Source organism: Desertivibrio insolitus, from assembly GCF_017355965.1.
GTDB lineage: Bacteria > Actinomycetota > Actinomycetes > Actinomycetales > Microbacteriaceae > JAFIQW01.
The window spans coordinates 503,977-555,764 of sequence record NZ_JAFIQW010000003.1 but is presented as its reverse complement, the minus strand read 5'-3'; the positions used below and the strand labels follow the sequence as shown (position 1 = coordinate 555,764).

Below are 51,788 nucleotides of genomic sequence, written 5' to 3'. Positions count from 1 at the left end.
AACCTCGTCCTCGGCGACGCCCCCGACCTCCCCTTCGGCGGCACCAAACGCTCCGGCTTCGGCCGCGAACTCGGCCGATCCGCCGTCGAAGAATTCGTCAACCGCAAGCTGATCCGCGTCGCGGGCTAGCCGCGAGACGGATGCCACGGGCGGCCACCCTCCGGGGTGAGCCGCCCGTCGCACGATAGGGGCGACGGCGGCTGCACTTTCAGTGCATTACGCTGCACTCATGGATACGAGCACGAGCGCCCTGGCATCCGCCATCGGCGAGCGCGTCCGGCAGGAGCGCCAGGCTCGCCGCTGGACGTTCGACCGACTCGCCGAGGCATCCGGGCTCAGCCGGCGCTCCCTGATCAAGATCGAGCAGGGCGACGCGAACCCGAGCGTCGGCAGCCTGCTGCGGATCAGCGCGGCGCTCGGCATCGCGCTGCCCGCCCTCGTCGAGCCGCCGTCGACGGCGGCGGTGCGGATGACCAGGGCGGGCGACGGCGCCGTGCTCTGGAGCGGGGACGCGGGCGGCCGCGGCGTGCTCGTCGCGAGCACCGAGCCGCCGGAGCTCGTCGAGCTGTGGGACTGGACGCTGCAGCCCGGCGACCGGCGCACGAGCGAGGCGCACTCGCCCCGCACCCGAGAGCTGCTGCAGGTGCAGGAGGGCACGATCACGGTCGAGGCCGGCGGCGAGACACTCGTGCTCGGCGCGGGTGACGCCGCCGCGTTCCCGGGCGACGCCCCGCACTCCTACGCCAACGAGAGCGCCGCCCCCGCGCGCTTCACCCTCACGGTGTTCGAGCCCGGCGTCGGACCGGGCACCCACTCGGAGGCGACGGATGACTGACGCGGCGACCCTGCAGCACGTGCTCGACGCCGCCGTGGTGCAGCCCGCGGTGTTCGAGCTGCGACCCGACTACCGAGCGGGGCTGCTCGCCGTGGCCGGGATCGAGCCCGGCGCGAGCGACGCGGCGAGCGAGGCGCTGCTGCAGCGCGCAGAGAGCGCCGCTCGGGACGCCCTGCACGAGACATCCGTCGACGAACTGCCGCACGTCGCCGCCTGGCGGGAGGCGTACCGCGCGTTCGGGGCGAAGCCGCAGCGCACCCGCAACAGCGTCGAGGCGCTGCTGCGCCGAGCCGCGACCGGGCTCCCCCGCGTCAACCGGCTCACCGACACCTACAACGCGATCTCGGTGCTGCACGCGATCCCGCTCGGCGGCGAGGATCTGACGCGGTACGAGGGCGCGCCCCGGCTCGTCCGCGCGACGGGCGACGAGCCCTTCGACACGGTCGCGGGCGGCGAGCCGGTGATCGAGCATCCGGAACCCGGCGAGGTCGTGTGGTGCGACGACGCCGGCGTGACCTGCCGCCGCTGGAACTGGCGGCAGGGCCGGCGCACGCAGTTGCGCGACGACACGACGACTGCGCTCTTCATCCTCGATGCGCTCGCCCCGCTCACCGACGACGAGCTCGAGCGGGCGACCGACGAACTCACGGAGCAGCTCGCCCGCCTCGGGCCCGACGTCGCGATCGCGCGGCGCGTTCTCGCGGGCACGCCGTGACGCCCCTGCGACTGCCGGCGGGCATGCCGCCCTGGCTGCTCGCCGTCGCCGCGATGGCGTCGGTGCAGCTCGGCTCGGCACTCTCGGTGGGGCTGATCGGCGAGGTCGGCACGGCCGGCACCGCCTGGCTGAGACTCAGCATGGGCGCGGTGATCTTCCTCCTGATCGCCCGCCCGCCGCTGCGCTCGGTGCGCCGCGCCGACGTGCCCGCCCTCGTCGGCCTCGGCGTCACGACCGGGCTCGTCACGGTCGGTTTCCTCTCCGCGCTCGAGCGCATTCCGCTCGGCACCGCGGTGGCGATCGAGTTCCTCGGCCCGCTCTCCGTCGCCGCCATCCGCAGCGGCAACCGGCGCGCACTCGTCTGGCCGGCGCTCGCGCTCGTCGGCGTCGTGCTCCTCACGGAGCCGTGGCACGGCGAGGTCGACCTGCTCGGCATCGCGTTCGCCGCCCTCGCCGCGGTCGGCTGGGGCGTCTACATCGTGCTGACCCAGCACGTCGGCGACCGCTTCAGCGGCATCGGCGCGCTCTCGCTGACCATTCCCGTCGCGGCGGCGACCGCGGCGATCGTGGGCATTCCGCAGGCGATCGGGCACCTCGACCTCGGCGTGCTTGTGACGGCGGCGGGCCTCGCGGTGCTGCTGCCCGTGCTGCCGTTCGCGCTCGAGATGCTCGCGCTCCGCCGGATGACGCCGACGGCGTTCGGCACACTCATGGCACTGGAGCCCGCGATGGGACTCGTGCTCGGGCTGATCGTGCTGCACCAGCGGCCGTCGGTCGTGCAGCTCGCGGGCATCCTGCTCGTCGTGCTCGCCGGCGCGGCCGCGCAACGCGGCGGACGCCGGGCGCTGCCCGAGGAGCAGGTGCTCGCGGCCGAGCACCCCGGCTGACGCGCCGCCGCATCGAGCAGATTCGGAGAAGCGCCCGAAGCCCGCGCATCCATAGCATCGAGCCACCAGCCGAAGACGAGCGAAGGGGCAACGGAATGACCGAGACCGGCACCGGAGGGTTCACCGACGTCGAGCGCGCCGCGATCAAGGAGCGCGCCGCGGAGCTGCGGGCGGAGAAGGGCGGCAAGAAGGCGGCCGCGGCGCTCGAGGACCTGCTCGAGAAGATCGCCGAGATGCCCGACGACCAGCGCGTGATCGCCGAGCGCATCCACGCGATCGTCACCGAGGTCGCCCCGCAGCTCGCGCCCAAGACCTGGTACGGGCAGCCCGCGTGGGCGAATGCCGACGGCAAGGTCGTCGTGTTCTTCCAGGCCGCCGCCAAGTTCGGCACGCGCTACTCGACGCTCGGCTTCCAGGAGGAGGCGAACCTCGAGGAGGGCACGATGTGGCCGACGAGCTGGGCGATCACGAGCCTCGGTGCGCGCGAGGAGCAGCAGATCGCCGATCTCGTTCGGCGGGCTGCCTCAGCCGACTGATCCTCATTTAGGGGGACATGGCTGTACCCCGTACTGGGACTGGGCCCGAGGCATCCACCGGTCGGAAGATCGGGACGATGATTCCCACCGCTGTCGGCACACTCCCTCAGGAGTCGGCTCCCACGACCGAGGAGCCGAGCGCCGCGTTCCTCCCGATCGCCGAGCCTCTGCTCGAGGAGTCGGCCTCGTACGCCGAGCTGCTGCTCATCTCCGGCCTGATCACGCCCGAGCAGCTGCAAATGGCGCGTGCGGTGAAGGAGCGCACCGGGTCGCACATCGACGAGATCCTCGTCAGCCTCGGCATGGTCGACCCGTCCGAGCTGCTGGGGGTCATGGGCCTCGCCTGGGACCTCGAACCGATCGACCTGCAGGAGGCGTCGCTCGACAGCGAGCTGATCCGTCGCATCCGGGGCCAGCGCTACCTCGAGGAGAGCTGGATGCCCGTCGGCTACACGCCGAACGGGGCCGTGCTCGTCGCCACGGCGCGGGAGCCCCTGCCCGAACGCGAGGCGGCGATCAGCGGGGCGCTGCAGGCTCCGGTGGAGTTCGCCGTCGCGACGTCGTGGGAGATCAAGACGGCGGTCTCGCGCGTCTACGGCGGCGAGATCGCGGATGACGCGGCGAACGAGCTGTTCCGCCAGAACCCGCGCATCTCCGCGCGCACCACCTTCTCCCGCAGCCAGAAGGCGGGCCTCCTCCTCGGCACCTTCCTCGCCCTCGTGCTGCTCGTGGTCTGGCCCGTGCCCACGGTGATCGGACTGCTCACCCTGGCGAGCCTCGTGTTCCTCGCCGGCACCCTGTTCAAGTTCCTCGTCGCGATGACGGGCGCCCGCTTCGACGTCGTCGAGCGGATCTCGCGGCGCGACATCGACGCGCTCGACGAACGCGAGCTGCCGATGTACACGGTGCTCGTGCCCGTGTTCCGCGAGGCCAACATCGTCGCGCAGCTCGTCGGCAACCTCGGCGCTATCGACTGGCCCGCCGAGAAGCTCGAGGTGCTGATCCTCATCGAGGAGGAGGACCACGAGACCCGCGAGGCCATCGAGGGCGCGAACCCGCCGCCGAACTTCCACGTCGTGACGATTCCGAAGGGCAGTCCGCAGACGAAGCCGCGCGCATGCAACGTCGGCCTGTACTTCTCCTCCGGCGAGTACCTCGTCATTTACGACGCCGAGGACACCCCCGACCCCGACCAGCTGAAGAAGGCGTACATCGCGTTCCAGCGCTCGGGCGAGAAGACGATCTGCGTGCAGGCGGCGCTCAACTACTTCAACGCCACCGAGAACCCGCTCACGCGGATGTTCACGCTCGAGTACAGCTACTGGTTCGACTACATGCTCGCCGGGCTCGACGTGCTCGACCTCCCGATCCCGCTCGGCGGCACCTCCAACCACTTCCGCACGGACGCCCTCGTCGAGCTCGGCGGCTGGGACCCGTACAACGTCACGGAGGACGCCGACCTCGGCATCCGCGCGAGTGCCCTCGGCTACCGCGTCGGCGTCATCGACTCGACGACGATGGAGGAGGCGAACACCTCCATCCCCAACTTCATCCGCCAGCGCAGCCGGTGGATCAAGGGCTACATGCAGACCTCGCTCGTGCATGCCAGGGCGCCGCTGCAGCTGATCCGCGAGATCGGGGTCAAGCGGTTCGCCGCGTTCGCGCTGCTGATCGCCGGCACACCGCTGACCTTCCTCGGCGTCATCCCGTTCTACGTCGTGACGGCGGTGACCCTGTTCATCCCGGCCGGCCTGCTGGCGCCGTTCTTCCCGGTCTGGCTGCTCTGGATCTGCCTCTTCAACTTCTGCATCGGCAACGGGGTCATGGTCTACCTGTCGATGATGGGCCCCTACAAGCGCGGCTCGTTCAACCTCGTGCTCTGGTCACTGCTCAACCCCGTCTACTGGGTGCTGCACTCGATCGCCTCGTACAAGGGGCTGTGGCAGCTGATCACGAAGCCGCACTACTGGGAGAAGACCGAGCATGGCCTCACCACTCATGTCAGCGGCTGAGCTCGCGCCGGGGTTCGGCGCACCCACCCGTCGACAGGTCGTCGAGGAGCGCGCGAGGATCGCCGCCTTCCCGGGCACCGCGCTCGGCCGCATCGCCCTCTGGTTCGCGCTCGCGGCCCCGGTCTTCGCGATCGCGATGCTCTCCTCCCCCGCCACCACCGGCACCGTGAACGCCGCGCTGCTCGAGCGCGTCGCCCAGATCCCGCTCGACCGGGCGGATGTCTCGTGGCTCGGCCTCCTCTATCCGCCGCTCACCACGCTGGTCGCCGCGGCGGTCGCGCCCGGCGGGCCGGTCGCGCTCGCGCTCATCGGCGCGTTCGCCGCCGGCATCGTGCTCACCGAGCTCGTGCAGTTGCTGAAGCAGCGCCGGATGCCGCTGCCGCTCATCGTCGTGCAGCTCGCCGCCCTTGCCGCGAATCCACTGTTCTTCTACAACGCCACGACGAACCTCGAAGGCTTCCTCGGCACCGCATTCTTCGGGCTCGCGCTCGCCCACCTGCACCGCTTCGTGGTCTGGCGCAACACCCAGTCCGGCTTCCGCGCCGGGATGCTGCTGCTGCTCGCCACGCTCTCGTCGCCGCTCGGCGTCGTCTACGCGGTGCTCGCCGCCGCGATGTCGACGTTCCTCGAGCTCGCTCGCCGCGGCGAGCGCGGGGTGCGCTTCGCCAACGCGCTCATCGTGATCTTCCCCACCGCGTCGGTGCTGGGGGCGGTCGGGCTGCTCTCGATCGTGTTCCTGGGCGACCCGTTCGCGTGGGTGCACGTGGTCGATCTCGAGGGCGCGGGGGCGAGAGGGCAAGCCCTGCTCGGCCTCTCGGGGAGCCCCACGGGCTGGCTGCTCGCGGCATCCCTCGCCTGCTCGCTGCTCGCCGCCGTGGTCGGGCGTCAGCCCCGCGCGATCGGCGCCGCCGTGCTGCTCTTCGCCGGCGTGCTCAGCGGGTTCGTCGTCGGGGTCCTGCCCATTGAGGCCGCCGGAACGACGTTCCTCGTGATGACGCTCGCGGCGATCGTGCTGCAGCCGGCCGCGCGCCGACCCGCGACGGCCGTCCCCCTGGTCGCCGTCGCGGCGCTGCAGGGAGCGGTCGCCTGGCTCACCGCGGCCGACCGCGGGCTCACCGCCGAGTGGTTGCGCGGCATCGCGGAGACGGTCGCCGCACTGCTCTGACCGCGGCGGCGCCTTCCCGGTCGGGGATGATTGAGGCGATGGATGTCTCCGCCGTGCTGCCCGACGGGCTCGTGCCCGACGGCCTCCGGCTGGAACTGCTCGTCCTGCTGATCCTCGCCGCGGCCGCGGCCGGATGGGTCGACGCGGTCGTCGGCGGCGGCGGGCTGCTGCAGCTGCCCGCGCTGCTGCTCGTGCCCGGGATCACGCCCGTGCAGGCCCTCGCGACCAACAAGCTCGCCTCGATCTTCGGCACCGGGGCGAGCAGCCTCACCTACTACGCCCGGGCCAAGCCCGACCTGCGCACGGCGATCCCGATCGCGGTCGTCGCCCTCGTCGGCAGCTTCGCCGGGGCGTCCATCGCGGCGACGATCCCCGCGGCGGCGTTCAAGCCGATCATCGTCGTGGCCCTCGTCGCGGTCGCCGCCGTCACCCTCGCCCGGCCGACGCTCGGCGCGGAACTCGCGCTGCGGCATCAGGGCGCCAAGCACTACGGCACCGCCGTCGCGATCGGCGCCCTGCTCGGCGTCTACGACGGCGTGCTCGGCCCCGGCACCGGCACCTTCCTCGTCATCGCGCTCGTGACGGCGCTCGGCTACGACTTCCTGCAGGCCAGCGCGAAGGCGAAGATCGTGAACTTCGCCACCAACCTCGGCGCACTGCTCTTCTTCATCCCGCACGGCTCGGTGTTCTGGGGGCTCGGCCTCATCCTCGCCGCCGCCAACGTGCTCGGCAGCCGCATCGGCGCGGGCATGGCCGTGGAACGCGGCAGCCGATTCATCCGGATCGCGTTCCTCGTCGTGGTGTTCGCGCTCATCCTCAAGCTCGGGGCGGATGTCTGGGGCGAGAACGTGCAGCCGCTGCTGTAGGCCGCGGTGCGTGCCCCCTCGCTGACCACGAGCTGCGCAGCTCTTGCCGGGGTGCGCAGCTCTCACTGCGCATTCCGGTGACAAGTGCGCAGGGTGACCGCTGCGGCCCGGGTCAGGCGGGTTCGACCCCGTCGAGCGGAGTGAGCGTTCGCCAGACGTCGCCCTCGGGCACCAGGTAGAGGCGCAGGGGCGGCTCGAGTCGCTCGAAGGGGTCGCCCTCCGGGTACCGCTCGGGCCCGCAGCCGTCGGCGGTCGCGACCACCCTGATGGTCTCCCCCACCTCGAGGTCACCCTTCTCAACGGAACGGATGACGACGTCGTACGCGTCGGCGTTGGCGTCGCCGATCCGGGCGAGCCCGGCATCCATCACCTGATCGACGATCACGATCGCCTGTGCGTCACGGCGCAGGTCTGGCTCGCCCGAGTAGTCCGCCCAGCTCATGCAGGCAGCGGAGGTCGCGCCGGCGCAGCCGGGAGCAGCGAGAGTGGCAGCTGCTACGGCGAGGGCGGCGATGTAGCGGGTCATCGGCTTCCAAAGATGGGCGGCTGCTCGTCATCCTGGACCGCTGTCCGCGAAGTGGCAAGGGGGTGGCGGCACCCCCTTGCCGACGCGTCAGCTCAGGCGCAATTCGTCGACGGTCGAGCGCACCGTCGAGCGGGCTCGGGCGTCGAGGCCGCGGATGGGCCGAGGGAGGCAGTTCTGCGTCACGAGCCCCAGCTGCTCGGCGATCGCGGCGGTCACCCGCAGGCTGCCGTGCTCGCGGAAGAGGTCCCACAGGGGCTGGAGTCGCGCCGACGCGGCACGGGCGGCATCCGCGTCTCCTGCGATCGCCGGATCGGCGATGGTGCGGGCGGCGTGCGGGAGGGTGCCGGCGATGACCGAGTACCAGGCGTCGCAGCCGGCGGAGAGCCCGGTCGCGGCCATCGCGTCGCCGGAGACGCCGATCGTGACGGTCGAGGGCACGACGGCGCGGATCGTCGCGATGCGCTCAGCGGCGGCATCCGGATCGGCAGGGACGCCGGGGATCTTGATGGACGCGACGTTCGGCAGCGCGGCGATGGCCGCGTAGAGCTGATCGCTGAACTGGAAGTGCGTGGTGCCGGGGTTGTCGTACACGACGAGCGGCACCGACAGCCCCGCCGTGACGTCCTCGTACAGCCCGAACACGTCGTCGTCGGTGAGCCGCTGATAGGAGACGGGCGCGAGCAGCACCGCGCTCGCACCCGCCTCCTGCGCGTCGTCGGCGAGCGCCTGCACGTGTGCGGTGCGCGTCGCCCCGATGCCGACGACGACCGGCACCTCCCCCGCGTGCGTCACCGCGAGTTGTGCGACGCGCCGCCGTTCTGTGCGGTCGAGGTAGGCGTATGACCCGGTCGACCCGAGCGCGCCGATCGAGTCGACCCCGGCGTTCACGAGATCCTCGATGAGCGACGCGAACGCGTGCTCGTCGAGCTCGTCGTCGCGCAGCGGGGTGAGAGGGAACGCGCTGAGTCCGGTGAGCATGAGGCCGATGCTAGGGCGACCCGGCGGCGGACTCGGGGTCGAGCCCGCCGCCGCGTCGCATCAGCCCGCGAAGGGCGCCTCGACGTCGAGCACCCACGTCACGCCGAAGCGGTCGGTCAGCATGCCGAACCCCGGGGTCCACGCCGAGGCGGCGAGAGGCTCGAGCACGGACGCGCCATCGGCGAGCTTCTGCCAGTACCCCTCGACCTCGTCGAGCGAGGTCGCGCGCACCGACACGAAGAAGCGATCGTCGGTGACGGTCGTGCCGTTCTCCCGGCGCGTCGTCGCACGCGGCAGCTCCGCGTCGGCGCCGGGCACGTCGTAGGCCATCACGCGGAAGCCGGCGTCGCTCTCGACCTGACCGAAGACGATGCGGTCGGCGCCGGGCGCCTCGGCGGGCATGCCGAAGTCGGCGTACGTGGCGAGCACGAGCCGCCCGCCGAAGACACGCTGGTAGAACTCGAGCGCCTGCCGTGCCGTGCCGCGGAAGTTGAGGTGGGTGGTGGTCTTGATGGTCATGCCGGTTTCCTTCGTCTCGTGCGGCGATCGCCGTCGCGGCCCAGCGTGACAGGGGTAGCGGTCAGCTTTCGTCCTCTTCTTGCCGCAGACTCGTCTCGTGCCCGGAACGACCTCACGGATGCTCGAGCTGCTTTCGCTGCTGCAACTCACCCGCGACTGGCCAGGGCAGGAGCTCGCGGACCGCCTGGGCGTCAGTCCCCGCACGGTGCGCCGGGACGTCGAGCGGCTGCGCGAGATGGGCTACCGCATCGGCGCGACGAAGGGCCCCGACGGCGGCTACCGCCTGTCGGCCGGCTCGGAGCTGCCCCCGCTCCTGTTCGACGACGAGCAGGCCGTCGCGATCGCCGTCGCTCTGCAGGCCGCGCCGTCCACCGGCGTCGACCTCGAGGAGGCGGCGGGGCGCGCGCTCGCGACCGTGCGCCAGGTGATGCCGTCGCGGCTCCGGCACCGCATCGACGGCATCCGCTTCTCCGGCTCCGTCGCGCTCGGCTCGGTGGATGCGACGGTGCTCGAAGCGGTGAGCACGGCGACGCGGGATCGACGCACGCTGCGCTTCGACTACGCCGGCGCTGCCGGTTCCCCGCGCCGGGTCGAGCCGCACGCGATCGTCGCGCGCGAGGGACGCTGGTACCTCGTCGCATGGGACCTCGAGCGCCACGACTGGCGTTCCTTCCGCCTCGACCGGATGTCACCGCGATCGCCTGTCGGGGCACCGTTCACTCCGCGGGCGCTGCCGACCGGCGACGCGGCCACGTTCCTCGCCGCGCGCTTCAAGGGCTCCGACACCGAGGACCGCTGGCCCTGCGTCGGCGAGGTGGTGCTGGGCCTGCCCGCTCGGGAGGTCGCGCCCTACCTCGGCGACGGCGACCTCGAGGAACTGCCGGACGGCTCCTGCCGCGTGCGGATCGGATCGTGGTCGTGGGCCGGCGTCCTGGCATCCGTCGCCCGCTTCGACGCTCCGTTCACGGTCGTCGGGCCCGAGCCGTTGAGGGAGGCGGCACGGGTGCTCTCCGACCGGGCCGCAGCGGCGGCGGCCTCAGTCGAGCACGGGTGACGTCGGCACGGTGACGCCGCTGAGCCGCTCGGACACCTCCCACACCCGGCGTCCCTCGGCGGCGTCGCGAAGCGCCCGGTACAGCGGCTGCTCGGCCGGACGGCCGCCGAGGTGCCCCGGGCCCGCGGGGCCGAAGAGCCGCCCGCCGGCCGGCTCTGGCGTCGTCGCGGCGAGGAGCGCCGGCAACCCGGCCGTCTCTGCCGTTCCGAGCAGGATGCCGCGGGCCGAGAGCGCCCGGATGACCCTCACCTGCGGAGTGTCGCCGGCTCGGCCGATCTCCGGGCGGGCCGAGAGCAGGCTCGTCGGTGCGACGCCCGGGTGGGAGAGGTTGCTCGTGATGCCCCAGCCCTCGGCCTTGCTGCGGCGGTCGAGCTCGAGCCCGAACAACCCGAAGGCGATCTTCGACTGCCGGTAGGCCCGCATGCCGTCGTAGCGACGCTCCCCGCCGAGGTCGTCCCAGTCGATCGAGCCCCGCGCGGCCGCGACGCTCACCTGCGAGACGACGCGGGCTCCGCCGGCGCTCAGCAGCGGGAGCAGGCGGGCGACGAGCGCGAAGTGGCCGAGGTGATTGGTGGCGAACTGCAGTTCGAAACCGTCGACCGTGGTCTGCCGGCTCGGCGGCACCATGACGCCGGCGTTGTTGATCAGCAGGTGGATCGGGGCGCCTTCCCGGAGCAGCCCGTCGGCGAGCGCCGCGACGGATGCCAGGGAGGAGAGCTCGAGGTCACGCAGTGCGAGCGAGGCGCCGGGCACGCTCTGCCGGATGCGGGCGACTGCCCGCTCCCCTTTGTCACGATTGCGGACGGGCATCACGACCTCGGCACCGGCGGCGGCGAGGCGCGCGGCTATGCCGAGCCCCATTCCGTCGCTCGCTCCGGTGACGAGGGCGCGACGTCCCGTGAGGTCCGGGAGGGTCAGTTCGATGGGATGACGGGACATTGTTGCTCCTTGGGTCGGTCGGACCTCCACCGTCGCCGAGGGCCGGAACGGCATCCAGGGCGCGCCGATCCCCGGTTGAGCGCTCCTTCCCAACGACGGGGGGACCGACGATCCGTGGCTACGCGGGCGGCTCGGAGGGTAGACAGGACCCACCTACGAGACGGGGGAAGCCGTGATCGACCGCACCGGCCTTGCCGAGTTCCTGCGCACGAGGCGCGAGTCCCTGCAGCCAGAGGACGTCGGCCTACCGCGAGGGCAGCGTCGTCGCACCTCCGGCCTGCGCCGCGAAGAGGTCGCGGTTCTGAGCCACATGTCGACGGACTACTACGCCCGACTGGAGCAGGAACGTGGGCCGCAGCCCTCCGAACCGATGCTCGCGGCGATCGCGCAGGGGCTGCACCTGTCGCGCGAGGAGCGCGACCACCTCTTCCGGCTCGCCGGACACACGCCACCGGCCCGCGGGGTGACGGGCGAGCACATCGGCCCCGGCCTGCTCCGGGTGCTCGACCGGCTCGAGGACACGCCCGCCGAGATCGTCACCGAACTCGGCGAGACGCTGAAACAGACGAGCCTCGGGCGGGCCCTGACGGGCGACACCACTCGCTTCACCGGACCCGAGCGCAGCATCGGGTACCGGTGGTTCACCCTCCCCGGTGCGCGCGAGCTCTACGCCCCCGAGCAGCACGCCTTCCTGAGCCGCCTGTACACCTCCGGGCTCCGCGAGGTGCTCGCCCTGCGCGGGCCCACCTCCCGTGCCGCCGAGCTCGCCGAGCTGCTGCTCGAGCGCAGCGAGGAGTTCCGGATGCTGTGGGCGGAGCACGAGGTCGGCCTCGTTCCGCGCGAGGTGAAGCACTTCGTGCATCCGGAGGTCGGGACGCTCGAACTCAACTGCCAGCGGCTGATGGACCCCGAGCAGTCGCACTGGCTCATGGTCTACACGGCGGCGCCGGGCAGCGAGAGCGCCGAGAAACTGCGTCTGCTGTCGACGCTCGCCGAGCGGACGCCCGCGCTGCGCGCGTGAGCACCGCCATCGACGGCGCCGCTACCCGTCGCGCAGGCACTCGCGCTCGACGAGGTCGACGACGCGACCGAGGAAAGCGCGTACTGCCTGCGACTGCTCGCGGTCGAGCTCTCGGGCCGCCTCCGCGATCTGCTTCGACAGGGGGTCGATCGCGTCGAGGTCCTTCCGGCGGTCCGTCGGGGTGAGCATGATCGCGCGTCGATCGGTGGGATGCGGTGCGCGGGTGACCAGGCCCACACCCGACAGCCGGTCGAGCAGACTGGTCGTCGCCGCCGAACTGATGTCGAGCAGCTGACCGAGCTGTTTCGCGGTGAGCGGCTCGTTCCGGTCGTAGGCCCGGTAGACGAAGCGGACCGCGGCACGGTCGATCTCGCTCGGCCCGCAGATCGTCTGGCGCCGCCGGTGCAGCCGGGCCTCGGCGAGGCGGAGACGTTCCACTACGCCGGCGACGTCGGCGTCTTCACGGGCCAACTGAACGACGGTTCCCATTCGGCGAAGCTATGCAGCGAACATGAGGACGCTCACAGGCTCGTCGTCACGCGGTGGTCAGCGCTCGAACGGATGCCCGGCGATCTTCTCCCGGATGCCGCCGCTGACCAGTCGCTGCGCGGCCGAGTGCGGCTTCCGCCTGGCCTGTTCGGTGACCTCGTCGCCGAACTCCTGCGCGAGGGAGAGGCGGGGGTACGCTTCGAGCACCTCGCGCACGAACGAGGCGGGCAGGGCGTCGGGGCGCGCGCCGGAGATGTCGAGGGCCGTCGCGATCTCGAGCAGGTAGCCCTCCTCGTCCACCGCGGGGTCGACGGAGGGCCAGTTGTGCCGCACGATCACGTCGAGTGCGCGTCGGCTCCGGGCCGCGGGCCATCCGGCGCCGCTCGTCAGCGCGACCGCGACGTGGCCGGCCGCCTCCTCGTACGGCAGGGCGACGTTGTCGAACTCGGGCGCGAGTCCGAGGTCGTGCAGCACCGCCGCGACGAAGAGCAGCTCGTGGTCGATCCCCCGGCGGCCCTCGAGGGCGGCGAAGCCCTCCGCCCAGAGCCACGACCGGGTCACATGGTTGAGCAGCGCCGGTGAGTGGTAGTCGGCGGCGAGCGCGTAGGCGGCCACGGCGGCCGGGGACTCGGGCCGGGGGAAGTCGGCGATGCGCACTTGTTCTCCTTAGAGCGGGTCGCGGGTCGAGTTCACGGTAGGGACGTCAGCGGGCGCGCGGGCGCGGATCAGTGCCAACATCAGTGCATGGACGGACAACCGGTGGTGAGGCAGACGCTCGACGACCACGTGCTGGGCGACTCCGCCTCGTTCGCGCACGTCGAGGTGCGGCGCATCACGATGGCGCCCTCCGTCGCCGCCGGGGCGCACACCCACAACGGACCGGTCTTCGGCGTCGTCGAGGCCGGGTCCGCGCACCTGCAGGTGGACGGCGGCGAGACACGTTTGCTGCGAGCGGGAGAGGTCTTCTTCGAGCCGGGCGGCCAGCGCATCGACCGCTTCGACGCGACCGAGGAGGGCGTCACCTTCCTCGGGTGGTTCCCGGTGCCCGCAGGAGTGCATCCCGAGATCAGCATGGGCGGATGAGCGGCGACACCCCCGACCTCGTGGCGCTGCGGGACGCACTGCTCGCCGATCGCGACCTCACCACGGCGCGCATCGCGGCGCTGCAGCGGAACGTGGCCGCGATCGTCGAGGCGGCTTCGTTCACATCGACGGACGACGAGCACGACCCCGAAGGCGCGACCATCGCGTACGAGCGATCCCAGGCGGGCGCGCTGCTCGCGGCATCCGTGGATCATCTCGCCGACGTCGATCACGCCCTGGCCCGCATCGACGAGGGCGACTACGGACGGTGCGAGCGCTGCGGCCGCGCGATAGCGCAGGCTCGGCTGCTCGCTCGGCCTGCCGCCCGCACGTGCATCGACTGCGCTGCCTGAACCGACCCGGCGGTCTCGGAAACAGCGGGACTAGGCTGCCCGCATGGCCGCCAGGCGTGAACCGCTGAAGGACCTCCGAGAGGCTGTCGGTCACCTGACCGACCAGCTGAAGAAGCCCGGCCTCGAGCGGGTCGACGAGCTCGTCGGCGACCTCCTCCCCGCCCGGCCGGTGCCGGCCCGCCCGCTGTCGAAGATCCAGGCCGAGCTCGACGCGCTCGTCGGGCTCGAGACGGTCAAGGAGCAGGTGCGAGCGCTCGTCGCGTTCCTGCAGGTGCAGGCGCGCCGCAAGGAGCACGGTCTGCCCGAGGTCGCGACGTCGCAGCATCTGGTGTTCCTCGGCAACCCGGGCACCGGCAAGACCACGGTCGCTCGCCTGCTCGCCGAGATGTACCGGGCCGTCGGCCTGCTGAAGAAGGGCCACCTCGTCGAGGTCGACCGCTCGGGCCTGGTCGGGCAGTACGTCGGCGCGACGGCGCTGAAGACCGACCGGGTCATCCGCCGGGCCCTCGACGGCGTGCTGTTCATCGACGAGGCCTACGCGCTCGCGCCCGAGGACGGCCGCATGGATTTCGGCCCCGAGGCGATCGAGGTGCTGCTCAAGCGGATGGAGGACCACCGCCACCGCCTCGTCGTGATCGTGGCCGGCTACCCGCGGCTCATGGAGTCGTTCCTGCTCTCGAACCCGGGCCTGCGCTCGCGGTTCGCGCGCGAGATCACGTTCCCCGACTACTCCGTCGACCAGCTGCAGGCGATCTTCCACAACATCGTCGCGCAGCACGAGTACACGCTCGAACCGGATGCCGAGCAGACGCTCCGCCGCATCCTGACCGGCCTGCACGCCGGCGAGGACTCGGGCAACGCGCGCTTCGCCCGCACCCTGTTCGAGCAGTCGCTCAACCGGCAGGCACTGCGGCTGGCGGGCGACCCGGACCGGAGCCTCGACTCGCTCGACGCGGGCGACGTCACCACGCTGACCGCCGCCGACCTCGCCGAGGCAGCCCGGTCCCTCGGCGAGGCGCCCGACCCGGACCCGGGGATGTCCCGCTGGCGCCGCTGGCTCGGCTGACGAGAGCGGCGGGCGGATGCCGTCAGCGCATCACGCCGGGCGAGGGCGGCACCTTCTCGAGCCGCGTCCACCCGTCCCAGCCGCGCTCGCGCATGAGCTCGACCATCCGGATGGCGCGGGGATCCGTCTCGAGGGCGAGCAGCTCCAGCAGGTCGAAGGGCACCGTGTCCTCCTCCGCCGGGTCGATCGAGCGCTGGCCCGCCTGCCACGCCTCCTCGGCGAGCGCCGCCATGAGGTCCGCCGCCTCCGCCATCAGCGGCTCGTCGAGCTCGCTCGTGTCGAACAACTGCGAGAGCACCCGGTAGAGCCGCACGATCCGCGGGTCCTCGAGCGAGGCGAGCTTGCCGGGCATCCAGTCGCGCACCCGCTCGGGCCAACGCGCGGCCATGAGGATCCAGCCGTCGCGCTCGCCCTCGATCACCGGACCGGAGACGCCGAGCTCGCGCAGTCGCTTGAGGTAGGCGACCACCTCGGGCGGCAGCAGCAGCGCGTCGCCCGCGGCGAGCCGGGCGATCGACGTGCGGCTGCGCTCGAGCTTCGCGATCTCGTCGCGCAGCCGCCTGTCGATCCGTCCCACCGCCGCGGCGAAGGTCGCCTCGTCCGCCCTCACGAGGTCGGCGATCTCCGCGAGAGGCACGCCGGCGTCGGCGAGGGTCGCGATCTTCACGAGCGACACCACGGCGTGCGCGCCGTACCGGCGGTACCCCGACCGGTCGCGCTCCGGCTCCGGCAGCAAGCCGATCTGGTGGTAGTGCCGTACCGCGCGCACGGTGACCCCGGCGTAGGCGGCGAGTTGACTGATGGTCAGCACGGTCCGATCCTGCCCCTCTCGCACCCCGCGCGGCGAGACCCGCTCAGGAGATCTTCCGGCGATAGGTGAGCATCGCGAGCGCGAACGCCACCAGGAGGATCCCGACGCACCACGCCAGGGCGATCCACAGCTCACCGCCGACGGGCCGCCCGGCGAAGATCGCGCGGATCGAGTCGACGATCGAGGTCACCGGTTGGTGCTCGGCGAACCAGCGCACCGGCCCCGGCATCGAGTCGGTGGGCGCGAAGGCGGAGCTGATGAAGGGCAGGAAGATCAGCGGGTACGAGAACGCGCTCGCGCCCTCGACCGACCCGGCGGTGAGTCCGGGGATCACCGCGAGCCAGGTCAGCGCGAGGGTGAAGAGCGTCATGATGCCGAGCACCGCGAGCCATCCGCCGACGTCCGCTCCGGTGCGGAAGCCCATGACCAGCGCGACCCCGACGACGAGCACCAGCGACACCAGGTTGGCGATGACCGAGGTGAGCACGTGCGCCCAGAGCACCGACGCGCGGGCGATCGGCATCGACTGGAACCGCTCGAAGATCCCGCCCTGCATGTCGAGGAACAGCCGGTAGGCCGTGTACGAGATACCGGAGGCAACCGTGATGAGCAGGATGCCGGGCAGCAGGTAGCCGACGTACGACTCGGTCGCGCCGCCGGTGTCGATGGCGCCGCCGAACACGTAGACGAACAGCAGCATGATCGCGATCGGCGTGACGGCGGTCGTGATGATGGTGTCAGGGCTCCGCACGATGTGTGTGAGCGAGCGCCCGGTGAGCACGGCGGTGTCGCCGACGAGATTCGTTGCCATGGTCGTTCCTCTACTTCCGTTCCTGCGCGGCGTCGACCGCGTCGTCGGCGTGCTCGCCCGTGAGGGCGAAGAACACCTGCTCGAGGCTGGGCTGCTTCTCGACGTACTCGACGGTCGCCGCCGGCAGCAGCTGCTTGAGCTCGGCCAGCGTGCCGTCGACGATGATCCGGCCGCGGTGCAGGATCGCGATGCGGTCCGCGAGCTGCTCGGCCTCTTCGAGGTATTGCGTGGTGAGCAGTACTGTCGTGCCCTTGCCGACGAGCTGCCGTACGGTCTCCCACACCTCCTGCCGGGCCTCCGGATCGAGCCCGGTCGTGGGCTCGTCGAGGAAGATGACCGCGGGATCGCCGATGAGACTCATCGCGATGTCGAGCCGTCGGCGCATGCCGCCCGAGTACGTCGCGACCTTGCGTCCGCTCGCCTCGGTGAGCGAGAAGCGCGCGAGCAGCTCGTCGGCGACCGCGCCGGGCCCGCGGAGGTGACGCAGCCGCGCGATGAGCACGAGGTTCTCGCGCCCGGTGAGCCGCTCGTCGACGGCGGCGAACTGCCCGGTGAGACTGATCGCCTCGCGCACCTCCGCCGCCTGCGCGGCGACGTCGAGCCCCGCGACGGATGCCGATCCGGCGTCCGCCTCGAGCAGCGTCGAGAGGATCTTCACGAGGGTCGTCTTGCCGGCACCGTTCGAGCCGAGCAGTGCGAAGACGGTGCCGCGCTGGACGTCGAGGTCGACGCCCCGCAGCACGTGCAGGTCTTTGTAGGACTTCTCGATGCCCCGCACCGAGATGGTTGAAGTGGTCATGACGACGAGCGTGAAGGGCTGACGCTACGTCAGGGTCAAGCCCCGTCCCGGAAAACAGTCCGGTGCTGGCAGTACGGGGCGGGTATCGTCGCGAGCATGAGCACAGGGATTCCGGAAGCGGGCCGCATCGCCGCGCACACGCTGCTCGATGCGGTCGCGGCGCTGCAGCTGAACGCGGGCCGCCAGGAGAACGTCGACGCGCTCAACCTCGCCCTGGGCAGGCTGAGCGACGCGGGTGCCGTGCAGATGACGCAGAACGGCCAGATCGACGCCGACGACCTCGTGGGCGGCGCGCTGGTGCTCATCCACGGGCTCGTGCTCGAGCTCGCCCGTTGCCGCGGGGTCGACGTCGCCGAGGTCATGGCCGACGCCCGCGCGGTCGTCGACCGCCTGCAGGGCTGACGCCTCGGCGCTTACGCGAGGCCCGCTCGTCAGAGGGCGAGCGCCCGGTGGGCGTCCCGCGGTTCAGCGCCCCTCGGGCACGAAGCGGTATCCCATCCCCGACTCCGTCAACAGGAACCGCGGCTCGCTCGGGTTGGGTTCGAGCTTCTTGCGCAGCTGGGCGAGGTAGAGCCGCAGGTACCCGGTGTCGGTGACGTGCTCGGAGCCCCAAATCTCGACCAGCAGGTTCTGCCGGGTCACGAGCCTGCCCGCGTTGCGCACGAGGATCTCGAGCACCTGCCACTCGGTCGGAGTGAGGCGCACGGCGGCGCTGCCGCCCTCGGTGCGGCGGGTCACGCTGCGGTTCGCGAGGTCGATCGTCACGTCGCCGATCGTGACCACCGCCTGCTGCGGCTCGTGGTGCGGGCTGCGACGGGTCAGCGCCCGGATGCGGGCGAGCAGCTCGTCCATCGAGAACGGCTTCGTCACGTAGTCGTCGGCCCCGGCGTCGAGCACCTCGACCTTCTCGAAAGCGTCAGTGCGGCCCGACACGACGAGGATCGGCGCGGTCGTCCAGCCGCGCAGGGCGTGGATGACCTCGAGACCGTCGAGCTCTGGCATCCCGAGGTCGAGCAGGTAGACGTCCGGATGCTGCGCGATCGCCGCGTCGACGGCCTGCCTGCCGTTCGTCGCGGTGACAATGTCGTAACCGCGCGCCGAGAGCGTGACGCGCAGCGCGCGCACCATCTGCGGGTCGTCGTCGGCGATGAGGATCTTCACGACCACGCCCCTTCCGTCGGTCGCGTCGGGCTCGCCGCGACGGTCGGCAGCGAGACGACCATCGTCAGGCCGCCGCCGGGGGTGTCCTCCGCGGTCAGGCCGCCGCCCATCCCCTCGGCGAAGCCGCGCGCGAGCGCCAGGCCGAGGCCGAGCCCGGTCAGGTTGTCGGTGTCGCCGAGTCGCTGGAACGGCAGGAAGATCTCGTCGCGCCGCTCCTCGGCGACCCCGGGACCGTGGTCGACGACGCGGATCTCGCCGCTGCCGCCGAAACCGCTCGTCGAGACGCGCACGCGGGTGCCCGGCGGAGCGTAGCGGCGCGCGTTCTCGAGCAGGTTGACGACGACGCGCTGCACGAGCCCGGCGTCCGCGAGGAGCGGCGGCAGGTCGGCGTCGAGCTGCAGGTCGACCTCGCCGGGGCCGAGCCCGAGTTCGTCGAGCGCGGTCAGGATCACCTCGGCGGCATCCGTCGGCTGCAGGTTCACGGCGAGCACGCCCGCCTGCAGCCGGCTCACGTCGAGCAGGCTCGTCACGAGCCCGGTGAGGGTGTGCAGGCTCTCCTCGGCGGTCGCGAGCAGTTCGGCGCGATCGTCGGGCGTGAGGTCGACGTCGGCGGCGCGGAGCCCGCCGACCGCGGCGGTCGCGGCGGCGAGCGGGCGACGCAGGTCGTGGCTCACCGCCGAGAGCAGGGCGCTGCGCACCTTGTCGGCCTCGGCGAGCGGCCCCAGGCTGCGCGCGGTCTCGCTGAGGTCGGAGTGTTCCAGCGCCGAGTCGAGCTGCGCCGTGATCACCGAGAGCAGCCGCCGGTCCGACGCGTCGAGGTCGCCGCCGTGCAGCTCGAGCCGCGCGCGCGACCCGACGGGCACGACGGTGTGCCGGTCGCCGCGAGTCGGCTCGCCGTCGCGGCAGAGGGTGCGCCCGTCGTTGCCGATGAGGCGCACGCCCGCGAGGTTGAACGCCTCCCGGGTGCGGCTCACGAGCGCCTGCAGTGCGCCCTCGCCTCGGATCACGCTGCCGGCGACGGTTGCGAGCAGTTCCGACTCGGCGGCGGCGCGGCGTGCCATCCGGGAGCGCCGTGCCGCCTGATCGACGACGTAGCTCACGAGCACCGCGTTGACGAGGTAGAGCACGAGCGCGAGCAGGTGCAGCGGCTCGGAGATCGTCACGGTGTAGAAGGGCTCGACGAAGAAGAAGTCGAGGGTGAGCCCCGACAGCAGCGCGGCGAACAGCGCCGGCCAGATGCCGCCGACGAGGGCGACGATGACCACGAGCAACTGGTAGCTGAGCACGTCGCTCGTGATCGACTCGGCGCTGCGCATGCTGACGAGCAACCAGGTGACGAGAGGCCCGGCCACGAGGGCGAGGGCGAAGCCCGCGACGCGGCGGCGCAGGGTGAGCGCGCCGCCGAGGCGAGGGAGCGTGAGCCGCCCGCCGGCCGCCGAGTGCGTGACGATGTGCACGTCGATGTCGCCCGACTCGCGGATGACCGTCGCGCCGATGCCGGGACCGGTCAGCGCCGCGACGAGGCGACTGCGCCGACTGACGCCGATCACGAGCTGGCTCGCGTTGACGCTGCGGGCGAAGTCGACGAGCGCGCGCGGCACGTCCTCGCCGAAGACCTGGTGGTAGCTGCCGCCGAGCTTCTCCACGAGCGCTCGCTGCGAGGCGAGGGCTTCCGGATGCGCGGCGCGCAGGCCGTCCTGATCCGTGACGTGCACCGCGACGAGCTCGCCGCCGGCCGAGCGGGCCGCGATGCGGGCGCCGCGCCGCAGCAGCGTCTCCCCCTCCGGCCCGCCGGTGAGTGCGACGACCACGCGCTCGCGCGCCTCCCACTTGCTGTCGATGCCGTGCTCGGCGCGGTAGTTCCTCAACGCGGTGTCGACCTCGTCGGCGAGCCAGAGCAGCGCGAGCTCGCGGAGCGCCGTGAGGTTGCCGAGCCGGAAGTAGTTGGAGAGCGCCGCGTCGATGCGCTCGGCCGGATAGACGCGGCCGCCGGCCAGCCGGTCGCGCAGCGCCTGCGGGGCGAGGTCGACGACCTCGATCTGGTCGGCCGACCGCAGGAAGGCGTCGGGCACGGTCTCCCGTTGCACGACCCCGGTGATCTGCTGCACGACGTCGCCCAGCGACTCGATGTGCTGGATGTTGACGGTGGAGATGACGTCGATGCCGGCGGCGAGCAGGTCCTCGACGTCCTGCCAGCGCTTCTCGTGCCGCGAGCCGGGTGCGTTGGTGTGGGCGAGCTCGTCGACGAGGGCGAGGCCGGGTCGGCGGGCGAGCACGGCGTCGAGGTCGAGCTCGGTGAGGGTGACGCCGCGGTGCTCGACGGTCGCGCGCGGCACGACCTCGAGACCCTCCGCTACTGCGGCGGTGGCGGCGCGGCCGTGGGTCTCCACGACCGCGATGACCACGTCCTCGCCCTCGCCGGCGAGGCGCTTGCCCTCTTCGAGCATCGTGTAGGTCTTGCCGACGCCCGGAGCGGCGCCGAGCAGTACCCGCAGCCGTCCTCGTGGCATCGCTACTCGCTCATCTCGTCCAGTGCGACGTTCAGCCGCAGCACGTTGACCGTCGGCTCGCCCAGGTAGCCGAGGTCGGGCGATTGAACGTTAGCCGCAACGAGATCCTGCAGGCTGCCCGGCTCGAGGCCGCGGGCGGCGGCGATCCGCTCGACTTGCAGCTCCGCGTACTCGGGGCTGATGTGCGGGTCGAGCCCGGAGGCCGATGCGGTCACCGCATCCGCGGGGATCTCGTCCACGCCGACGCCGTTGAACTGTGCGACCTGCGCGCGGCGCTCCTCGATCGCGGCGATGAGGTCGGCGTTCTCGGGGCCGAGGTTGGAGCCGCTCGAGGCGCCGCCGTCGTAGCCGTTCCCGGCAGCGGAGGGCCGAGGTTGGAAGTACTCGGGAAGAGGACCGCCCGAGTCATCCGTGAACGACTGCCCGAGAAGCTCGGAGCCGACGGTCTCGCCGTCGACGACGACGGGGGACCCGTTCGCCTGCTCCGGGAAGGCGAGCTGCCCGGCGGCGGTGACGACGAGCGGGTAGCCGAGCCCGAGCACGACGGTCAGCACGAGCATCGCTCGGAGGGCGACGCCGGCGGTGCGGAGGTTGGTGCGCATTGTTCTGTTCCTTCCGGGAGCCGTCGTCAGAAGCCGGGGATCAGCCGGACGACGAGGTCGATGAGCCAGATGCCGACGAAGGGGGTGACGACGCCGCCGAGCCCGTAGACGAGCAGGTTGCGACTGAGGATCTTCGAGGCACCGAGCGGTCGGTACTTCACGCCGCGCAGCGCGAGCGGGATGAGCACGACGATCACGAGGGCGTTGAAGACGATGGCCGAGAGCACGGCGGATGCCGGGCTGTGCAGCCCCATGACGTTGAGCGCCGCGAGCCCGGGGAATACCCCCGCGAACATCGCCGGGATGATCGCGAAGTACTTCGCGATGTCGTTGGCGATCGAGAACGTCGTCAGCGCGCCGCGGGTGATGAGCAACTGCTTGCCGATGCGGACGATGTCGATGAGCTTGGTCGGGTCGCTGTCGAGGTCGACCATGTTGCCGGCCTCCTTCGCGGCGGAGGTGCCGGTGTTCATCGCGACGCCGACGTCGGCCTGGGCCAGGGCGGGGGCGTCGTTCGTGCCGTCGCCCGTCATGGCGACGAGATTGCCGCCGGCCTGCTCCTTCTTGATCAGCTCGAGCTTGTCCTCGGGGGTCGCCTCGGCCAGGAAGTCGTCGACGCCGGCCTCCGCCGCGATCGCCCGCGCCGTGAGCGGGTTGTCGCCCGTGATCATGACCGTGCGGATACCCATCGACCGCAGCTCGTCGAAGCGCTCGCGCAGCCCGTCCTTGACGACGTCCTTCAGGTGCACGACGCCGAGGATGCGGGCACCCTCCCCCGGCATCCTCGTCGCGACGACCAGCGGGGTACCGCCGCTCTGCGACACGCGTTCGACCTGCTGCTCGAGTTCCTCCAGCAGCGAGCTCGCGACCGGGCCGAACTGCTCCGCCCAGAGGACGACGGCGGTCGCCGCACCCTTGCGCACCTGCCCGCCGTCCGCGCGGTCGACGCCGCTCATGCGGGTCTGCGCGGTGAACGGCACGACCTCCTCGACGCCCTCGCCGGTGACGGCGACGCCTCTCGTGCTCGCCAGCTCGACGATCGACTTGCCCTCCGGCGTGGGGTCGGCGAGCGACGACAGCGCGGCGGCCGCGATCAGATCGCGCTCGGCGGCATCCGGCATCGCGACGAACTCCGCGGCGCGGCGGTTGCCGTAGGTGATGGTGCCGGTCTTGTCGAGCAGGAGCGTCGTCACGTCGCCGGCGGCCTCGACCGCACGACCCGACAGCGCGAGCACGTTGCGCTGCACGAGACGGTCCATACCCGCGATGCCGATAGCCGAGAGCAGGGCGCCGATCGTGGTGGGGATGAGGCAGACGAGCAGCGCGATGAGCACCGGCACGCTGACGGATGCCTCGACGTACGACGCGATCGGATTGAGCGTCAGCGTCACGGCGACGAACACGATCGAGAGGCTCGCGAGCAGCACGTCGAGTGCGATCTCGTTCGGCGTCTTCTGCCGTGACGCGCCCTCGACGAGACCGATCATCCGGTCGACGAAGGTCTCGCCGGGCCTCGAGGTGATGCGCACGACGATGCGGTCGGAGAGCACCCGGGTGCCTCCCGTGACCGCGCTGCGGTCGCCGCCCGACTCGCGGACGACCGGCGCGGACTCCCCCGTGATGGCCGACTCGTCGATCGAGGCGATGCCCCAGACGATGTCGCCGTCACCGGGGATCAGCTCCCCGGCGGTCACGACGACGACGTCGCCGAGCGCGAGTTCGGCCGAGGGCACCTCGCGCGCCTCCGCGCGCTCGGCTGCCGGGTCGCCGACCTCGTCGTACGCGGCGAGGCGGCGCGCGACCGTCGTGGTGCGGGTCTTCCGCAGACTGTCGGCCTGCGCCTTGCCACGGCCCTCGGCGACCGCCTCGGCGAGGGCCGCGAAGATCACGGTGAGCCAGAGCCAGATCGCGATGCCCGCCGTGAAGGTCAGCGGCAGGGTGCTGCCGCCCGAGGCATCCGCCCCGCCGAGGAACGGCTCGGCGACGGCGATCACGGTGGTCAGGGCGCCGCCGACCTCGACGATGAACATGACGGGGTTGCGCCACATCAGTCGCGGGTCGAGCTTGCGGAACGCGCCGGGCACCGCGGCGGCGAGCGCCGCGGGCGTCAGAGTCGCCGGTCGGCGCACGACGGGCGGCTGCTCGTCCTGCTGCGGGGTGGGAGGAGCGGTGAGGGTCGACATGGGAGCTACAGCAGTCCTTCGGCGAGGGGTCCGAGCGTGAGCACGGGGAAGAAGGTGAGGGCGGTCACGACGACCGTCACTCCGAGAAGGAGCCCGGCGAACTGCGGGCGGTGGGTCGGCAGCGTGCCGGCCGTGGCGGGCACCCGGTCCTGGGCTGCGAACGACCCGGCGAGGGCGAGCACCAGCGCGATCGGCACGAAGCGGCCGAGCAGCATCGCCACCGCGAGCGCCGTGTTCATCCACGGGGTGTTCGCGGTGAGGCCGGCGAAAGCGGAGCCGTTGTTGTTCGCGGCGGAGGTGAACGCGTACAGCACCTCGGAGAGGCCGTGGTTGCCGGGGTTCCAGATCGAGGTCGTCGTCACGTCCTCGCGCACGCCGGGGATCGCGAAGCTGAGCGCCGTGCCGCCCAGCACGAGGATCGGCATCACGAGGATGTACAGGCTCGCGAGCTTGATCTCGCGCGGCCCGATCTTCTTGCCGAGGTATTCCGGGGTGCGCCCGACGAGCAGACCCGCGACGAAGACCGCGAGCACGGCGAGCACGAGCAGACCGTAGAGCCCGGCTCCGACACCACCCGGGGCCACCTCGCCGAGCATCATGTTGAGCATCGGGACCATGCCGCCGATCGCGGTGTACGAGTCGTGCATGGAGTTAACCGCGCCCGTCGACGTCAGGGTCGACGTCGCCCCGAAGAGGGTCGAGCCGAAGACGCCGAAGCGCTGCTCCTTGCCCTCCATCGCGGCGCCGGCGAGCTCGGGCGCCGTGCCCCAGCCGGCCCGTTCGACGGCGGAGAGGATGGCGACGGATGCCAGGTAGAGCGTGCCCATGACCGCGAGGACCGTGTAGCCCTGCTTGTCGCTGCCCACCATGCGGCCGAACGTGCGCGGAAGGGCGAACGGGATCGCGAGCATGAGCACGATCTCGAACAGGTTGACCCAGCCGCCCGGGTTCTCGAACGGGTGGGCCGAGTTGGCGTTGAAGAAGCCGCCGCCGTTGGTACCGAGCAGCTTGACCGCCTCCTGCGACGCGACGGGCCCGCCGGGGATGACCTGGCTGCCGCCGGAGAGGGTCGTCACCTGCGTGAACCCGTCGAGATTCTGAATGACCCCGCCCGCGAGCAGCACGATCGCCGCGACGACCGACAGGGGCAGCATCACGCGAGCGGTGCCGCGGGTGAGGTCGACCCAGAAGTTGCCGATCGTTCCCGACCGACGCCGAGCGAGGCCCCGCACCAGGGCGACCGCGACGGCGATGCCGACCGCGGCGGAGACGACGTTCTGCACCGTGAGCCCGACGAGCTGCACGGTGTAGCCCAGAGTGAGCTCGGGCGAGTAGCTCTGCCAGTTCGTGTTGGTGACGAACGACACCGCGGTGTTGAACGACAGGTGCTCCGACACCGGCGGCAGGCCGAGGGAGTACGGCAGCACCGGCTGAAGGCGCTGCAACAGGTAGACGAGCAGCACACCGACGCCCGAGAACCACAGCAGCGCACGGAGGTAGGCCTGCCAGGTCTGCTCGGCATGGGGGTCGACGCCGATGAGACGGTAGAAGCCGCGCTCGACCAGCAGGTGCCGGCGGGAGGCGTAGACGCGGAAGAGGTAGTCGCCGAGCGGCCGATAGAGCACCGTCAGGATCAGGACGAGGGTGGCGACCTGCAGGATCGCGGGAAGCGCGCTCACGTCAGAACCGCTCCGGCTTCACGAGCGCGTACACGAGGTACACGATGGCGGCGGCGCCCAGCGCGGCCGCGAGGAGGGAGAAGACGATCACAGCTTCTCGGCTCCCTTCGCGGCGAGGCCGACGACCAGGAACAGGGCGATGACGCCGAGCGGATAGAGGATGTCAAGCACGGATGGCTCCTAGGAAGGTGCGCGACCCGGACGGGCTCGCGGGTGCCCGGTGTGGGCACGGAAGGAGCCAACTCCTCGCACGAGTGCCCGAAGCCCGTCCTCACGGAACCCGAACGGTGCGAGGGCGGAACCTAACGGTTCCCTTACACCTGTCCTCTCGGGCTGGGCGATCGGCGGCTCGTGGCGCCGCTACGCTCCGTACATGACCCTCTTCGCGGCGGAGACGATCGAGCAGTGGCTGAGCGACTTCGTCGCGCGCGGCCATCGCGTGCCGAAGCAGATCCGCATGGTGGAACGTGACCTCGACGTCGAGGGGCAGGAGGACGCCGGCCTCGTGGTGATCGAGCTCGGCGTCGCGACCACCGGCACGTTCCTCGAGCGACCGGCGCACGACAAGCCGGACTGGAATGTGCACTTCATGGAGCGCGAGCAGGAGATCACCGCGACGTCCGCCGAGGTCGACATGATCGCCGCGGAACTCACGATGATCGCGCAGCTCGCGGCGTACCTCGAGGCCCGCACGGCGGAGGCGCTGGCCCGGGAGAACCCGGCCTAGCAGCCGACCCCGTCACCCCGTCTCGGCGTCGCCCTCGTACCCGATCAGCCAGGTCACGCCGAAGCGGTCCCGCACGGTGCCGTCCGCCGCGCCCCACGGCCGTCGTTGCAAGGGCTCCACCACCTCGCCGCGCACCGAGAGCGCCTCGAACCAGCGGTGCAACGTCTCGGGCGGCGCGAATCCGAGCAGCGACAGCATGACTCCGTCGCGGCGAGACGGAGCACCGACGGCGCCGTCCGCGCCGAAGAGGTCGACCGGGCCGGACAGGATGCCGTGGGCGACCGAGCCCGGCGGACCGTCCTCGCGGCCGAACTCCGCGAAGGTGTGGAGCGTGAGCTCGCCTCCGAAGACCTCTCGGTACAGCCCGAGAGCCTCCGCCGCGTCGCCGGCGAACTGCAGGTAGGGAGCGGGAGCGGCCATGGTGCGACGCTATGGGCGCGTCGCCGCGCTGTCCACGCCCTACCACGCACCCCAATTCAATAGGCTGCGGCTGTGACCGAATCCCCCTTCGTCCTCCTGCAGGTGTTCGGCTTCGCCATCTGGCTCGCGCTGGCATCCCTCGTGGTGCTCGTGGCGTACCTCGTGATCCGCACCGGCGTGCGGCACGGCGTGCGCATGGCCCTCGCCGACGACCGGCGCGCGACGGAGGGCCCGGACGGAGACGGCGCGCTGCCGCCGGGCTCGGACCGATGAGCACCGCGGGACGGCTGATCACGGCCGGCATCGCCCTGCTGGTGCTGGCGACCCTGTTCGCAGCCTTTGACCTGGCGGTGTTGAACGTCGCGACGGTCGTCGGCGTCGCGCGCGGCTTCGACGGTGCGACGCTCGCGATGCTCCTCGCCGAGATCGTGCGCGTCATCGCTCCGCCCCTCGGCGCTGCGCTGCTCGCGGCGGGCCTGGTCATCAAGTACTCCGCACGGCGCGAGTAGGCCGACAGGATCGACGCGTCATGAAGAACACCCGATGCTGCCGGGCCGAGGAGATCATCGTGAATGGCTTCCCCACCGCGCCGCACGGTGTCCGCTCCGAGTGTGACGCGCGGCTGCCCGTTCCGGAAGTCACGGCATCAGCGGCAGGCGTCCCGTGATCTTGTCGATGCGGTTCCTCGGCCCGACGAGGCTCACGGCGAGGTAGTCGATGTCGGCGGCCTCCGACTCGCTCATGCGCTCGAGGTACTCGTCGTACACGCGCGTCTCCTGCGCAGCGACGGGCATGTCCGCGACGAACGTGCCCTCGTGCCCCGCCCCCTTCGCCCGAATTCCGCGCAAGGTCTCGGCGTCGGCAACGAGCACTGAGCAGCCGGCCCAGGGCAACCCGGGGTGCGGGCTGCCCACGGCGTCGGCGGCATCGGGGCCGAGCAATCCCCCGACGCGGGACGCGGTGGCGCTAGCGACGCAGACGGCGGCGTTGACGGCGCGACCGGCGGGAATGTCCGCATTGACCACGACGACCCACTTCAGGCGGGCGGTGCGGGTGGACGCCGCGGTGTCGATCTCCTCGGGCGCGAAGCCGACGGTGGAAAGGGTCACGTTCTAATCCTTCTGATCATCGATGCGAAGCAGGGCTTGAACGCTAATCGCCTGAGTCACGCGGCCGCGCAACATCCGTACTTCGTACGGCGGAAGGGGCAGTATGGCCGTCGTGGACGAACTCGACCTCGCGATCCTGCGCGAACTGCAGTCGGATGCACGGCGCACGAACCGCGACATCGCCGCCGCTGTGGGGGTGTCGCCGACCACGGCGCTCGATCGCACGCGCGCGCTCCGTGCCCGTGGTGTCATCCGGGGCGCAACGCTCGAGGTCGACCTCGAATCGATCGGTCGCGGCGTGCAGGCTCTTGTCGCTGTGCGGATCCGACCCCCGTCGCGCAGCATCATCGAGGCGTTCCGCGACTGGGTGGGCGCGCTGCCCCAGGTGCTCGGCGTGTTCGTGACGAGCGGCAACGAGGACTTCATCATCCACGTGGGCGTCGCGAGCAACGACGACCTCTACGCGTTCGTGATCGACGAGCTCACACAGCGGCGCGAGGTGGCGGATGTCAGGACGTCGATCGTCTACGAGCACTTGCGCAACCGCGCGGTCGTGCCGCCGCGGGGCCGGCCACGACGGCGCGACTGAGGGCTCACGCCGCCGAGCTCGCCCGCTCGCCGGCATCCGGGTCGGCGATCAGCAACTGCCCCCGTCGCGCTTCCCAACCAACCCACAGCAAAAATAACGAACGGGTAACTGGCCCTCGTTACCTCGCCGTTATATCCTTCTAGAGCGTTGATGGTTTTGCTGTGGCCGTCACCGCGAATGTGATTGCAGGACACTCTTGGTGCAAGGGAGAGGGTCGGTCGCCAGCCTCGCGACCGGCCCTCGAACTTTTTTCACGAGCGTCGCTCATTCACTAGGGTGACCAACGTGAGCGACAGGGCACTGGCGATCGAGGCGTGGGAAGCGCTCTTCCGCGCGCAGGTCTCGGTCATGCGCACCCTCAACGCAGAGTTCCCCGAGGACCAGATCTCGTTCAACGAGTACGACGTCCTCTTCAACCTCTCGACGCAGCCGGAGCGGCAGCTGCGCATCCGCGATCTCAACAAGCACCTGCTGCTGACCCAGCCGAGCGTGAGCCGGATGGTCGACCGCCTGGCGGCCCGCGGCATCGTCGTGAAACTCAACGACCCCACAGACGCCCGCGGAATCATCGTGCGCATGACCGAGCACGGCTACGACGTCTACCGCCGAGTGGCGGCCGCCCACGGAGCATCCATCGCCGATCGGGTCGGCTCCCGCATCAGCGCCGATGAGATGACCACGCTCATCGAGATCTGCCGCAAGCTCAAGACCGAGACGCGCTGACGTGCCCGGCCGCGCGATCGTCTGGCTTCGAGACGACCTGCGGATCGCCGACAACCCGGCCCTGAGCGCCGGGGCCGAGCACGACGAGGTCATCGTCGTCGTGGTGCTCGACGAGGTCAGCGACGGGGTCCGGCCCCTCGGCGGGGCGAGCAAATGGTGGCTGCACCACAGCCTCGCCCGACTCGCCGAGTCGCTCGAGCGGCTCGGCGTCAGCCTCACCCTGCGGCGCGGGTCGGCACTCGAGGTGATCCCCGCGCTGGCTCGCGACACCGGGGCATCCGCCGTCTACTGGAACCGCCGCTACGGCGCCGCCCGCGAGGTCGATGCCGCCATCAAGACCCAGCTGGGCGTGGCGGATGTCACCGCGACCAGCTTCCAGGCGAACGTGCTGTTCGAGCCCTGGACCGTGCTCACCGCGAGCGGTGACCCCTTCCGGGTCTTCACCCCCTTCTGGCGAGCGTGCCTTGCCGGCAAGGCGCCGCGCGACCCGCTGCCCGCCCCGCAGAAGCTGCGCGGGGCGACGGGTGTCCCGTCCGAGCGGCTCGAGGACTGGGCGCTGCTGCCGACGAAGCCGGACTGGGCGGGCGGTATGCGGGAGAAGTGGAGCCCTGGCGAGGCCCGCGGCCGCGAGATCCTCGACGGGTTCGTCGAGAACAACCTCGAGAACTACCACCGGCGCGACGCACCGGGGCTCGAGGTCGCAAGCGGGCTCAGCCCCTACATCCGTTGGGGCGAGGTGAGCCCGTTCCAGATCTGGCAGCGCACGCACGGCCGGATCTCGCAGGGCGCGCGCAAGAACGTCGACAAGTTCCTCAGCGAGGTCGGCTGGCGCGAGTTCAACTACAACATCCTGTTCCACCACCCGCAGCTGCACGAGGTCAACTTCCGCCGCGACTTCGACGGGTTCCCGTGGCACGACCCGGACGAGCACTCGACCGAGCTCGAGGCGTGGAAACGCGGACGCACGGGCATCCCGCTCGTCGACGCAGGCATGCGCGAGCTGTGGACGACGGGCTACATGCACAACCGGGTGCGGCTGGTCACCTCGAGCTTCCTCATCAAGAACCTGCTGATCGACTGGCGCATCGGCGAGCGCTGGTTCTGGGACACCCTGGTCGACGCCGACGACGCGAACAACGCGGCCAACTGGCAGTGGATCGCGGGCTCCGGCGCCGACGCGGCGCCCTATTTCCGCGTGTTCAACCCGGTGCTGCAGCAGGAGAAGTTCGACCCCGACTTCGAGTACGTCCGCAAGTGGGTGCCGGAGTTCGGCACGGATGCCTACCCGGCGCCGATCGTCGACCTCAAGCAGTCGCGGCGTGAGGCGCTCGAGGCGTACGAGGTCGTCAAGAACGCCTCGTGACCGCGCCGAGCGCGGTCATGGGCGGACGCTCGGTCGCGAGCCGGTCGAATGGGAATAGCTCACCCGCGGTCGGGATTCGACCCAGTGCAAACCGCGACCTGAAGGAGCAGCATGACCATCGCCGTGACCGGAGCCACCGGACCGTTCGGACGCCACGCCGTCGAGACCCTGCTCGAGCGGATGCCGGCGGGCGACGTCGTCGCGATCGTGCGCAATCCCGAGAAGGCGACCGACCTCGCGGGGCGAGGCGTCGACGTCCGCGTCGCGAGCTACGACGACCGTGCCGCGCTCGACAAGGCCCTCGTCGGCGTCGACACCGTGCTCCTCGTCTCGGGCAACGAAGTCGGCAAGCGTGTGCAGCAGCATTCGAACGTCATCGACGCCGCGAAGGCGGCGGGCGCCTCCCGCGTGGTCTACACGAGCGCCCCGAAGGCCACCGACACCGACCTCGTGCTCGCCCCTGAGCACGCCGCCACCGAGGAGCACCTCCGCTCCGCCGGCATCGGCTTCACCGTCGTGCGCAACAACTGGTACACCGAGAACTACGCCGCTCGCCTCGACGAGTGGCAGGGCAGCGGCGAGATCGCGGCCGCCGCGGGCGCGGGTCGCGTCGCCAGCGCCACCCGCGCCGAGCTCGCCGAGGGCGCCGCGATCGTCGCCGCGACCGAGGGTCACGAGGGTCAGGTCTACGAGTTCGGCGGCGACGTCGCGTGGGACTTCGAGGAGCTCGCCGCCACGGCATCCGCAGTGCTCGGACGCGCCGTCGCGTACCGCGCCGTCGAGCCGGACGCCCTGGTGTCCGAGCTCGTGCGGAGCGGACTGGACCAGGGCACCGCTGGCTTCGTCGCGGCTCTCGACGCGAACATCGCGAGCGGCGCCCTCGACGTCGTGACGGGCGACCTGTCGCGGGTACTCGGCCGCCCGACGTCGACGCTCGAGGACGCGCTGCGCGCCGCCCGCGCCTGAGCGCCGCGGGCGAAGACGCTGAGTGACACCTTCGCCTTGCTGAGCGACGGTCGGATCCTGACCGAACGGTCCGGAACGAGTGTTAGACCGGAAGGCATGGCAGTCGACATCGTCACTCCGCAGAATCCGATCGACCTCTACCCCGGTCCCCCGTTCAAGCCGCAGCAGCAGAACGTGCCGGGCGACTTCACGCAGATGGACCCCGTGCCCGACCCCGGCGAGGAGAGCTACGTCGGGCACGGGCGCCTGCTCAACCGCAAGGCGCTCATCACCGGCGGCGACTCCGGTATCGGCCGTGCCGTCGCCATCGCGTTCGCCCGCGAGGGCGCCGACGTGGCCCTCAACTACCTCGAGTCCGAGCAGAACCAGATCGAGTCGACCCGCGACCTCGTCGAGGGCGCCGGCCGCAAGGCCGTGCTGCTGCCCGGTGACCTCTCCGACGAGGCGTTCGCGACGCAGCTCGTCGAGGACGCCGTCACGGGCCTCGGCGGACTCGACATCATCGTCAACATCGCCGGTGTCATGCCCACGATCACGAGCATCGAGGACTTCGACACCGCCACCTTCGACCACGTGCTGCGCACCAACGTGCACGCGATGTTCTGGACCCTGAAGGCCGCGATCAAGCACCTCCAGCCGGGTGCCTCGATCGTCAACACGTCCTCCATCCAGGGCTTCCAGCCCACGCCGGACCTCGTCGAGTACGCGATCTCGAAGGGCGCGATCATCCAGTTCACCCGCGGCATGGCCCAGCAGCTCGCCGAGCGCGGCATCCGGGTCAACGCCGTCGCGCCGGGGCCGTTCTGGACCCCGCTGCAGCCCTCGAGCGTGCCCAACGAGAAGATCGAGAGCTTCGGCTCGGAGTCGGTCTACGGCCGCCCGGGCCAGCCCGCCGAACTCGCGTCGACCTACGTGTACCTCGCGTCGCAGGAGTCGAGCTACACGAGCGGTGAGACGGTCGCCGTGACGGGTGGGCGTCCGGCGCACTAGGGCTGTGCCGTAACGGAGGAGGATCCGCCGATTCCGGTCGAGTTCCGACCGGGAGGGGCGGATTCTCCTTCGTCAGGGACGGCTGGGGCTCGAGACGCCGCGCGGCGGCGTCAGAGCGCGAGCACCTCGACCGGGTGGTCGCGGAGCACCTGGTCGTGCGTCGTGCGGCCGCCCGCCAGGATCGCGGTCGCGAGCACGTCCGCCGTCTCGATGTCGGCCGCCGCCACGGTCACCTGCCGGAAGTCGGCGGGGGCCGAGCGCCAGATGTGCTCCCCGCGCTCCGCGGTTCCGGATGTCGCGACGGCGCGGCGCGCGTCGTCGAGCCGCACCACCGTGACGTAGCGTCCGCGGTCGTCGGGGTGCACGACGCCGACGCTCCACGTTCCGCGCCCGAGCACGTCGCCGCCGACCGTGAGCAGCCAGCCCTCCAGGCATCCGTCGAGCACCTCGCCGACCGCGGCGATCGCGTCCGCCTTGACCAGGCCGGAGAGGTCGACGACGCCATCCGGGCGGTGCGGGGTGAACGCGCCGTCGGTGCGTCGCCGCCACTCGAGCGCCCGCGCGTAGGTGTCGCGCAGCTGCGGCGAGGCAACCGGCAACGCCAGCGCCCCGTCGCGCACCCGTGACAGCTCGGAGTCGTCCCGATGCAGGCTGAACCGCGCCTCGACGTCGTCGAGCAGGTGCCGGATGCCGGCGAGCGCATCGGCCGGCACAGGCTCGAAGCTGCGGATGCTCGCCACGGTGCCCATGGTGTCGAGCGTGACGACGGGCATCAGAGTCCGGCGGCGTCGATCGCGGACTGCAGGGAGGTGAGATAGCCCTGGCTGGAGTAGGTGGCCCCGCTCGCCGCGTCGATGTCGGCGGACTGCGCGGCGAGCGCCTCCTCGGTGAGCTGCGGCAGCGCGCGCCCGTTGATCTGGTCGGAGCGTGAGCCGGAGTTCGTCTGCTGCAGCACCTCGACGTCGGTCAGCTCGCCGCCCGCGACGGTGATCTCCACCTGCACGGTGCCGTAGAGCGTGTCGACCGCGTCGCCGGTGTAGACGCCGTCCGCGCCGCCGGCGTCGGGCGCATCGTCCGCGGGTTCGGCGACGGCCACGGGCTCCGCCACGGCCGCCTGACCTGCCACCCAGCCGACCGCGAGCACCCCGGCGGAGGTCACGGCCCCGGCGATCGCCGCCCGGCGCCTCACGACTCGAACCTCTCGACCCGGATGCGGTGCCCCGCGACGCCCGCGGAGAGCGCGGCGGCCTCGACGGCGCTCACCCAGCCGGCCGGGCCGCAGATGTAGAGGTCGGAGTCGGCGAGGTTCGGGAAGACCGTCTCGAGATCGAGCCCGCGCACGACCGCGTCGGCGCTCAACCAGGAGGCTCCGGATGCCGCGCGGGGGCCCACGTCGGTGAGCACTGTGCCGCCCGCGGCATCCGTCAGCTGCCGCACCTCGTCCCAGAGATAGCGCTCGTCGGGCCGGGAGGCGCGCAGCAGCACGGTGAGCTCGCCGGGCGCGAACTGCGCGTGCTCGAGCAGCGAGCGCACCGGGGTCACGCCGATGCCCGCCGCAGCGACGGCGAGGTAGGGAGCGGTGCGGGCGCGTTCGGTGAACAGCCCGTACGGCCCTTCGAGCAGCACGCGCGTGCCGGGAGCGAGCGCGGCGAAGCGCGACGTGCCACGGCCGAGAGCGCGCACGGTGATGCGGGCGTCGGTCGAGGTCGGCACGCTCGAGAAGGAGATGGGGTGGGCGCGCCACCAGGTGCCCGGCGCCCAGAACCGCCAGATGCCGAACTGGCCGCCCTGCACGCGCAACCGGTCGAGGCCGCGACCGGCCAGGTGCACCGAGACGACGCCGTCGCCGACGACCTCGACGGAGCGCACGCGCAGATCGTGGCGGAGGCTCGCGACGAGCGGGCGCCCGATCCGGAACACGAGCAGGCAGCCGAGCGCGAGCACGTAGAGGCCGATCCAGTACGCCCGCTGCGCCGAGCCCTCGGCGAAGACAGAGCCGACCGAGAGCTGGTGCGGCAGCGCGACGAGCACCGCCGCATAGGTGAGCAGGTGGATGCCGTGCCACACCTCGTAGCGCAGCCGTCCCCGCACGGCGACGAGCGAGGAGACGACGATCACGACGAAGAGCGCCATCGCGAGGAAGGCGGTCGGTATGTCGGGCACGGTGGTGAGCAGCGTGACGGCCTCGGTCACGGGATCGAGACCGTCGGCGAGCGCGTAGCCGACGATGACGAGCGCGCCGTGCGCGAGGAGCAGGTAGAGGGCGGGCTTGCCCAGCGAGCGATGCACCGCGAGCGCGCGGTCGTGCCCGACGAGCCGGTCGACGAGGGGCACCCGCGCCGCGAGGATCAGCATCACGAGCACGAGGTCGGTCGCGACGAGGCCCGCGATCGCGCCGAGCGCGGTCACGGCGTCGGCCGCGCTGCTCATCCGTGCGACGACGCCGGTGGCGAGGTACAGCGCGACCGCGACGGCGGCCGAGGCCCAGATGAGCGTGACGAGCACGTCGACCGCGAGCTCGCGGCGACGGCGTGCGTCGTCGCGAGCGGCGCCTCGGGTGGCGAGCGCGGCGGGCACGGGCGGCACGGTGCTCCTGTCTGTCGGTTGCGGGGAGTTTATTGTCCGCGGGTCTTGTGGAAAGCCTGAGGCACCTAGGTATTCGCCAAGCAAGCCGCCGCGGAGGGGGCGCCGGTGTTAGACCGGAGAGATGAGCGCTCCTGACGTCCTCCGCTCCGCCCACGCCCTGCTCGCCGAGTCGCTCGTCTGGGACGACGCCGCCAGCGCGATCGTCTGGTGCGACATCGAAGCGGGAACGCTGCACCGCAGCCCGCTCGACGGTCCCTCGGACGGGTCGCTGGATCTCGTGCACCGCTTCGATCCGCCGCTCGCCTCGCTCGCGCCGACCGACGCCGGCGGCTTCGTGCTCTCCCTGAAGGACCGCATCGTGACGACGGATGACGCGGGGCGTGTCGATCGCATCCTCGCCGTCGTGCCGCACTCGCACGACGGCCTGAGGCTCAACGAGGGGAAGGTCGACCCCGCCGGGCGCTGGGTCACCGGATCGATGGATGCCACGAAGGGCGATCCGGACGGGGCGCTCTATTCGGTCGCGTGGGGCGAGCAGCTCCGCACCCTGCGCGGGGGCTTCGGCACGGCGAACGGCATCGACTGGACTCCGGACGGCACGCACATCTACTACACCGACACGAGTGTGGAGACGATCTACCGCGGGCGCTACACCGCGGAGGGCGACATCGAGGACGAGGAGTCCTTCGCGTCGTTCGGCCCGCACGACGGTCTCGTCGTGGATGGCGAGGGCTTCGTTTGGACCGCGCTCTACGGCGAGGGCTGCGTGCTGCGTCTGGATCCCGACGGCCACGAGGTGGACCGGATCGAGGTGCCCGCGCCGAACGTGACATCCATCGTCGTCGCCGGCACGGGACCTACGTCCCTGGTCATCGCCAGCGCACGCGAGAACATGGATGAGGAGCAACTCGAGCGGCACTCGCTTTCGGGCTCGCTCTTCCGGATCACCGTCGACGCGGTTCCTCCCCGCACGAGGAGGTTCGTGACCGGCGGCTGAACCACGAATGGGAACATCGTCCACATCCGTGGTTCCGAGCCGGAGAAATGAAGTAGATGACGGTACGGTTGTAGAGTAATTCGCTAGTCCGTCTAGCGGTTTGTCTCACGGCCTAAGAGAACACGAAGAAGGAGGTGTGTCGATGGCGATAGAAGAAGTCGAGTCTCTCCGAGAGACCGCTGATAACGGGTACTGGTACGCCGATCAGGATGCGACGCGCCGCGGCGTGACGGTTCTCAACGCGCTCCGTCGGTACCGCTCCGCGGAAGCCGCCATGCGCCGCCGCACCCGCTCCTCCATGGGCATGGGCGAGACCGACCTGCTCGCCGTGCGCTTCCTGCTCGACGCCAAGCGTCGCGGGGAGCAGGTGAGCCCGAAGGACCTGACCTCCTACCTCGGCATCTCCTCCGCGTCCACGACGATCCTGATCGACCGCCTCGTCAAGAGCGGTCACGTCGAGCGCCAGCCGCATCCGACCGACCGTCGCGGCCTGATCATCGTCCCGACGTCGCACACCGACGAAGAGGTGCGCAACACCCTCGGCAAGATGCACTCGGGCATGATCTCGGTGGCCGAGGACCTCGATCCCGCCGAGGTCGCCGCGATCGTCGGCTTCCTCGACCGGGTGTGCGAAGTGATCGACGACGTCGAGTCCGACGAGTCACGCACCCGCTGACCGAAGAGAAGGGCCCGCTCACCGGACAAGGGGGGCGGGCCTTCGTCGTTCCTGCCAGCAGATCTCTCCGCACCTGTCTAGCTCCAGAATCTATTTGCTAGTTTCCCTAACTAGAAGTAAGTTGTGATGTATCCCGGCCGTCTAGGTCGGAACACACCACACAGAAGGGAAACGCCGATGGCCTACCTCCTCGACGACGAAGCCCCCTTCGATTCGCGTCAAGTGTCGGAGCCCTCTCCTCGCTACGAGTTCAACGAGGTGCTCGGGGCCGGCGGCATGGGACACGTCTACCGCGCCTGGGACACCCAGGAGCACCGCGACGTCGCGGTCAAGCTCTTCTCCTCGAGCGGCAGCGCCGACCTCATCACCCGTCGCGAGCGCGAGATCGTGCTGCTGACGGCGCTGAGCCACCCGAACATCGTCGACGTGCGCGACGCCGGCACCACCCTCACCGCCGACGTCGGCTGCCGCTTCATGGTCATGGAGTACATGGAGTCGGGCACGCTGCAGAACCGCCTCGGCCGCGGCCCGCTCGACGCGTCGTTCGTCGCGTCCGTCGGACTCCAGATGGCGGACGCGCTCGCGTACCTGCACGCCCGCTCGATCGCCCACCTCGACGTGAAGCCGGGGAACATCCTGCTCTCCGAGGAGCGCCGCAGCGAGCACCAGGTGCTCGCCAAGCTCAGCGACTTCGACATCGCCCGTTACGTCGGCGACGCCTCGGCCGACGAAGAGGTCATCCTCGGCACGGCGAGCTACCTCAGCCCCGAGCAGGCGCTCGGCGAGCCGGTGGCCGCCGCGAGCGACATCTACTCCCTCGGGCTCGTGCTGCTCGAGGCGCTCACGGGACACCGCGAGTACGAGGGCACCGAGGAGCAGGTCGCGGTCGCCCGCCTCCTGCGCGACCCGGCGATCCCCGAGAACCTTCCGCTCGAGTGGCGTCAGCTGCTCGCGGCGATGACCACGCGGGACGCCTCCGGCCGCCCCGCGGCGGACGAGGTGGCGCGGCGACTGCGCGGCATCCTCTCCCCCACCGGTTCGGGCCGCGCAGGGCGCGACGCACTGGGACGTCGCGCCCGGCGTGGCCTGAGAAGCCTCTTCACCCGGCCGGCGCTCGTCAGCTGCTGACGAGCCGCCGCGAGCGGCGTGACCGTCAGGGCAGCAGTTCCTGCGGGGTGACCTGCTCGATCGTGATCGCGGCGTTGACGAGCGCGAGGTGGCTGAGCCCCTGAGGCAGGTTGCCGTAGGACGCCCCGTCCTTCGGGTCCATCATCTCGGCGTACAGTCCGAGGTCGTTGCCCAGGGCGATGAGCTCGTCCATGCGCGCGATCGCCTCCTCGTAGCGCCCGACGCACGCGAGGGCACCCGCGGCCCAGAAGCCGCTCGGCACGAACGCGAACTCCTGCGCATCGGCGCCGGAGTAGCGGTGCAGCAGCACGCCGTGGCCCAGCTCCCGGATGATCGCGTCGATCGTCTTCGACATCCGCTCGCCCCGGTCGAAGCCCGAGGGGGCGTGCAGCAGCACGGAGGTGTCGAGCTCGTCGGTGCCGGGGAACATGGTGTACGCCTGCGCCTGCTCAGACCAGCAGTTCTCGTGGATCCACTCGGCGATGCGGTCGCGCTCCGCCCGCCAGCGGTCGGCCGATCCGGGGATCTGCCCGCGCTCGCTCAGCGCGATCGCCGCGTCGAGCGCCTGCCAGCAGCCCATCTTCGACGATGTGTAGTGCTGCAGCGTGCCGAGCTCCCACATGCCCGAGTCGCGCTGCCGCCACGCGTCGCACGCGCGATCGGCGACGGCGGCGAGCAGCCGGCCGGTCTCGGCGTCGAGCAGGTTGCCGCCCTCGACGTACTGCCGCAGGATGCCGAACAGGTCGCCGTAGACGCCGAGCTGCATCTGGTCGGCGGCCGGATTGCCGCTGACGACGGGGCCGATGCCGCGCCAGCCGGGCGAGTCGTGCTCCTGCACTCCGGCGGCGACCTCGCCCTCGAGGGTGTAGAAGATGTGCATCTCGGGGCCGTTGGCCCGGATCGTGCGGAGCAGCCACGCGATCGCGGCGTGGTTCTCCTCGCGCAGCCCGAAGCGCGTGAGGGCGGTGAGGGTGTACGCCGCGTCGCGCACCCACGCGAAGCGGTAGTCCCAGTTCTTGCCGCCGCGCACGGCCTCCGGCAGTGACGTGGTCGCCGCCGCCGCGATCGCCCCGGTGGGCGCGAAGATGAGGAGCTTCAGCACGAGCGCGCTGCGCTGCACGGCATCCGCCCACGGCCCGTCGTAGCTGAACTCCCGCGACCAGGCCTGCCAGTACTCGGCCGTGCGGTCGACGCTGCGGTCGACGCGGTGCGGGTCGGGCAGGTGCAACGGCTCCTCATCGGTCGCGGCGAGCAGCAGCAGGTGACGGCTGCCCTCCGCGGTCGTGAAGGCCCCGTCGAGCTCGTCCGTGCCGCCGTCGCCGGGACCGTGCTCGAAGCCGAGCACGGCGACGTTCACCCCGCCGATCCGGATGACGCGGCCGTGCACCGTGTCGTGCACCCAGGGCGACGCGGTGCGCAAGCGGGTTCCCGGCCGCACCCGCCAGGCGAACGGCACCTCGCCGTCGATGCCGTCGATGCGGCGGACGAGCTCGACCCATGGCAGCCGACCGGCGATGCCGGTGACGAGCGCGTCGGTGATGCTCGCGCTGCCGGCATCCGTCGTGAAGGTCGTGCGCAGCACGTTGGTGCCGGGCAGGTACTGACGCTCGACCGAGAAGGGCACCGTGGGGGCGAGCTCGAAGCATCCGCCGTGCTCGGCGTCGAGCAGCCGCGCGAACACCGGCGGCGAGTCGAGGTTCGGCAGCGGCAGCCAGTCGATGCCGCCGTCGCGGGCGATGAGCGCGACGGTGCGCCCGTCGCCGATGGCCCCGTACGACTTCAGGTCGACATAGCCCCGGCGACGGGCGTCCCGCTCGTCGGTGCGGGTCTCGGCCGGCGCCGTCAAGCGCGGTCGGCGGGCGTGCGGTTCTCGGCGGAGACGAACCAGGCGAACTGCTCGAGACGCTCGATGATGCCGTGCAGGATGTCGGCGCTCGTCGGGTCCTCCTCGTCGACGTCGTCGTGCACGTCGCGCATCGTGCCGACGGCGGCCTCGAGGCGCTGCACGACGAGGTCGACGATCTCAGCGGTGTCGATCTCGCCGTTCGGGAACTCGGGCAGCGTCGTCGTCGCGGCGACGGTGTCGCTTCGCCCGTCGGGCACCGCGTGCAGCGCGCGCAGGCGCTCGGCGATCTCGTCGCTCGCCTCACGGGCGTACTCGACGATCTCGTCGAGCTGCAGGTGCATGTCGCGGAAGTTCTTGCCCACGACGTTCCAGTGGGCCTGCTTGCCCTGCAGGTGCAGCTCGATCAGGTCGACCAGCACGGCCTGCAGGCAGTCGGTCAGCTTCTGGGAGGCGGTGAACCCGCGCTCGGCGTTCTGCCGGCGCGACGTCTTCGCGCCGCCGTCCGACGGAACCTCGACGTGTCGTTCGATGGTGGAGGTCATGGGTGTTCCCCTCTCGTTCGGTCGTTCCGACCCACACAACCAGGCGAGGTTGTGTGTTGCTTGGAGGCCAGGTGTAGAGGGCCTTCCCGTGCGCGGAGGGTCGGCGTAGCCTCCACGGCATGTGCCGGAACATCCACACGCTCCACAACTTCGAGCCCGCGGCGACGAGCGACGAGGTGCACGCGGCCGCGCTGCAATACGTGCGCAAGATCAGCGGCACGACGAAGCCGTCGAAGGCCAACCAGGAGGCGTTCGACCGCGCCGTCGCGGAGATCGCCCACATCACCCAGCACCTGCTCGAGGACCTCGTGACCACCGCGCCGCCGAAGTCCCGCGAGATCGAGGCGGCGAAGGCGCGCGAGCGCGCCGCGAAGCGGTACGCCGTCGCAGGGTGAGACGGCGCGCGACCACTACGGTCGTCGCATGCTCCCCCACCCCGACGCCGACGACGTGCGGCTCTGGCTCGCGCGCGACTTCGGCGTCGAGGCGGCACCCCTCACCGTCGCCGAGGGCGGGGCGGATGCCGCGGCGCTGACCTGGCGCGCGACGTCGCTCGACCCCGCGGTGCCCGACCTCGCAGTCAAGTGGTCGCGCCGCGACATCCGGCCAGGGCTCGAACTCGCCGCGACCCTCGCTCACTCGGGTCTGCGGGTGCCCCGGCCGCTGGCGGCGACGGACGGACGGCGCTGGAGCGAGCGCGGCGGCGGGCTGCTCGCGGCGGTGCCATGGGTGCACGGCGAGGAGGCGGTCGTCGCTCCGTTCGGAGCGGGTGGATGGCAGGGGCTCGGGCGACTGCTGCGACTCGTGCACGACACCCCCTTCGACGGCTGGGCGGCGACCGGACGGCGCAGCATCCGCCGCTCGGACGAGGACCTCGCCTCGGCGGTCGCGACGCTCGACGCCGGCGTCGCGGCGCGCTGCCTGACGCTGCTCGAGCGCACGGCGCCGGCCCTCGCCCGCGAGTCCGGCGCGCCACACGTCACCTGTCACGGCGACCCGCACCTCGGCAACGTGTTGCTGAGCCCCGAGGGCGAGGTCTGGCTGGTCGACTGGGACGAGTGCGTGCAGGCGCCGCGGGAGGCCGACCTCGTGCTCGTGCTGCTCGGGGTGCTGCCCACCTGGCCGATCGGCGAAGCCGACAAGGCCGCGTTCCTCGAAGGCTACGGCCGCGACATCGAGTTCGACGACGAGCTGCTGCTCGCCTTCGGCGCGATCCGTGCGGTCGAGGACGTGCTCGGCACCGCGCGCATCATCGCCGACGAGGAGCGCACCGTCGGCGAGCGCGCCGCGGCGGAGCAGACGCTCGCGGGCATCCTCTCCCCCGACGGGCTCGTCGGGCTCGTCGAGGCGCGCCTGGGGCTCTAGCCGGGGTCAGCCCTGCGGCAGCGCGACGAGGGCGTCGAGCGCGGCGGCGATCCCGTCGTCGTCGTTGCGGTGCGTGATCACGTCGGCCGCCGCGAGCACGTCGGGGTGCGCGTTCGCCGGCGCGACCGAGAGCCCCGCCCAGGCGAAGAGGCCGAGGTCGTTGCGGCCGTCGCCCATTCCCACGACCTCGGACGCCTCAACGCCGAGCGCCTCGGCGATCCACGCGACCCCGGTCGCCTTGCTCACGTCGGGCGCGGTCACCTCGAGGTAGCGCGGGTTCGAGATCTCGGCGTCGACGTGCTCGCGCAGTGCGTCGGCGAGCGCGAGGGTCTCGTCGAGGCCGGGGCTGATGAGCAGCAGCTTCTCCGGCGGCTCCTGGTCTTCGAACCGGCCGAGCTCGGGGTCGAAGCGCGCGTTGCGCGCCTCCCGCTCGATGCGGGCGTCGGTCGCCTCGATGATCCACCGCTCGCCGGCGTACCAGCAGATGCTCGCGCCCGCGGCGCGGGCGTGACCGACCGCGGCGAGCGCGGCGCGCTTCTCCATCGGCACCCGCAGGTGCGTCTCCAGGTCGCCGTCCTCGTCGTAGCTCGCCACGTGGGCGCCCTGACAGGCGACGAAGCGCACCGGCGCGAACAGCGACAGTTCGCCGAGGAACGCGCGCATGCCCCGAGGCGGTCGCGACGACGCGAGCACGACCTCGACGCCCGCCTCGCGGGCGCGCGCGACGGAGGCAATCGTGACCGCGGAGAGCGTGCGGTCCTCGCGGATGAGGGTGTGGTCGACGTCGATCGCGACGAGTCGGGGGCGGATGCCTCGGGTCAGCGGGCTCAGGTCGGGCGCGACGGCGGTGGCATCCATCGACTCGAGCCTAGACGGCGACGGCGCCGGCCTTCTCCCGGGCCGAGCTCCGGGCGATGAGCACGGGTGCGTTGATGTTCATGAGCACGTCGTGCGCCACGGGTCCGGCGACGGAGTCGAGATGCGAGGCGTCCCGAGACGTGCCGAGTACCAGTAGCGAGGCCTGACGGGCGGCGCCGAGCAGAGCGTCGACGGGGGCCCGGTGCACGACCTGCGTCTCGACGACGAGGCCGGGATCGAGCGCCGCGAGCGCGAGTGCTTCGGCGAGCACGTCGCCGCGTCCCTCCGAACCGGGCGTCTCGGGACCGCCCGGTTCGAGAGGGGCGGCGTGGAGGGCCAGGAGCCCGGTGCCGAGATGACGGGCCTCGCGCGCGGCGAGAGCGAGCGCCGGGGCGGCGGCGTCGCTGTGCTTGACACCGACGACGACGGCGTCGCGGCGCTTCAGATCGAGTTCGGGGATGACGGCGACGGATGCCCGGGACAGCGACGCCACGAGCACGCTGCGGGCCCCGACGACGCGGCCGCGCAGCCAACCGGTCTTGTTCGTGCCCATGACGAGGACGTCGTCGGGCCCGCCGAGACCCGCGAGCGAGCGCGTCACACTGCCGAGCAGCAGTGACGTGCCGAGAACGAGGGAGGGATGGCCGGCGCGGGCCGCGTCGAGCGCTCCGGCAAGGAGCGCTTCTCCACGCTCGACGTGCCGGTCCGTGCGGTGTTCGACGACGTGCACGAGCACCACGGGGGCGTGCTCGGCCTCGGCCCGCGCCAGCGTCCAGTCCAGCGCCGCGCTGCTGGGGCGGGATCCATCGAGCGCGACGTAGTAGGTGGTACCGGACACGGAGCCATAATGTGGGGCTACCGCGGGTCCCTCGTAGGGTCCAAGGTCCCACGCGCCCCTGATCTGGGGGCGGCACGGTAGCCGTTCGAGGCCAGGCAGGACGATGAGCACTCTCGATCCGATTCCGAGCAGGCTGCGCACCCTGCTCTCGGTGAGCCGCGCGGTCGTCGAGGAGCTCGACCACACCGTCGTGCTCGAGCGCGTGCTCGAATCGGCGAGGACCGTCGTCGGTGCGCGCTTCGCCGCGATCGGCGTGATCGCACCCGACGGGCGCCTCGAGCGCTTCCTCGACACCGGCATCCCGGAGGGCGTCGTCGAGAGCGTCCGGGCGCCCCTCGGCGAGGGGATCCCCGGGCTCCGCCTCGGCGATCCCGAGCCGGTCCGCCTCCGCGGTCTCTCCATCGGCCCGCTCGACGAGGTCACCGGGCGGCCGCTGATCCGGAGCATCCTCTCCGTGCCGATCCGGGTCAGGGGTGAGATCTTCGGAAGCCTCTTCGCCGCCGAGCACCCGCGGGGCGGTTTCACGGCCGACGACCAGGAGCTGCTGACGGCCCTGTCGGCCGCCGCCGGCGTCGCCATCGAGAACTCCCGGCTCTTCGAGGAGACGGCGCAGCGTCAACGCTGGTCGTCGGCCCTCGCAGAACTCACCGCCGCCCTGCTCGCCGACGAGGGCGACGCGCTGACTCTGTTACTCGACCGCGCGGCCGAGCTAACCGATGCCGACGTCGCGACGCTCATCCGGCCGGTCGCCGGCGATCGTCTGCTGCTCGAACGGGCGCGCGGCCCGCGCGCGGCCGAGTTCGAGGGTCGTATCGTGCCGCTCAGCGGCAGCGTGACCGAGCGGGTGCTCGCGAGCGGCCAGCCGGTGCTCGTCGACTCCTACGCCGGGGTCGACGAGATGCCCTCGACTCTTGGGCCGAGCATCGTCGTGCCGATGCAGGTCGGGGGCGCCACGCCGGTGCTGCTCGGCGTCGGACGGCGCACGGCGTTCAAGCCGTTCGACCTCGAACTCGTCGGCGACTTCGCGGCGCAGGCCGCGGTGGCCGTGCGGCTCGCGCAGGCGCGGGAGGAGAAGCAGCGCTACGACCTGCTCGAGGAGCGCAGCCGGATCGCCCGCGAGCTGCACGACAGCGTCATCCAGCGCCTCTTCGCCTCCGGGCTCACGCTGCAGCGGATCGGCGGGGCGATTCCGGATGACGCGACGCGCGCCGTGCTCGACGCGCAGGTGGCCTCGCTCGACGAGGCCATCGCCGAGGTGCGCACCGCGATCTTCGCGCTCACGGTCGAGCAGGGCGAGCGACTACGTCCGCTGCGGCTGCGGCTGATCGACCTCGTCGGTGAGCTCGCGGCGCTCTTCCCGAGCGTTCCGCGGTTGAGCTTCTCCGGAGCGGTGGACCTGGCCGTCGTCCCCGAACTCGGCGACGACGTCGTCGCGGTCACGCGCGAGGCGCTCATGAACGTGTCCCGCCACGCCCAGGCCACCACGACCGACGTCAACGTCGCCGTGCGCGACGGGCGGCTGACCGTGCAGGTCGCCGACGACGGGATCGGCATCGGCGACATCGAGCGCTCGAGCGGTTCGCTCAACATGCGGGCCCGCGCCGAGCACTGGGGCGGCCGCCTGGAGTACCGCAGGCGGGCCGAGGGAGGCACACTGCTTATGTGGGAGGTCGCACTCCCAGGGGAGGCTTCATGACGACCGTGTTCCTGGTCGACGACCACGAGATCGTGCGCCGCGGGCTCGCGGACCTCATCGATGCCGAGGCGGACCTCGAGGTGATCGGCGAGGCAGGCACCGCAAAGCAGGCGCTCAGCCGCATCTCGGCCACGACGCCCGACGTCGCCGTGCTCGACGTGCAGCTGCCCGACGGGAGCGGCATCGACGTGTGCCGCGACATCCGCTCCACCCACCCCGAGGTGAAGTGCCTGATCCTCACGGCGTACGACGACGACCGGGCCACCTACGCGGCGGTGCTCGCCGGGGCATCCGGCTACGTGCTGAAGAACATCCGCGGGCAGGGGCTGCTCGACAGCATCCGCGCGGTCGCGGCCGGGCGCACGCTGATCGACCCGTCGTCGGTGAAGAAGATCCAGGACCACGCCGAGACGCCGGAGGTCTACGCACAGCTCGACCTCACCCCGCGCGAGCGGCAGGTGCTCGGACTCATCGCCGACGGGCTGACGAACCGGCAGATCGGCGACCAGCTGGAGCTCGCCGAGAAGACGGTCAAGAACTACGTGTCGGGCCTGCTCGCGAAGCTCGGCATGGAGCGCCGCACGCAGGCGGCGGTCTACGGGGCCAAGCTCCGCGACGAGTAGGCGTTCAGCCCCGGCGGTCGAGTGGCCGCGGAGCTCCGCATCGAACCGCCCGCGCCCTCAGGGGACCTGAGCGGCGCCTACTCCATCGTCTTCGGCTTGCGGCGACGGTTCTCCCACTCGCGCAGGAAGTACAGCGGGATCATGAGGCCGAGCGACGCGACGAGCACGCCGAGGCCGAAGAACACCGCGTTCATCGGGAACGAGGCCGCGATCGCCAGGGGGAGGAAGATCCACGATCCGAAGAAGATGACGATCGCGACGATGCCCTCGACGTAGTTGCTCATACGCCAATACTCGCAGGTTCGGCGGGGGTGGATCGAGCCGAGGGGCTGCCGCGACGTCGCCCGCGCTCAGTAGCATCCGGAGCATGTCCGACGTCGAGCAGTACATCGCCGCGATCCCGTCGCCGAAGCGGCGGCGCGACGCCGAGACTCTCGTCGAACTGATGCGGCGCGCGACGGGCGAGGAGCCGGTGCTCAAGGGCACGATCGTCGGTTTCGGGCAGTACCACTACCGCTACGCGAGCGGCCGCGAGGGCGACTCGCACGCGGCGGCCTTCGCGCCGCGGAAGGCCGCGACGACCGTCTACCTCAACGACGGCGTCGACGCGCACGCCGACGACCTCGCCCGGCTCGGGCCGCACACGACCGGCGTCGGATGCCTCTATCTGAAGGACCTCGCGGCCGTCGACCTCACGGTGCTCGAAAAGGTCGTGCGCGACTGCCACCGCACGCTCACCGCCGGTGTCTTCGGTGAGCGGGCCGGCGACCACTAGTCACCGCTCGAGATCGAGCTGCGTCACGATGTGATCGATCGCGGCGAGGACGGTGCCGCGCACGACCCACCGTCCGCCCTCCGCGGGCGGCACGTCGAGCAGCATGAGCTCGGTCAGCACGGCGCGCGTCTCGCTGACCGTCTCGACCATCCGCTCCACCGCGTCGCCGTCGCGGCGTCCGGAGCGCCCGTACTCAGCGTCGATGACGTCGCCGAACTCGCGCAGCGCGGTCGAGACGTCGTCCAGCACCACCGCGACGGCCCGCCGCAGCTCCGCCTCCGCGCTGCCGGATGCCTCGTCGGGCTGCGTCGACGCGTCCTGCCCGATCGCCACGAGGAAGGCCCGCTCCGCCGCGAGGCACGCCTCCAGCCGGTCGAGCGACCGCCGCAGACCGGGGTGCACGAGCGCCACGCGGAGGGCGCGCGGGTTGAAGCGCCGGCTCTCGCGCACCGACTCGACGGCGAGCGACGCCTCGCCGAGCTCCTCAGAGATGTGACGCGTCCAGTCCGACCAGGCCGCCACCTCCTCGACGTGCGGCGGGCGGTCGCCGAGCGTCATCGCGATCTCCGACATCAGCGCCGCCTGCGAGCGGGCCACCCGGCGCACGGCGTCGCTCGCCCTCAGGTTGGGGATCGCGACCGGCACGATCAGGCTGAACACGATGCCGACCACCGTGCCGATGAGCGTGTTGCTCACCCGTACCTCGGCGGCGACGTCGGGCGAGGAGACGGCGAGGATGAGCATCGCGCTGATCGGCGCCTCGAGCCACTGGTCGCCCAGCCGGAACACTTTCGCGAGCGTGAGCGACAGCGCGATCACGGTGGCGAGCGTCCACCAGGTGAGGCCGAGCGACGCCGACACCGCGACGGCGACGAGCACACCCGTCAGCACGGCACCGACCCGCACGAGCCCCATGAGCAGGGTGCCGACCGTCGACGCCTGCACCACCAGCAGAGCGGTGAGCGGCGCCGTGAGATCGAGGATGCCGGGGAAGAACGCGTCGGCGACCACGTAGGCGACGACGGACGCGACCGTCAGCCGCGTGATCTGCACCGCGTGAGGCTCGACGCGAGCGCGGATGTCGCTCCAGGACGCGATCGCCCGCAGCTCGGAGATCCGGCGGCGGAAGTCCGCGCCGGTCGTTCTCGCCCGCTGCCGCTCCGCGGGGGTGCTGAGCTCTCGAGTCATCCTCTGCTCAGTATGGAACGCCGCACCAGGCGCGAGGGCGGAGATGCAGAAAGCCCCTCCCGTGTGGGAGGGGCTTTCTCGCGCTGTGCGCCCGGAGGGACTCGAACCCCCAACCTTCTGATCCGTAGTCAGATGCTCTATCCGTTGAGCTACGGGCGCCTGCCGCCTCGAAAAGGCAACCAGAAAACTATAGCAGGAGCCGGAGGGTGCTCAGCGCACCGTCGTCACCTGCTTGGCCTCACCGTCCCAGATGCGCAACCCCTCGAACGTGCCGGAGAGCGGCCGCAGGTCGAGCACGGCCAGTGCCGAGGCCAGTTGCGCGGCGGTCATCCGCTTCGCGAGCGTCATGTGCGGCGTCCATGCGTCGGGCTCCGTGTTGCGCAGGTCGGGGTCGCCCGGTCCCACCGCCTCGCGCACGGCGCGCTGCAGAACGAGCAGAGCCGCCGACGGCACCACCTGGCGGGCGACGACCACCCGGTCGCCGTGCCGGAAGAGCACGAGGCCGCCGAGCTGCACGGGCAGGGGCAGCAGCTCCGCGACATCCGTCAGCGACAGCGGCTGCGGCAGCGCTCGACGCACGATCGTCGTCACGTGCGGGCGGTTCGTGGGCGACGTGTGACGTGCGAGCGACGGCAGGTCGGCCTCGGCGAGGGCGGCCCACTGCTCGCGGACGGCCTGCTCGAGCTCGGGATCGGGAAGCAGCTCGATGCTGAACATGACCGGCAGTCAAGCGGATGCCGCTGGGCGAACCCCTCGCCCGACGGCCCGGGTTCGCTCGGCGGCGACGAATCCACCGCCGGACGACCCGCAGCGCTTACTTCTTGTCGGCCGCCTCGGGCTCGTGCAGGCGGTAGCCCTCGCGCAGGTGCACCGGCTCGACGTGCTCGTGGCGCTTCTTCTCCTGGCGGCGCTTGTACGCGAGGTTCAGCAGCTCGACGATCACGGCGAACGCGATCGGTCCGTAGATGAACGGCTTCTCGATGTGGAAGTCGAAGCCCTCCGCCACGAGCGAGGCGCCGATGAGCACCAGGAACGCGAGAGCGAGCATCTTCACCGTGGGGTGGCGGTTGACGAAGTTCGCGATCGCCTCGGCGGTGAAGAGCATGAGCCCGATCGCGAGCACGACCGCCGCGATCATGATGTAGAGCTGGTCGACCATGCCGACCGCGGTGATGACCGAGTCGAGCGAGAAGACCACGTCGAGCAGCAGGATCTGCACGATCACGCCGCCGAAGGTCGCCGCCTTGCCGGTGCCGGCATGGTGCTCCGACCCCTCGAGGCGCTCGTGGATCTCCTTGGTCGCCTTGTAGATGAGGAAGCCGCCGCCGAGGATCAGGATGATGTCGCGGCCGCTGATCGCGAGGGCCTCGTTGTCGCCGATCGAGAAGATCGGCTCGGTGAGGCCGATGATCCACGCCGCGAAGAACAGCAGGATGATCCGCAGCACGAGCGCGAGCAGCAGACCGGTCGTGCGCGCACGCCGACGCTGGTTCTCGGGGAGCTTGTTGGCGAGGATCGAGATGAAGATGACGTTGTCGACGCCGAGCACGATCTCGAGCACGAGCAGCGTCGCGAAGGCGATCCAGAGGTCGGGGCTGGTGAAGAACTCCACGTTCCGGAGTTTATGCGGCGGCTGTACGTGAACTTGTGAGTTTCTCCCAACATGCAGGAAGTGCAAGCAGGGCCTCGGGCAGTGGGATGAAGCAAAAAGTCACATGTCACACGGATGCAACACGGCTGACCTAACCTCGTCGGCATGCCAACTCTCGCTGTCGTCGACGTGCTGGAGAGCCGCCCCGGACGCGAGCGCTACCAGCGCCTCGTCGAGGTGCTCAACACCTCGCTGATCGAACGCGTGACGGACCTCGGGTGGGACGTCAGCCGCCTCGCCGCCGGCACGCTCGGCACCGACACTCTGCTGCGCCGGGCCGACGGCGCGGACGCCATCATCCTGATGGGCGGCGAGGACATCGCCCCGCACTTCTACGGCGGCGAGAAGGACTACCCCGGCGGCGGCGTGCACGTCGAGGAGGCGGATGCCGCGCAGATCGCGCTCGTGCAGCGCGCGGCGGAGCGTGGCACCCCGCTCCTCGGCATCTGCCGCGGGCATCAGGTCGTCAACGTCGCCCTCGGCGGCACCCTGATCCAGCACATCTCGTCCGAGGTGAAGCACCGGCTCGCCGAGCTCAGCCCGCACGAGATGGAGGCGCACGGCGTGCAGATCTCGGGCGCACTGGCATCCGTGCTCGACGACGGCATCGACGTGCGCTCGAGCCACCACCAGGCGGTCGACCGCCTCGGCCAGGGCCTGCGCGTCGCGGCCGTCGCGCCGGACGGCATCGTCGAGGCGGTCGAGCACGAGAGCGCGCCGATCACCTCGGTGCAGTGGCACCCGGAGCACCCCACGGCCCCGCTCGCCGACTTCGAGAAGCTCGTCGGCCTCCTCGGCCCGACGGGCGGGGTGCGCCGGCTCGCCAGCTAGCGACACAGCGCACGAGGCGACTCACCGCGCTCTGAAAGGCCTCCCCAGCAGCAGAATGCCCCGAGGCACGCGGCCCCGGGGCATCCGCTCGACTAGCGGGTCGCCTTGTCGTGCTGGGCGTGCGCCGCGTCGATCGACTCGAACACGCCCCTCTCCTCGTCGATCAGCTTCTTGTACTGCGCGGGCAGCGCCTTGATGTTCTTCTCGGCGCGGAGGAGCTTGTTGTAGTTCTCCTCGCGCAGCTGCGGGTCGCTCTCGTAGTCGGCGTCGAGGTAGTGCTCGGCCATGCGGTGAGCGTTGCGGATGTCGTTGATCGCGCGTCCCTTGGGGCTGAGCAGCGACAGCACGACCGTGACGGTCAGAATGCCGACGATGACGAGCAGGGAGAGGTTGGTCGGGATCTCGTACACCTCGACGTGCTCGCCGCCGTTGATGAACGGCAGGTTGTTCTCGTGCAGCGCGTGCAGGAACAGCTTCACGCCGATGAACGCGAGGATCGCCGCGAGGCCGTAGGCGAGGTAGATGAGGCGGTCGAGCAGACCGTCGATGAGGAAGTAGAGCTGCCGGAGGCCGAGCAGCGAGAACGCGGTCGCCGTGAACACGAGGTACGTGTTCGTCGTGAGGCCGAAGATCGCGGGCACCGAGTCGAGGGCGAACAGGATGTCCGTGCCGCCGATCGCGACCATGACCAGCAGCATCGGCGTGAGCACGCGCTTGCCGTTCTCGACCGTGAACAGCTTGTCGCCGTCGTAGTGCTGCGAGGTGTGCAGGAACCGGCGGGCGAGTCGGATGATGATGTTGTCGGCCTCGTCCTTGTCGTTGTGGCCGGGACGCACGAGGTTGATCGCCGTGAAGATCAGGATCGCGCCGAAGATGTAGAACACCCAGGCCGCGGCGTTGATCGCGGCGGCGCCGATGAGGATGAACACCGTGCGGGCGATGAGCGCGAACGTGATGCCGAAGAGCAGCACCTTCTGCTGGTCGGCCCGCGGCACCTTGAAGCTCGCCATGATGACGAGGAACACGAACAGGTTGTCGACCGACAGCGCCTTCTCGGTGATGTAGCCCGCGAAGTACTCGGCGCCCATCGTGCCGCCGCCGAAGAGCAGCACGCCGAAGCCGAAGAGGATCGCGATCCCCACGTAGATCGCCGACCAGAACGCCGCCTCCTTGAGCGTCGGCGTGTGCGCCTGACGGACGTGGAAGAAGTAGTCGAAGGCCAGCAGGGCGAGGATCGCGGCGATCGTCGCGGCCCAGATCCAGAGAGGGGTGTCCATGTCGCTCGTTTCTTGAGAGTGGCAAGGGCGGAAGGGAAGGGCTGAAGTTTCTCAGCGGCTCCTGTGGAGCGGCTTCAACGGTGCAGACGGTGCAGTAACACGGATGCCCCGGGGCTCGCGCTCCGGGGCATCCGTCGTTCCGATGATGGTCAGCGGGTCGGCGACACCATGCCGGCGAGCGCCTGTTCGGCCCGGTTGGCCTGCGCCTCATCGACCACGACGTCGTAGCGGCTCGCCTCGATTCGCCGGGTGGACGAGAAGTCGCGGCGACCGCGCGTGGCCCAATGGCCGATCGCGCCGAACAGGGCGCCCCACAGGGCGCCGAGGCCGACCGCGACGAGCAGCACGCCGAAGAACGCGATGCCCGGGCTGAAGAAGCCGAACAGCAGACCGATGAGCAGACCGAACCAGGCGCCGCTCGCGG

At 71.1% G+C, this 51,788-nt stretch carries 62 protein-coding genes, 1 tRNA gene and 1 riboswitch (1 of these 64 running past the window's edge); of the genes, 31 read left to right on the top strand and 32 right to left on the bottom strand.

The window, feature by feature from the left end; translation table 11 throughout:
- The 8 genes from JUB10_RS09510 to JUB10_RS09475 all read left to right on the top strand — a co-directional run.
- Positions 1-129, top strand: a 129-nt coding sequence (locus tag JUB10_RS09510; protein WP_207456103.1) for an aldehyde dehydrogenase family protein, incomplete at its 5' end; no start/stop codon positions are given.
- 100 nt (positions 130-229) lie between these two features.
- Positions 230-835: a helix-turn-helix domain-containing protein gene (locus JUB10_RS09505; RefSeq protein ID WP_207455935.1), complete on the top strand. Its 606-nt coding sequence runs from the start codon at positions 230-232 to the stop codon at positions 833-835.
- Entirely contained in the window at positions 828-1,550 is a 723-nt protein-coding gene (locus tag JUB10_RS09500) for a B3/B4 domain-containing protein (RefSeq protein ID WP_207455925.1), read from the top strand. Before JUB10_RS09505 ends, JUB10_RS09500 begins: the two co-directional genes overlap by 8 nt.
- Positions 1,551-1,573: 23 nt before the next feature.
- The gene (locus tag JUB10_RS09495; RefSeq protein ID WP_207456102.1) at positions 1,574-2,437 is read left to right on the top strand and encodes an EamA family transporter; all 864 of its coding nucleotides are present in this window, start codon (positions 1,574-1,576) and stop codon (positions 2,435-2,437) included.
- A 95-nt stretch (positions 2,438-2,532) separates the two neighbouring features.
- Entirely contained in the window at positions 2,533-2,973 is a 441-nt protein-coding gene (locus tag JUB10_RS09490) for an iron chaperone (RefSeq protein WP_207455923.1), read from the top strand.
- A gap of 77 nt (positions 2,974-3,050) precedes the next feature.
- On the top strand, positions 3,051-4,985 hold the full coding sequence (locus JUB10_RS09485; RefSeq protein WP_207455921.1) for a glycosyltransferase family 2 protein: 1,935 nt from the start codon (positions 3,051-3,053) through the stop codon (positions 4,983-4,985).
- Positions 4,957-6,150, top strand: coding sequence for a hypothetical protein (locus tag JUB10_RS09480; protein ID WP_207455913.1), 1,194 nt, complete (start codon positions 4,957-4,959; stop codon positions 6,148-6,150). Before JUB10_RS09485 ends, JUB10_RS09480 begins: the two co-directional genes overlap by 29 nt.
- A 38-nt stretch (positions 6,151-6,188) precedes the next feature.
- Positions 6,189-7,016: a TSUP family transporter gene (locus JUB10_RS09475; protein ID WP_207455911.1), complete on the top strand. Its 828-nt coding sequence runs from the start codon at positions 6,189-6,191 to the stop codon at positions 7,014-7,016.
- Positions 7,017-7,128: 112 nt separating this feature from the next.
- Here JUB10_RS09475 and JUB10_RS09470 read toward each other — a convergent pair whose 3' ends face one another.
- From JUB10_RS09470 to JUB10_RS09460, 3 genes are all read right to left on the bottom strand, one after another.
- Entirely contained in the window at positions 7,129-7,542 is a 414-nt protein-coding gene (locus JUB10_RS09470; protein ID WP_207455904.1) for a hypothetical protein, read from the bottom strand.
- 87 nt (positions 7,543-7,629) lie between these two features.
- On the bottom strand, positions 7,630-8,520 hold the full coding sequence (locus JUB10_RS09465) for a dihydrodipicolinate synthase family protein (protein ID WP_207455902.1): 891 nt from the start codon (positions 8,518-8,520) through the stop codon (positions 7,630-7,632).
- A 60-nt stretch (positions 8,521-8,580) separates the two neighbouring features.
- On the bottom strand, positions 8,581-9,039 hold the full coding sequence (locus JUB10_RS09460; protein WP_207455900.1) for a VOC family protein: 459 nt from the start codon (positions 9,037-9,039) through the stop codon (positions 8,581-8,583).
- A gap of 97 nt (positions 9,040-9,136) precedes the next feature.
- On the opposite strand from JUB10_RS09460, the gene JUB10_RS09455 reads away from it, so the two are divergent.
- Positions 9,137-10,093 carry a helix-turn-helix transcriptional regulator gene (locus JUB10_RS09455; protein ID WP_207455898.1) on the top strand — a complete coding sequence of 319 codons (957 nt, stop codon included), beginning with the start codon at positions 9,137-9,139 and terminating at the stop codon, positions 10,091-10,093.
- On the opposite strand, the gene JUB10_RS09450 is transcribed toward JUB10_RS09455, so the two are convergent.
- Entirely contained in the window at positions 10,076-11,032 is a 957-nt protein-coding gene (locus tag JUB10_RS09450) for an SDR family oxidoreductase (RefSeq protein ID WP_207455896.1), read from the bottom strand. The genes JUB10_RS09455 and JUB10_RS09450 overlap by 18 nt on opposite strands.
- 172 nt (positions 11,033-11,204) lie before the next feature.
- Between JUB10_RS09450 and JUB10_RS09445 the strand changes: the two genes are divergently transcribed.
- Entirely contained in the window at positions 11,205-12,053 is an 849-nt protein-coding gene (locus JUB10_RS09445) for a helix-turn-helix transcriptional regulator (RefSeq protein WP_207455894.1), read from the top strand.
- A 21-nt stretch (positions 12,054-12,074) separates the two neighbouring features.
- On the opposite strand, the gene JUB10_RS09440 is transcribed toward JUB10_RS09445, so the two are convergent.
- A complete protein-coding gene (locus JUB10_RS09440; RefSeq protein WP_207455892.1) occupies positions 12,075-12,542 on the bottom strand; it encodes a MarR family winged helix-turn-helix transcriptional regulator in 468 nt (155 codons plus the stop codon).
- A 57-nt stretch (positions 12,543-12,599) separates the two neighbouring features.
- Positions 12,600-13,199 carry an HD domain-containing protein gene (locus JUB10_RS09435; RefSeq protein ID WP_207455881.1) on the bottom strand — a complete coding sequence of 200 codons (600 nt, stop codon included), beginning with the start codon at positions 13,197-13,199 and terminating at the stop codon, positions 12,600-12,602.
- Positions 13,200-13,286: 87 nt separating this feature from the next.
- Here JUB10_RS09435 and JUB10_RS09430 point away from each other — a divergent pair, with 87 nt between their 5' ends.
- The 3 genes from JUB10_RS09430 to JUB10_RS09420 are packed head-to-tail and all read left to right on the top strand — an operon-like array spanning position 13,287 to position 15,044.
- Positions 13,287-13,625 carry a cupin domain-containing protein gene (locus JUB10_RS09430; RefSeq protein WP_207455879.1) on the top strand — a complete coding sequence of 113 codons (339 nt, stop codon included), beginning with the start codon at positions 13,287-13,289 and terminating at the stop codon, positions 13,623-13,625.
- A complete protein-coding gene (locus tag JUB10_RS09425) occupies positions 13,622-13,978 on the top strand; it encodes a TraR/DksA family transcriptional regulator (protein WP_207455874.1) in 357 nt (118 codons plus the stop codon). The genes JUB10_RS09430 and JUB10_RS09425 overlap by 4 nt, the downstream gene beginning before the upstream one ends.
- A 43-nt stretch (positions 13,979-14,021) precedes the next feature.
- Entirely contained in the window at positions 14,022-15,044 is a 1,023-nt protein-coding gene (locus tag JUB10_RS09420) for an AAA family ATPase (protein WP_207455873.1), read from the top strand.
- 22 nt (positions 15,045-15,066) lie between these two features.
- Here the strand turns inward: JUB10_RS09420 and JUB10_RS09415 are convergent, their stop codons facing one another.
- From JUB10_RS09415 to JUB10_RS09405, 3 genes are read right to left on the bottom strand one after another with little or no spacing between them, the layout of a single operon-like run.
- A complete protein-coding gene (locus JUB10_RS09415) occupies positions 15,067-15,855 on the bottom strand; it encodes a MerR family transcriptional regulator (RefSeq protein WP_207455867.1) in 789 nt (262 codons plus the stop codon).
- 43 nt (positions 15,856-15,898) lie between these two features.
- Positions 15,899-16,666, bottom strand: a complete 768-nt coding sequence (locus JUB10_RS09410) for an ABC transporter permease (protein WP_207455865.1) — start codon at positions 16,664-16,666, stop codon at positions 15,899-15,901.
- A 10-nt stretch (positions 16,667-16,676) separates the two neighbouring features.
- Positions 16,677-17,465 carry an ABC transporter ATP-binding protein gene (locus tag JUB10_RS09405; RefSeq protein ID WP_207455863.1) on the bottom strand — a complete coding sequence of 263 codons (789 nt, stop codon included), beginning with the start codon at positions 17,463-17,465 and terminating at the stop codon, positions 16,677-16,679.
- A 96-nt stretch (positions 17,466-17,561) separates the two neighbouring features.
- On the opposite strand from JUB10_RS09405, the gene JUB10_RS09400 reads away from it, so the two are divergent.
- Positions 17,562-17,867 carry a hypothetical protein gene (locus JUB10_RS09400; protein WP_207455859.1) on the top strand — a complete coding sequence of 102 codons (306 nt, stop codon included), beginning with the start codon at positions 17,562-17,564 and terminating at the stop codon, positions 17,865-17,867.
- Between the two features lie 63 nt (positions 17,868-17,930).
- Here the strand turns inward: JUB10_RS09400 and JUB10_RS09395 are convergent, their stop codons facing one another.
- From JUB10_RS09395 to JUB10_RS09370, 6 genes are read right to left on the bottom strand one after another with little or no spacing between them, the layout of a single operon-like run.
- Positions 17,931-18,626: a response regulator transcription factor gene (locus JUB10_RS09395; RefSeq protein WP_207455858.1), complete on the bottom strand. Its 696-nt coding sequence runs from the start codon at positions 18,624-18,626 to the stop codon at positions 17,931-17,933.
- Entirely contained in the window at positions 18,623-21,136 is a 2,514-nt protein-coding gene (locus JUB10_RS09390) for a DUF4118 domain-containing protein (RefSeq protein ID WP_207455857.1), read from the bottom strand. Before JUB10_RS09390 ends, JUB10_RS09395 begins: the two co-directional genes overlap by 4 nt.
- 2 nt (positions 21,137-21,138) lie before the next feature.
- Positions 21,139-21,738, bottom strand: coding sequence for a potassium-transporting ATPase subunit KdpC (kdpC, locus tag JUB10_RS09385; RefSeq protein ID WP_207455856.1), 600 nt, complete (start codon positions 21,736-21,738; stop codon positions 21,139-21,141).
- Between the two features lie 26 nt (positions 21,739-21,764).
- Entirely contained in the window at positions 21,765-23,921 is a 2,157-nt protein-coding gene (kdpB, locus tag JUB10_RS09380; protein WP_207455854.1) for a potassium-transporting ATPase subunit KdpB, read from the bottom strand.
- Positions 23,922-23,926: 5 nt separating this feature from the next.
- The gene (gene kdpA, locus JUB10_RS09375; RefSeq protein ID WP_207455852.1) at positions 23,927-25,600 is read right to left on the bottom strand and encodes a potassium-transporting ATPase subunit KdpA; all 1,674 of its coding nucleotides are present in this window, start codon (positions 25,598-25,600) and stop codon (positions 23,927-23,929) included.
- Position 25,601: 1 nt separating this feature from the next.
- The gene (locus tag JUB10_RS09370; protein WP_207455850.1) at positions 25,602-25,691 is read right to left on the bottom strand and encodes a potassium-transporting ATPase subunit F; all 90 of its coding nucleotides are present in this window, start codon (positions 25,689-25,691) and stop codon (positions 25,602-25,604) included.
- A 282-nt stretch (positions 25,692-25,973) separates the two neighbouring features.
- Between JUB10_RS09370 and JUB10_RS09365 the strand changes: the two genes are divergently transcribed.
- Positions 25,974-26,327 (top strand): hypothetical protein, encoded by a 354-nt coding sequence (locus JUB10_RS09365; RefSeq protein ID WP_207455849.1) that lies wholly within the window; start codon positions 25,974-25,976, stop codon positions 26,325-26,327.
- A gap of 12 nt (positions 26,328-26,339) precedes the next feature.
- Here JUB10_RS09365 and JUB10_RS09360 read toward each other — a convergent pair whose 3' ends face one another.
- Positions 26,340-26,747 (bottom strand): VOC family protein, encoded by a 408-nt coding sequence (locus tag JUB10_RS09360; RefSeq protein WP_207455847.1) that lies wholly within the window; start codon positions 26,745-26,747, stop codon positions 26,340-26,342.
- Positions 26,748-26,819: 72 nt separating this feature from the next.
- On the opposite strand from JUB10_RS09360, the gene JUB10_RS09355 reads away from it, so the two are divergent.
- Both JUB10_RS09355 and JUB10_RS09350 read left to right on the top strand, forming a co-directional pair.
- Positions 26,820-27,020, top strand: coding sequence for a hypothetical protein (locus JUB10_RS09355; RefSeq protein WP_207455846.1), 201 nt, complete (start codon positions 26,820-26,822; stop codon positions 27,018-27,020).
- Positions 27,017-27,256, top strand: coding sequence for a hypothetical protein (locus JUB10_RS09350; RefSeq protein WP_207455844.1), 240 nt, complete (start codon positions 27,017-27,019; stop codon positions 27,254-27,256). Before JUB10_RS09355 ends, JUB10_RS09350 begins: the two co-directional genes overlap by 4 nt.
- 129 nt (positions 27,257-27,385) lie before the next feature.
- On the opposite strand, the gene JUB10_RS09345 is transcribed toward JUB10_RS09350, so the two are convergent.
- Positions 27,386-27,856: a DUF2000 domain-containing protein gene (locus JUB10_RS09345; protein WP_207455842.1), complete on the bottom strand. Its 471-nt coding sequence runs from the start codon at positions 27,854-27,856 to the stop codon at positions 27,386-27,388.
- A 103-nt stretch (positions 27,857-27,959) separates the two neighbouring features.
- On the opposite strand from JUB10_RS09345, the gene JUB10_RS09340 reads away from it, so the two are divergent.
- The 5 genes from JUB10_RS09340 to JUB10_RS09320 all read left to right on the top strand — a co-directional run bounded on the left by JUB10_RS09340 (position 27,960) and on the right by JUB10_RS09320 (position 32,487).
- Positions 27,960-28,445 (top strand): Lrp/AsnC family transcriptional regulator, encoded by a 486-nt coding sequence (locus tag JUB10_RS09340; protein WP_242682339.1) that lies wholly within the window; start codon positions 27,960-27,962, stop codon positions 28,443-28,445.
- Between the two features lie 285 nt (positions 28,446-28,730).
- Positions 28,731-29,168 carry a MarR family winged helix-turn-helix transcriptional regulator gene (locus JUB10_RS09335; RefSeq protein ID WP_307859173.1) on the top strand — a complete coding sequence of 146 codons (438 nt, stop codon included), beginning with the start codon at positions 28,731-28,733 and terminating at the stop codon, positions 29,166-29,168.
- Position 29,169: 1 nt separating this feature from the next.
- Complete coding sequence (locus JUB10_RS09330) at positions 29,170-30,531, top strand: cryptochrome/photolyase family protein (protein WP_207455841.1); 1,362 nt, start codon at positions 29,170-29,172, stop codon at positions 30,529-30,531.
- 111 nt (positions 30,532-30,642) lie between these two features.
- Positions 30,643-31,497 (top strand): SDR family oxidoreductase, encoded by an 855-nt coding sequence (locus JUB10_RS09325; protein WP_207455839.1) that lies wholly within the window; start codon positions 30,643-30,645, stop codon positions 31,495-31,497.
- 96 nt (positions 31,498-31,593) lie between these two features.
- The gene (locus JUB10_RS09320; protein ID WP_207455837.1) at positions 31,594-32,487 is read left to right on the top strand and encodes an SDR family oxidoreductase; all 894 of its coding nucleotides are present in this window, start codon (positions 31,594-31,596) and stop codon (positions 32,485-32,487) included.
- A 110-nt stretch (positions 32,488-32,597) separates the two neighbouring features.
- Here the strand turns inward: JUB10_RS09320 and JUB10_RS09315 are convergent, their stop codons facing one another.
- The 3 genes from JUB10_RS09315 to JUB10_RS09305 are packed head-to-tail and all read right to left on the bottom strand — an operon-like array spanning position 32,598 to position 35,073.
- Positions 32,598-33,260, bottom strand: coding sequence for an FAD:protein FMN transferase (locus JUB10_RS09315; RefSeq protein ID WP_207455836.1), 663 nt, complete (start codon positions 33,258-33,260; stop codon positions 32,598-32,600).
- The gene (locus JUB10_RS14895; protein WP_207455834.1) at positions 33,260-33,676 is read right to left on the bottom strand and encodes an FMN-binding protein; all 417 of its coding nucleotides are present in this window, start codon (positions 33,674-33,676) and stop codon (positions 33,260-33,262) included. Before JUB10_RS14895 ends, JUB10_RS09315 begins: the two co-directional genes overlap by 1 nt.
- Entirely contained in the window at positions 33,673-35,073 is a 1,401-nt protein-coding gene (locus JUB10_RS09305; protein ID WP_307859172.1) for a ferredoxin reductase family protein, read from the bottom strand. Before JUB10_RS09305 ends, JUB10_RS14895 begins: the two co-directional genes overlap by 4 nt.
- A 121-nt stretch (positions 35,074-35,194) precedes the next feature.
- On the opposite strand from JUB10_RS09305, the gene JUB10_RS09300 reads away from it, so the two are divergent.
- Positions 35,195-36,070: an SMP-30/gluconolactonase/LRE family protein gene (locus tag JUB10_RS09300; RefSeq protein ID WP_207455830.1), complete on the top strand. Its 876-nt coding sequence runs from the start codon at positions 35,195-35,197 to the stop codon at positions 36,068-36,070.
- Positions 36,071-36,296: 226 nt separating this feature from the next.
- Positions 36,297-36,746: a MarR family winged helix-turn-helix transcriptional regulator gene (locus tag JUB10_RS09295; RefSeq protein WP_307859171.1), complete on the top strand. Its 450-nt coding sequence runs from the start codon at positions 36,297-36,299 to the stop codon at positions 36,744-36,746.
- A 141-nt stretch (positions 36,747-36,887) separates the two neighbouring features.
- Here JUB10_RS09295 and JUB10_RS09290 read toward each other — a convergent pair whose 3' ends face one another.
- A complete protein-coding gene (locus tag JUB10_RS09290) occupies positions 36,888-37,412 on the bottom strand; it encodes a hypothetical protein (RefSeq protein WP_207455822.1) in 525 nt (174 codons plus the stop codon).
- Positions 37,386-37,456, top strand: a riboswitch (S-adenosyl-L-homocysteine riboswitch). (Overlaps the previous gene by 27 nt.)
- Positions 37,457-37,535: 79 nt before the next feature.
- Between JUB10_RS09290 and JUB10_RS09285 the strand changes: the two genes are divergently transcribed.
- Positions 37,536-37,874, top strand: a complete 339-nt coding sequence (locus tag JUB10_RS09285) for a protein kinase family protein (protein WP_207455821.1) — start codon at positions 37,536-37,538, stop codon at positions 37,872-37,874.
- 25 nt (positions 37,875-37,899) lie between these two features.
- On the opposite strand, the gene JUB10_RS09280 is transcribed toward JUB10_RS09285, so the two are convergent.
- Positions 37,900-39,720 carry a glycoside hydrolase family 15 protein gene (locus JUB10_RS09280; protein ID WP_207455819.1) on the bottom strand — a complete coding sequence of 607 codons (1,821 nt, stop codon included), beginning with the start codon at positions 39,718-39,720 and terminating at the stop codon, positions 37,900-37,902.
- Positions 39,717-40,262 (bottom strand): Dps family protein, encoded by a 546-nt coding sequence (locus JUB10_RS09275; RefSeq protein WP_207455817.1) that lies wholly within the window; start codon positions 40,260-40,262, stop codon positions 39,717-39,719. Before JUB10_RS09275 ends, JUB10_RS09280 begins: the two co-directional genes overlap by 4 nt.
- 119 nt (positions 40,263-40,381) lie before the next feature.
- On the opposite strand from JUB10_RS09275, the gene JUB10_RS09270 reads away from it, so the two are divergent.
- Both JUB10_RS09270 and JUB10_RS09265 read left to right on the top strand, forming a co-directional pair.
- Positions 40,382-40,657, top strand: a complete 276-nt coding sequence (locus JUB10_RS09270) for a DUF2277 domain-containing protein (protein ID WP_207455815.1) — start codon at positions 40,382-40,384, stop codon at positions 40,655-40,657.
- Between the two features lie 28 nt (positions 40,658-40,685).
- Entirely contained in the window at positions 40,686-41,627 is a 942-nt protein-coding gene (locus JUB10_RS09265; RefSeq protein ID WP_207455814.1) for a phosphotransferase enzyme family protein, read from the top strand.
- 6 nt (positions 41,628-41,633) lie between these two features.
- Here JUB10_RS09265 and JUB10_RS09260 read toward each other — a convergent pair whose 3' ends face one another.
- Positions 41,634-42,485, bottom strand: a complete 852-nt coding sequence (locus JUB10_RS09260; protein WP_207455807.1) for an HAD-IIB family hydrolase — start codon at positions 42,483-42,485, stop codon at positions 41,634-41,636.
- A gap of 10 nt (positions 42,486-42,495) precedes the next feature.
- Complete coding sequence (locus JUB10_RS09255) at positions 42,496-43,323, bottom strand: universal stress protein (protein ID WP_207455806.1); 828 nt, start codon at positions 43,321-43,323, stop codon at positions 42,496-42,498.
- A 103-nt stretch (positions 43,324-43,426) separates the two neighbouring features.
- On the opposite strand from JUB10_RS09255, the gene JUB10_RS09250 reads away from it, so the two are divergent.
- Both JUB10_RS09250 and JUB10_RS09245 read left to right on the top strand, forming a co-directional pair.
- Positions 43,427-45,019 (top strand): sensor histidine kinase, encoded by a 1,593-nt coding sequence (locus tag JUB10_RS09250; RefSeq protein ID WP_207455804.1) that lies wholly within the window; start codon positions 43,427-43,429, stop codon positions 45,017-45,019.
- Complete coding sequence (locus JUB10_RS09245; protein ID WP_207455802.1) at positions 45,016-45,642, top strand: response regulator; 627 nt, start codon at positions 45,016-45,018, stop codon at positions 45,640-45,642. Before JUB10_RS09250 ends, JUB10_RS09245 begins: the two co-directional genes overlap by 4 nt.
- Before the next feature lie 77 nt (positions 45,643-45,719).
- Here JUB10_RS09245 and JUB10_RS09240 read toward each other — a convergent pair whose 3' ends face one another.
- Positions 45,720-45,926 carry a hypothetical protein gene (locus tag JUB10_RS09240; RefSeq protein ID WP_207455800.1) on the bottom strand — a complete coding sequence of 69 codons (207 nt, stop codon included), beginning with the start codon at positions 45,924-45,926 and terminating at the stop codon, positions 45,720-45,722.
- Positions 45,927-46,009: 83 nt separating this feature from the next.
- Between JUB10_RS09240 and JUB10_RS09235 the strand changes: the two genes are divergently transcribed.
- Positions 46,010-46,417: a DUF1801 domain-containing protein gene (locus tag JUB10_RS09235; protein ID WP_207455798.1), complete on the top strand. Its 408-nt coding sequence runs from the start codon at positions 46,010-46,012 to the stop codon at positions 46,415-46,417.
- On the opposite strand, the gene JUB10_RS09230 is transcribed toward JUB10_RS09235, so the two are convergent.
- The 4 genes from JUB10_RS09230 to JUB10_RS09215 all read right to left on the bottom strand — a co-directional run bounded on the left by JUB10_RS09230 (position 46,418) and on the right by JUB10_RS09215 (position 49,217).
- The gene (locus JUB10_RS09230) at positions 46,418-47,605 is read right to left on the bottom strand and encodes an FUSC family protein (protein WP_207455797.1); all 1,188 of its coding nucleotides are present in this window, start codon (positions 47,603-47,605) and stop codon (positions 46,418-46,420) included. It abuts the gene before it with no gap.
- Between the two features lie 86 nt (positions 47,606-47,691).
- Positions 47,692-47,764, bottom strand: a tRNA-Arg gene (locus JUB10_RS09225).
- 51 nt (positions 47,765-47,815) lie between these two features.
- The gene (locus JUB10_RS09220) at positions 47,816-48,322 is read right to left on the bottom strand and encodes a 2'-5' RNA ligase family protein (RefSeq protein ID WP_207455796.1); all 507 of its coding nucleotides are present in this window, start codon (positions 48,320-48,322) and stop codon (positions 47,816-47,818) included.
- A 97-nt stretch (positions 48,323-48,419) separates the two neighbouring features.
- Positions 48,420-49,217: a TerC family protein gene (locus JUB10_RS09215; RefSeq protein ID WP_207455794.1), complete on the bottom strand. Its 798-nt coding sequence runs from the start codon at positions 49,215-49,217 to the stop codon at positions 48,420-48,422.
- A gap of 144 nt (positions 49,218-49,361) precedes the next feature.
- Between JUB10_RS09215 and JUB10_RS09210 the strand changes: the two genes are divergently transcribed.
- Positions 49,362-50,087 (top strand): gamma-glutamyl-gamma-aminobutyrate hydrolase family protein, encoded by a 726-nt coding sequence (locus JUB10_RS09210; protein WP_207455793.1) that lies wholly within the window; start codon positions 49,362-49,364, stop codon positions 50,085-50,087.
- 92 nt (positions 50,088-50,179) lie between these two features.
- Here JUB10_RS09210 and JUB10_RS09205 read toward each other — a convergent pair whose 3' ends face one another.
- Positions 50,180-51,364: a TerC family protein gene (locus tag JUB10_RS09205; protein ID WP_207455791.1), complete on the bottom strand. Its 1,185-nt coding sequence runs from the start codon at positions 51,362-51,364 to the stop codon at positions 50,180-50,182.
- Positions 51,365-51,513: 149 nt separating this feature from the next.
- Positions 51,514-51,788: the 3' portion of a general stress protein gene (locus tag JUB10_RS09200; protein WP_207455789.1), read on the bottom strand. The gene runs 214 nt beyond the window's last position; the window shows 275 of its 489 coding nt (coding positions 215-489); its start codon lies beyond the right edge, outside the window — the gene reads right to left on this strand; its stop codon occupies positions 51,514-51,516.

Bases quoted from the DNA above. Each gene is read 5' to 3' on its own strand.
- JUB10_RS09420 (WP_207455873.1), top strand. From the start codon at position 14,022: ATGGCCGCCAGGCGTGAACCGCTGAAGGACCTCCGAGAGGCTGTCGGT.
- JUB10_RS09410 (WP_207455865.1), bottom strand. From the start codon at position 16,666: ATGGCAACGAATCTCGTCGGCGACACCGCCGTGCTCACCGGGCGCTCG.
- JUB10_RS09270 (WP_207455815.1), top strand. From the start codon at position 40,382: ATGTGCCGGAACATCCACACGCTCCACAACTTCGAGCCCGCGGCGACG.
- JUB10_RS09360 (WP_207455847.1), bottom strand. From the start codon at position 26,747: ATGGCCGCTCCCGCTCCCTACCTGCAGTTCGCCGGCGACGCGGCGGAG.
- JUB10_RS09315 (WP_207455836.1), bottom strand. From the start codon at position 33,260: ATGCCCGTCGTCACGCTCGACACCATGGGCACCGTGGCGAGCATCCGC.
- JUB10_RS09240 (WP_207455800.1), bottom strand. From the start codon at position 45,926: ATGAGCAACTACGTCGAGGGCATCGTCGCGATCGTCATCTTCTTCGGA.
- JUB10_RS09430 (WP_207455879.1), top strand. From the start codon at position 13,287: ATGGACGGACAACCGGTGGTGAGGCAGACGCTCGACGACCACGTGCTG.
- kdpB (WP_207455854.1), bottom strand. From the start codon at position 23,921: ATGTCGACCCTCACCGCTCCTCCCACCCCGCAGCAGGACGAGCAGCCG.
- JUB10_RS09440 (WP_207455892.1), bottom strand. From the start codon at position 12,542: ATGGGAACCGTCGTTCAGTTGGCCCGTGAAGACGCCGACGTCGCCGGC.
- JUB10_RS09470 (WP_207455904.1), bottom strand. From the start codon at position 7,542: ATGACCCGCTACATCGCCGCCCTCGCCGTAGCAGCTGCCACTCTCGCT.
- JUB10_RS09450 (WP_207455896.1), bottom strand. From the start codon at position 11,032: ATGTCCCGTCATCCCATCGAACTGACCCTCCCGGACCTCACGGGACGT.
- JUB10_RS09320 (WP_207455837.1), top strand. From the start codon at position 31,594: ATGGCAGTCGACATCGTCACTCCGCAGAATCCGATCGACCTCTACCCC.
- JUB10_RS09405 (WP_207455863.1), bottom strand. From the start codon at position 17,465: ATGACCACTTCAACCATCTCGGTGCGGGGCATCGAGAAGTCCTACAAA.
- JUB10_RS09250 (WP_207455804.1), top strand. From the start codon at position 43,427: ATGAGCACTCTCGATCCGATTCCGAGCAGGCTGCGCACCCTGCTCTCG.
- JUB10_RS09210 (WP_207455793.1), top strand. From the start codon at position 49,362: ATGCCAACTCTCGCTGTCGTCGACGTGCTGGAGAGCCGCCCCGGACGC.
- JUB10_RS09205 (WP_207455791.1), bottom strand. From the start codon at position 51,364: ATGGACACCCCTCTCTGGATCTGGGCCGCGACGATCGCCGCGATCCTC.
- JUB10_RS09365 (WP_207455849.1), top strand. From the start codon at position 25,974: ATGACCCTCTTCGCGGCGGAGACGATCGAGCAGTGGCTGAGCGACTTC.
- JUB10_RS09235 (WP_207455798.1), top strand. From the start codon at position 46,010: ATGTCCGACGTCGAGCAGTACATCGCCGCGATCCCGTCGCCGAAGCGG.
- JUB10_RS09260 (WP_207455807.1), bottom strand. From the start codon at position 42,485: ATGGATGCCACCGCCGTCGCGCCCGACCTGAGCCCGCTGACCCGAGGC.
- JUB10_RS09390 (WP_207455857.1), bottom strand. From the start codon at position 21,136: ATGCCACGAGGACGGCTGCGGGTACTGCTCGGCGCCGCTCCGGGCGTC.
- JUB10_RS09465 (WP_207455902.1), bottom strand. From the start codon at position 8,520: ATGCTCACCGGACTCAGCGCGTTCCCTCTCACCCCGCTGCGCGACGAC.
- JUB10_RS09300 (WP_207455830.1), top strand. From the start codon at position 35,195: ATGAGCGCTCCTGACGTCCTCCGCTCCGCCCACGCCCTGCTCGCCGAG.
- JUB10_RS09490 (WP_207455923.1), top strand. From the start codon at position 2,533: ATGACCGAGACCGGCACCGGAGGGTTCACCGACGTCGAGCGCGCCGCG.
- JUB10_RS09480 (WP_207455913.1), top strand. From the start codon at position 4,957: ATGGCCTCACCACTCATGTCAGCGGCTGAGCTCGCGCCGGGGTTCGGC.
- JUB10_RS09350 (WP_207455844.1), top strand. From the start codon at position 27,017: ATGAGCACCGCGGGACGGCTGATCACGGCCGGCATCGCCCTGCTGGTG.
- JUB10_RS09245 (WP_207455802.1), top strand. From the start codon at position 45,016: ATGACGACCGTGTTCCTGGTCGACGACCACGAGATCGTGCGCCGCGGG.
- JUB10_RS09400 (WP_207455859.1), top strand. From the start codon at position 17,562: ATGAGCACAGGGATTCCGGAAGCGGGCCGCATCGCCGCGCACACGCTG.
- JUB10_RS09425 (WP_207455874.1), top strand. From the start codon at position 13,622: ATGAGCGGCGACACCCCCGACCTCGTGGCGCTGCGGGACGCACTGCTC.
- JUB10_RS09325 (WP_207455839.1), top strand. From the start codon at position 30,643: ATGACCATCGCCGTGACCGGAGCCACCGGACCGTTCGGACGCCACGCC.
- kdpC (WP_207455856.1), bottom strand. From the start codon at position 21,738: ATGCGCACCAACCTCCGCACCGCCGGCGTCGCCCTCCGAGCGATGCTC.
- JUB10_RS09220 (WP_207455796.1), bottom strand. From the start codon at position 48,322: ATGTTCAGCATCGAGCTGCTTCCCGATCCCGAGCTCGAGCAGGCCGTC.
- JUB10_RS09230 (WP_207455797.1), bottom strand. From the start codon at position 47,605: ATGACTCGAGAGCTCAGCACCCCCGCGGAGCGGCAGCGGGCGAGAACG.
- JUB10_RS09495 (WP_207456102.1), top strand. From the start codon at position 1,574: ATGCCGCCCTGGCTGCTCGCCGTCGCCGCGATGGCGTCGGTGCAGCTC.
- JUB10_RS09265 (WP_207455814.1), top strand. From the start codon at position 40,686: ATGCTCCCCCACCCCGACGCCGACGACGTGCGGCTCTGGCTCGCGCGC.
- JUB10_RS09500 (WP_207455925.1), top strand. From the start codon at position 828: ATGACTGACGCGGCGACCCTGCAGCACGTGCTCGACGCCGCCGTGGTG.
- JUB10_RS09340 (WP_242682339.1), top strand. From the start codon at position 27,960: ATGGCCGTCGTGGACGAACTCGACCTCGCGATCCTGCGCGAACTGCAG.
- JUB10_RS09460 (WP_207455900.1), bottom strand. From the start codon at position 9,039: ATGACCATCAAGACCACCACCCACCTCAACTTCCGCGGCACGGCACGG.
- JUB10_RS09505 (WP_207455935.1), top strand. From the start codon at position 230: ATGGATACGAGCACGAGCGCCCTGGCATCCGCCATCGGCGAGCGCGTC.
- JUB10_RS09475 (WP_207455911.1), top strand. From the start codon at position 6,189: ATGGATGTCTCCGCCGTGCTGCCCGACGGGCTCGTGCCCGACGGCCTC.
- JUB10_RS09485 (WP_207455921.1), top strand. From the start codon at position 3,051: ATGATTCCCACCGCTGTCGGCACACTCCCTCAGGAGTCGGCTCCCACG.
- JUB10_RS09275 (WP_207455817.1), bottom strand. From the start codon at position 40,262: ATGACCTCCACCATCGAACGACACGTCGAGGTTCCGTCGGACGGCGGC.